The organism is Legionella moravica DSM 19234 (assembly GCF_000423305.1).
Taxonomy (GTDB): domain Bacteria; phylum Pseudomonadota; class Gammaproteobacteria; order Legionellales; family Legionellaceae; genus Legionella; species Legionella moravica.
Map to the genome: position 1 here is coordinate 1 of NZ_KE383999.1, position 57671 is coordinate 57671.

A 57671-nucleotide genomic window follows, 5' to 3' on the forward strand; every position below is an offset into this window, starting at 1 on the left:
TGCGCATTGATGCCAATGGTGCTTTTAGTTTTATCCCGGTAGCGAATTACAATGGCACGGTTCCTGTGGTGACCTACACCATGAGTGATGGCAGCAGCAGCGATACTTCAACCTTGAGTATCGAGGTTACGCCTGTTGATGATGCCTTTAGCGATGCGAATGAAGTACTGAGTACCGCTGAAGACACCACTTTAAATGGCAACGTGCTGACGGGTACCAGCAGTGTGGATGGACCGGTTAGGGTGACCCAGTTTAGCGTGACAGGCGATTTGACGGTTTACAACGCTGGAGATACCGCTACCATCACCGGAATAGGCACTTTGCGTATTGATGCTAATGGCGACTTTAGTTTTATCCCGGCAGCGAATTACAACGGGGCGGTTCCTGTGGTGACCTACACCATGAGTGATGGCAGCAGTACTGATACTTCAACCTTGAGTATCGACGTGACTCCAGTCGATGATGCGTTTAGCGATGCGAATGAAGTAGTGAGTACCGCCGAAGACACGACTTTAAATGGTTCTGTACTTACTGGTACCAGCAGTGTAGACGGTCCAGTGAGTGTCACCCAGTTTAGTGTGGCCGGGGATGTGACGGTTTATAATGCAGGGAACACGGCTACCATAGCCGGAGTAGGTACTTTGCGCATTGATGCCAATGGCGACTTTAGTTTTATCCCTTTAGCAAATTATAACGGTGCAGTTCCAGTTGCTACGTATACTTTGAGCGATGGCAGCAGTAGCGATACCTCGACCTTGAGCATAAGTGTCACCCCAGTCGATGATGCCTTTAGCGATGCGAATGAAGTACTGAGTACGGCCGAAGACACGATTTTAAACGGTTCTGTATTAACGGGTACCAGTAGTGTGGATGGACCAGTAAGTGTCACTCAATTTATCGTGGCAGGCGATCCGGCAACCTATAACGCAGGAGACACGGCTACTATTGTTGGAATTGGTACTCTGCGCATTGATGCTAATGGCGCATTCAGTTTTATTCCTGCAACTAACTATAATGGCGCGGTTCCTCTAACAACTTATACATTAACAGATGGTAGCAGTAGTGACGTATCCACTTTAAGCATCAATGTGACGCCTGTTAATGACTCTCCGGTTAATGGTCTACGTCTCACTCAAACAATGAATGAGGACGGGTCTAGAGCATTTAACGTTACAAACAGTAACGCATTTTCCGTCACTGACGTTGACAGTTCAACTGTGACCACTACTCTTTCTGTACTACACGGTATCTTAACGGCATCAAGTTCTGCTGCGACCGCACAAGGTGTTACTCTTACTAATAATGGAACCAGTAGTATTACTTTAGTAGGTGCTCCTGATAAAATCACTCTTGTCTTAGACGGATTAGTGTATAAGCCAACAGCTGACTATGATGTCTCTGATACGCTCACCATGACTAGTACAGACGGTACATTAACTGATACGGATCTAATGACTATTAATATCACATCAATAGCTGACATCACGGATGACACAGCTTCTACTAACGAAGATACTGCCGTGGTAATTAACGTTCTTGCTAATGACAGTTTTGAAAATCCTGGGCGAACTATTACTGCAATTAACGGTCTAGATATTGTCTCCGGTGGTACTGTTAGCGTATCTAACGGAACTGTACTTTTGAATGCTAATGGTACTCTAACGTTCACGCCAGTAGCAAATTATAACGGCAATACCAGCTTCACTTACACAGTTACATCCGGTGGTGCAACGGAAACGGCGACAGTGAACCTGACAGTTAACTCTGTAAATGATGCCCCTCAGGGTGCGGATTACCTACTTACTATAAATAACACTAATCCTGTCGTATTAACTACTTCCTATTTTAGTATGACCGATGTGAATGATAGCCCTGCCAATGCTCTGTTAAACGTAAGAATATCTACTTTGCCGGCTAGTGGAACGCTTGCTTTAAATGGTGTTGCTGTAACTGCTGGGCAAAACATTAGTGCTGTTGATATTGCCGCAGGTCTATTGGTGTATACACCTGTATCTAATTTTAGTGGTTCAACCAGTTTTACTTTTCAGGTTCGAGATGATGGTGGTACTGCTAATGGTGGTGTAAATCTGGATCAATCGCCAAATTCTTTTACATTTAATCTACCCGTAGTTGCCGATACGCCTGTTATTTATGCTCATATAGGTCTGCCAACAATAACGGGTGGTACATCATTTATTGCTGCAAATTTCAGCAACGATCTTGATGAGAATAGCTTAAGTAATTGGAGCAGCGTTGCATTATTCAGCAATACCTTTGCTGAGGTACAGGGTGGTAACGGTAAATTACAGACTGAAGCCAGTTTATTCAATAGTACTGCCTGGGCAGGCCAGACGGGAACCGATGCAACGGAAGTAAGCAATTTTAATAGCAGATGGGTTAAATCTGGCGGTCTTATGACCTACAACAATGGAAATGTTAATGATGATGCCCAGGGTATTCTTTTATTAAACAGTAATCAGATGACCGTTGAGGAGCGCGCGCTGACAAGTTATCTCATTACTGTGGGTATGTACGCCGATGCCAGTGCATCACAAGCTAATGGTGTTGGTTTTGTATTTGGTTATCAAGATTCGTCTAACTATTTTTTATTAAGATGGGAAAATCCAAATACAGTTTATGCCCCTGGAGGCGCAGCATTCGAATCTGCTCCTGGCCAGTACCTTGAATTAAGTTTGGTTCAGGTTGTTGCTGGAACTGCTATAGATTTAGCTCGGACTACTTTTAACGGTGATGATTTCTTTAACGTCTCAATTAATGTCAGTCCAAATGGGATATCTGTTTCAGCAGCGGATGTTAATAATTCGAGCGCTACGGCAAATCTTGAGTATGTTTATGGCAGCATCAGCGGCGGCACATCAACTGCACCTGCATTAAATTCAATAGGCCTATATACTTTCGATAACGATAGTTTGGTGCAATGGGATAACATTGTTATAAAACAGCCTGTCAGTTTTCAATACATTTTGCAAACAGAAGCTTACCTTACTGACACAGACGGTAGTGAAACGCTGAGTAATATTACTTTATCCTCTATTCCAGCCGGAGCAACACTATTTGATACAGTGACAAATACAGCAGTTACGGTTACCGGTGGCAGCGCCACTGTTGTCGCAGGTAATGACATTCGATTAACGACAACAACAGCTTTGACTACTGCTCAAATTAACGCTATTACTGCTGCTGTAACGGCTACAGAAACATCAAATGGCAGTACAAGTACTCAAACTACGCCAGTTCTTTTTGAGGTTCTCGGAAATTCTCCAGCAGAAACGATTTCTGGAAGTGCCTCTGGTGAATGGATAACCGGTGAAGCTGGTAACGATGTTCTTAATGCACGTGGTGGAGCCGATGTTATTATTGGCGGTTTGGGAAATGATACCATTACCACCGGAGGCGGTAGTGATCAGATTGTTCTTTTGAAAGGCCAAGGCGGTGCCACGGCAGGTGCTGCTCCAATTGATACGATTACTGATTTTACAGTCAACACCGATACAATAGTGATAAAAGGTTCGAATATCATTGGAGTATCGGTTTCTATTCCAACATCTTACACATACACAATTACCGTAAACTATTCAGGCGGAGCGGCTACTGAATACTTCAAAGTGACCTTGTCGAATGGTGCTATGTTGAATGATTCAGGAGATAATCAATTAACTGGAGTAGTGATTAGTGGTGGAACGGCAACAATTGATGGAACGATAGTCGGGGCTATTCTCTATCTGGATATCAATGGAAATAATCAGGAAGATGAGGGTGAGCGTCTGGGTATAACGGATCAATACGGTCATGTTGAGTGGGTGTTGGATCTTGCCAAATTGGACGTAAATGGTGATGGTCAATACGTTTTGGGTGAAGCTAGAGCCGTGCAAACTGGAGGCTTTGACGTAGATACAGGGTTGAGTTATGACATTAATCTGTTTGGTCCTGTTGGCTCAGCGATTATTTCACCCTTAACCAGTTTGCTGCAGGCTCAGTTGGAATCAGGTTTTGATTATCAAACCGCGAATGCCAATATTGTAGCTCGTTTGGGTTTACCTGAAGGTACGGAGTTGATCAATCTTAACCCGATTCTAGGCGCAAATGAAATTTTAGCTCAAAATGCTTCAGTGATGACTGCTGCTGTACAATTTGCGGAACTTGCTGCTATTCGTTATTCAACTGATGAAGGCCGTGTTTCCTTTTCTGTTTTTGACGCAATCAGTAAGGCATTGTTGGAGCTGCCTGAGAGGACTATTGCTGATTTTAGTGATAAAGCCTTTTTGCAGGATATTGCCTTGCACCTTGATTTGGGTGATTTAGCCAGCCCTGAGGTTATTGAGTTTATGGCTGCGAGTCAACAGGCATTACAGGTCAGTATGGGTGCATTAGCTCCAGGAGAGAGTGCACTTGCTGCAATTAGTGAAGTTCAATATTTGACTCAAGGGAGTTACGCTCAGATTCTTGAACACTATATGAACGGCTATCTGCCTGCTTATCTGTTAAGTGACATCAGCGTTATTATAAATGCATTTAGCAGTTCAAGCATTACTTATGAGGAGTTGAAGGACTTTAATAACCAGTTTAATACTGTGGTTAATCAAGAGATAAATTCCTCTTCAGGAATTTCCACAGATGGTTCAGCGGACTATTACAGCTATGATTTTATCCATAACGCTGAGTCTCTAATCAATACGTTCATGACTACCCATGATCTTCCTGTGTCTTCTTCGCAAGAGTATCAAATCTATACTTTATCGGATTTAGGTTTGGTGGATGATTACGTACTTTTTTATGATGCGAATACTCAAGAAAACACGTCTACGCCCTCCCCATCAATGGGAGGCGTTGAACTGCACGGCAGCTCTGGAAGTGAGTCAATTTATGGTACAGAAGGCAATGATTTGATTTTTGGTGGTGAAGGGGATGACCATCTTTATGGTGGACAAGGTGACGATACGATATTGGGTGGTTTAGGAAATGATGTGATTTATGGAGGTATGGGGAATGATCACATGACTGGAGGTGGTGGAAACGATATTTTTGTTTTTGAAAAAGCAGATATTGGTGATAAACCTGTAATTGATACTATAACGGATTTTAAATTGGGTACAGACGGGGATGCTGGCGGAGATAAAAGTACGTTGGACTTAAGCGATCTGTTCAAGGATAGCACTCTGAGTTCCGAATCTTTGGATACTTTGTTGCAAATTAGCACCGTACATAATGAGTCAACGAATCAAACCGATACTGTAATTAAAACCGATCTCACTGGCAATGCACAGTTTAATGCTTCCCCAGAAACAATAGTGTTAAGTGGTGTTGATGTTGTCTCTGCTTATGGAACTTCTGATTCTGCTGAGCTTATTAATCATCTGCTCGCCGCTAACATACTGGTAATGGGACATTAGCCAATCCTGTCCAGGTTGACCAATTTGCTGCGTTTTATTCATTTCGGTTCAACGCACATGTTCTCGCCCGAGGAAGCTCCAAATATTCAGTACTGGAGAAGACCATAATAACTTATGGTATATGAGTTAGTTTTACTCATAATATAAAAAATATTGAAGTGTTTAATCTAAAATAATTGGTTCAATATTTAGTTGTATATCATAATGTTCTTTAATTTGTGTTTGAATCCAATCAGCAAATTCCAATAACTCAGCTTGATGAGCACCACCATAATTTACCATAATCAACGCATGTTGCTTGTAAATGCCAACATTGCCTCTTTGGGATCCTTTCAGGCCCAAATTATCAATTAGCCATCCAGCTGATACTTTAAGTTTTTCGGGATCGGGTGTAGGGTATATCGGTAAAGTTGGGTGTTGATTCGATAAATTTTGCGCCATTTTCTTTGATATAATGGGATTATGAAAAAAGCTACCTGCATTACCTAGCTCGTTGGGGTCCGGTAATTTACTTTGACGAATGTTTATAATGATATGACGCAAATCATGGGGTGTTGGATGAGTTAAAGATGAAATTTTTTGCGCAACATCACCGTAATTCACATTAATATGAGCTTCCGCTGATAAAGTAAACGTGACACTAATAACGATAAAGCGTGAATTATTTTTTAAAATACTGTTCCGATAACTAAATTGACATTCACTGTTGCTAAGGTAAACCAATTGAGCGGTGTGAAGATCATATACCAATACATTTTTGATAAAATCTTTAACTTCGGCTCCATAGGCGCCAATATTTTGAATCGGCGATGCGCCCACTGTGCCTGGGATTAAGCTTAAATTTTCTAATCCAAACGCACCATGATTGGTACAATAAGCTACAAATTCATCCCAGTTCTCACCAGCCATAGCTGTAACAATTCGCTCTTGGCCATCCTCTGCAATAGTAATCCCACGCAACTCATTATGAATAACTAAACCTTGATATCGAGCCGGTACAATTAAATTACTCCCACCTCCCAAGACAAAGAACTTTGGAACTTTAGAAATAAGTTCTCTAATTTCAGACAGTTGTTCAATATTATTTAAGACAACATAGTGAGATGCTGTTGAACTTAAGTGCAATGTATTTAAAGGAGTTAAATCTATATTTTCCTGGATATTTAGCATCGGTTGCCAATCAGTGAGTATTAATGATCTATTATCGCGAGTTTAGTTTTGAGGTGCAATTGGTTTCTGATCTGCATTCAACGAAAATGTGACTATTTTAAATAGAGTTTATCTCGAGGAATAAATGAACATAATTCCAGATTGAGAATGATTAGATTAAGCACCGCTTTAATAGGTCAATCCGATTTTATCATATTAGATGAGCTACTAAACGGACTCGATAAACAGTCACCGCAAAGATTATTAATGCTCTTACAAGAAAACGTGATTCATTTTTTCATAAAATACTTGCTGCTACATCAATCATTTGGCATCGCTTGAAATTTGACAAACCAAAGTAGTCTATAATTAATATTTCATTAAATTTAGGATAATAATATGAAAACAGCGCTGATTACTGGTGCAAATAGAGGGATTGGCCTGGAATTTAGCCGTCAACTTAAAGCCAAAGGTTATTATGTTATTGGATGCTGTCGTCATCCCGAACAGGCTGATACTCTTAAGCAGATAGCCGATGAGGTGATTAAGTTAGATGTAACTAATGATAATGATATTACTTCGATGGTAAAGACACTTAATAATCGCCCAATTGATTTACTTGTCAATAATGCGGGTACTAGCGGTGAACAAGGAGTAACTGTTGGAAACGTTAAACGTGAAAATTTCATTAATGTAGTTAATGTCAATTGCATTAGTGTTGTGACAATTTGTGATGCCTTGTTACCTAATATTCAGAGCAGTGAACAAAAAAATATATTAGTCCTTAGTTCAAGAATGGGTAGTATCTCTGATAATGAACAAGGTCGTTCTTATGCTTATCGCTCGAGTAAGGCGGCCTTAAATTGTGCAATGCGTAGCTTTGCTATTGATGTTGAATCTACAGGGGTTCATGTGATGTTGATTCACCCGGGGTGGGTTAAAACTGATATGGGTGGGCCTAATGGCTTGGTTGAAGTGCAAGCAAGTGTTTCAGGTATGTTGGAGCAAGTTGACAAAAATATATCTAAAAGTTATGCGGATGTTTTACACAGTTTTAATGGCGATATAATAGCTTGGTAGGAATAAAATCCCGGGATAGCGAGTTTTCATGAAAGCATCATGATGCAGGGTATGGCATCAACGCTTGCCATACGCCTCACGGGTAATTGATTCCTTTGAGCTGGATGCCAACGACGAACCCGCAAAAAAAAGACTGGATGAGGTACTGTAAATTCTTGTATTTCGGGATCGGGCTTGTGCGCTCTCCAATAACGCTATTATTTCGGGATTGCCTAATCTTTGTGCTAATTCCAGTGGTGAACATTTATTAAATGGTGTTTCGGGGATATATTCATCATCAGAAATATCAAGGCAAATATCCATTTGGGCTCCGCTTTCTATCAAAAATTGAACAACATCAATATGTCCATTAACAATTGCAAAGGACAGCGGCGTGCGGTTATGCTGATCAGTACAGTTAATCAGCCTGGGTTCAAAGGCAACAAGACTTTTAACGGAATCCAGCAAACCAAGCCTTGCTGCTTGCCAAATTGCTTCAGTAGGGTCAAGTCTTATCAACTGATCAATAGCGTGCTCCAGACAAGAGCGTATGACCTTTGTGGCGTTATGGTACAAAGCAGTCAACCAGGCATTCTTACGTGGTGGGGTTGTGTCCTTGGTCGATTTGATTGCAAGATCTGAACCGGCTTGGACCAGATAACAAGCGATGACATCCTGTTTGTGCATTATAGCCAAATGCAAGGCGGTGCCCCCCGCATAAATTATTTGCTTCAAAAGTGGAGAGCCTTGAGGTATTAACCACTGGATTTTTGCCAGGTCGCTTCTTAAAAACGCATCATCCAAATTCTCTGGTTTAATATAATCATTTTCGATGATGATCGAACGCATGGAAGAGAAAAACTCAAAGACATGTTGATGGCTATAATAAAGCGCCCAGTCAGCTAAAGTAAATTCGTTCGGAAAGGGACTCCCTTTTTCAAATGGCAAAAACATGGTCTTTGTGTTGGTGCAAGCGCCTTGTCCAACCAAATATTGTACAACACTCAAATGTCCTCTCATTGAGGCATGGATTAAAGCTGTACAGCCAGCCGCATCAGTTTTATTAATGAAATCAGGGTTTACTTGAAGCAAGCGTTCCAACAACTCAAGTATATTTTCCTGTGCCGTCATGATAAAAAGTTTGAATCCGTTTAGTGGATTTCTTTTACTCATGTCCAGCAGCTCGTTTGTACGTTCTTCAGATTGATATCCTGCCTCAATCAGCATTTTTACAGCCTGTCCGTGCTCTGACTTGATTGCAAATTCAAGGGCAGACTCTTGCTCATCTTCTGGCAGATGAAGAAACTCTGTTCTGGCATAGAGATCAGCGTCTGAATTAATTAATTCACGTAAACTGGCGCATTTTCCCAATGATGCCGCGTGGTGTAACAAAGTTAAGCCACAGAAGCGTTGATGAATGCCGTTTCGTTCATATTTGAACAGAAGCCTGATGGCATACACATCCTCGTTATTTACAAGACACAAGGGGCGATCTTCGTTGGGACACCCATACAAATCAAGTACGGGAGGTAATTTCGCCCGGTTCTTTAATTGGGGAGCAAGAATCATGTGTGTGATGAGCCACTCTTCTAATAACTCGAGTGTAGTATCATCTGTTATACCGTCAGCTATGTTCGTAATAAAAGAAGGAACAATCAATCGGTTTGGAATTCGATTTCCCGGATCAATCTGTTCAATACGAGCCAAAACAGGGAGGTGCTGGATTAGCTCCGTCAACGTTGATTCACACAGGTGATAGTTGGCAATTATTTGGAGAATTCGTACGGTTAAAAAACCCTTTGCAATCATTTCTGCTATGATGTTTTCCGATGAATCCAGCGTTTCCAGGTAGCCCAAACCCTTAATAACCGCGATGGATACAGGATATCCCTGACTCTCCAGGTTTTGGAAATAGTCCCTAAAATCATTATTTGTAAAAAATGAAATTTTCCTGGACTCTATTGAATGCCTATTGAATGCGTTGTCAAAATCAACACAATAAACAGTACTGTTATGATATAGAAAATTTTTATGAGAACAGGCATCGGCGATAATATGGCCTGTTCGCTTATAGATATCAATTAATTTAACGGCTATTTGCTCATCTGTAGCCTCGACATTGCCCATATAAGGCGCAATCAAACCATGTTTTGATACAAAGGCGGGGTGCTCTGGATTGGTATCGTTCCATTTTTTTACTATTCGTTGAGGTGCAGAAAGAGGGGAGTATCCCCTGGCTTTTTTTATTACCCAGTGACAAGTTTGTCCATTAATGGTCAATTCTTTTTGAGAGCAAAAGACCTGACTGAAGCTTCCCTGACCAATAAAAGTCCAACCGGTACGTTTAAGTTCGACTTGGATTTCAGCTTTGGTCATCATGGGCTTTTTCACCTTAAGGTGTTTAAATGATTCGGATTATACAATTCGATATGATTTGTATCCATACCACTGAAATTTGTAGTTAAGCTTCTGTCATCAATACCAAGGCTCTTCGCTTCTTGTATGTTGTTTTTATCTCTGTACATGACAAAAAAACCGGTCATGCCCGCGCAGGCGGGCAACCATCCATCAAAATAAACCGATGCTATGGTCAAGCCAGTGAGGATTGTTTTGCTTAGTGAGATTAATTTTCCATTGACGGTTCCACTTCTTGATACGTTTTCTCTGGTTATAGCTTCATAAACATCAACGTGAATTTCATAATAATCCAAATGATGAACATAATACCTTTGGGTGAATCTTTCAGCCGAGTCTTCCTTGTGTAACCAAAATTGCAGGTCAGCGAGCTATTTCAACTTACTTCAGTGTCGAATGCGAAATGGTTGCCCGCCTGCGCGGGCATGACAGGCTTTTTTTAGGAAGTCTTATGGGATTACAGCAGGGTTTCATAGAAAGATGGAGTTAATACAAAGAAGGGCTTATGGGTTTCGTAACTTTGAAAATTACAGAACTCGTGTTAGGGTGCAGTGCTGTTAAATCTGAGTGCTCCGTAATTGGCAAAGGCCCAAAAATTATAGGTTAAGGGTTAAAGTTTTGTGTTCTTGATTAGTGCCCCTGGATTTTGGGAAGAGCCGAAGCCTATGTTTATATGGCGTCCCGAACAGGATTCGAACCTGTGACCTGCCCCTTAGGAGGGGGCCGCGCTATCCAGCTGCGCCACCGGGACTAACACTCGCAAGTCTACCTTTATCATTAATAAATGACAACGGGATTCATGTGGTTCTTTATTAAAATTATAGTTTTTAACCGGTTCAGGAGTCTTATGGAAAGACCTTCCTCAGATTAAGTGGGGTGATGTAAACCGTTTTGAGAGTGTCTATTTGCCGTGAATTCTGGCACTTGACTTGATCTTTTAAACTACGGTACCTTCGATTGCTTCTCCACAGAAGAGCTGGTTGGGGGGGTATGGGATTGTTCAATATGAAAAGGATGTTTCTATGAGGGTTATCAATAAAATTTATGGTGAAAAGAGCATTCGAGGTACAGATAAAAGGAGCCTTGTCTCGGAGGATAATCACCGCTTAATGGGTTCTTTGACCCATTCTTTAACTTGTCTGGACGAGGTCGCTCCCGCATCGGTCTCTTTGTCAAAAGATTCTATATCGCTTAAAAATGCCTATGGTTTTTGTTTTAATAATTTTTTTCAATCAAACTTAATTCAAACCGCTGCTGGTTCGTTAACCGCTTTTTTTGCTGTACGTCATGACATTCATCATCAATCTCTCTCAAATCAGCTGAAGAGTTACATACCCGGTATTTATTCTTTGATAGATCCCGCTGAGTTTCCTGTTTCTTCTTATTTTAAGATTAAGTTAACTGCCTATGATTCACGAATATTTTTGCACATGGAGTGTTGCGCGTTTGTTAATTTATATCATTACGATTTAAATAATCTCTTGGATTTATTGAATGATCACAAAAATGGTGAAGGAGCCTCTGATGCTCAAGATAAAACACCTATTGAGATAGTGGAGAAGATTGTTGTGCCAAATACGATGCATTCTGCAGTGAAAGTCAGGCACATTAAAACAGATAAGAGTATTTTTATTACCCCCTTGCTCAATATAATTCAGTCTTATGCTATGAATTGTTTAAATCGATTTGAAGAGTTGAGTATAAACAGAGAGGCAGAGGCTTTTCAAACTGCCCGTGCTTTGGGTGTGATTCTGAAACGAATAGAAAAAAATTATTTATCTGTCACGTTTGATGAGTATGAGATGGCATTAACGTTGCTCAAAACTTTGGAAGGTAATGAAACCTATCAAATGGATCCTCAGATTTGGCTTTCTATGACTAAAATTAGAGATGCATTGGAACGTTTAAAGAACAAAGCTGTATTTGTAGATAAAGGCATGGAAGTAAGTCAACATCAATTGGATATTTTGATGCAGGAACTTAAACTTCATGAGGGTGTTAAACCGAAATCCGATATTTGGTTTCCATTGGGTACAGTAGATAATTTAATTCAACAGTTAGAGGTTTTTTATCCAGATTACACGGTAAGTTCAGCTTCTTTGGTTATATAATGTTTTGAAATGACCCTTTTAAATTTTTTTGAATTAAATCAATGAAGGGATTAAGAGTTTAGAAAAAATATAGAATAAAGTGCGACTAGCTTCTATTATAAAATGGATGCTCATGAATACATACTGATACACGATTTAAAAAGACTGATACAGGGTTGCATGTCATTATGAATAAGGACGGATAGGATGAAATACTTTAAATTTGTAGTTACATCTCTCATTGTCTGGTTTCATCTAACCAGTACAACATTTGCATCGGATTATGCTAACAGCCTGGTAGGTGCTCAGGGTTATGATTTGGTTTCATACCATCAAATAAGTGGCCCTGTTCGAGGAAATGGTAATCATACCGTTTTTTTTGATGGGATCAGCTATATTTTTGCAACTGATGCCAATAAAAAAGCATTTCAGGCCGATCCTAAAAAATATTTGCCAGCATACGGCGGTTATTGTGCTTATGGGGTTTCCGTTGGGAAAAAGATAATTAGCGATCCGATGGCATGGAAAATCGTGAATGGAACTCTCTATCTAAACCTTAATAATCAGATTCAGGAGATTTGGTCTAAAGACATTAATGGGTATATTAAAAAGGCAGATGATGAATGGCCCAAAATAATGAATAAAGACCCTGAAGACCTTTAAAACTTCGGATTCAATCCCGCCATGAAGTAATTTATGGCGGGATTGATAAATATTACATTCCTGTATAGTTAGGTCCGCCTCCACCCTCAGGCGCATGCCAGATAATGTTTTGACGAGGATCTTTTATATCACAGGTCTTACAGTGAATGCAGTTTTGAGCATTAATTTGTAATCTTGGCCCTTGATCTTCCTCTACTATTTCGTACACAGCAGCTGGGCAGTAGCGACTTTCCGGAGAGGCATAGGTTTTCAGATTTACATCAATTGCCAGTTTTGGCTGTTTTAATTTGAGATGGCAGGGCTGATTTTCTTCATGATAGGTATTGGATAAAAATACAGAGGAAAGCTTGTCAAAAGTTAGTTTGCCATCAGGCTTAGGGTAATTAATTTTTTTTGCTTTTTCTGCAGAAATCAAGCAGGTATGATCTGCGTGATTGGATAAAGTCCACGGAGAATGGCCTCGGGTAATATAAGTTTCGAAAGCCGCATTAATTAAACCAGGGATAAGGCCAAATTTAAATCCGGGTCTAATGTTACGCACGGAATACAGTTCTTTGGCTAGCCATGATTTTTTTATTTTTTCAGGGTAGGTGCTTAACTCATATTGATTTGATGTGTCCTGAATTAACGCGTCAAAACAGGCCTGAGCAGCGAGCATGCCTGATTGCATCGCGGTATGAATTCCTTTGATTTTTGGAACATTGAGAAAACCGGCAGCATCACCAATCAAAGCTCCGCCAGGAAAGACAAGCTTGGGTAGAGATTGCCATCCTCCCTCATTGAGGGCACGTGCCCCATAGCCAATTCGTTCTCCTCCTTCTAATACAGAGCGGATTATTGGATGTGTCTTAAATCGCTGTAATTCTGCAAAGGGATTTAACCATGGGTTTTTATAATCCAAACCAACAACAAACCCAATGGCAACACGTTGTTTGGATAGATGATAAATAAAGGACCCTCCATAGGTCGCGTGATCCATGGGCCAGCCTACAGTATGAATTACTTTGCCGGGTTCATGGCGTGAAGCATCGACTTGCCATAACTCTTTTATTCCTATTCCATAGGTTTGTGGCTGCGCATGGTCTCTTAGATGAAACCGACTCATCAAATACTGACTGAGCTGACCACGACATCCTTCAGCAAACAATGTTTGCTTTGCCAATAAGTGCATTCCAGGTTGAAAATTATTGGTTTCTTTACCTTCTTTATCAATACCAACATTCCCTGTTGAAACGCCGATAACCTGGTTTTTATCATTGAATAAGACTTCAGCTGCCGCAAATCCAGGGTATATCTCACAGCCCAGGCTTTCTGCCTGTTCTGCAAGAAATAGACACAGTTCACCGAGGCTGATGATGTAATTTCCCTGATTGTGCATAGGCTTGGGAGTGGGTAATTTATAGGATTTTTTTTCAGTCAGAAAATAGAATTGATCCTGTATTACCTGAGTATCAAGAGGTGCGTTCTGCCATGTATCTGGAAGTAATTCTTTTAAGCTTATTGGCTCTAATACCGCTCCGGAAAGAATATGTGCTCCAATTTGAGAGCCTTTCTCTAAAATACATACGGACAGCTCTTTTTGTGAGGCATGAGCTAATTGTTTTAATTTTATAGCTGCAGACAAACCTGCAGGTCCAGCTCCTACTATAATGACATCAAATTCCATTGTTTCGTGTTCCACACGATCTCCTGCTTCAAAAAGATAAAATCATCGCTTTTATGCGTCATAAGATCAAGATTAAATTAAATAATATAACCATGTCGAATAGGATTAATTGACAGACGAAGCAATTGCATTAGCGTTAATATATTTCAGGAATACACCACTTGAGAGTACCATATATTTTTGGTCGCTATTTTTGTCTATACTTTGAGTAATTTATTTCACTCATATAGCGGCTAATTTGGTCTGATTGTTAAATAAATAGGTTAACCTTGTTATGGTGAGTTGATGTGGTTAGCGGGTGTACTTAATGAAGAATGATAATAAAAATACAGAAGAGTTACCAAAAAAACTTGGCCAGTTTTTTTTATATTTTATTAAAAAACAACGTTTGGCATTTACTGTTTTTTTTCTGGCTCCCATTACGATGGTTTTGGAAAATAATGCCATTCCTTATTCATTGAAGATGATTGTTGATGCATTAGGATCTCATTCACCTGGTCAGAATATTTTTTTAGCTGTTGCTCCTGCGTTATGGGTAGGAGGAGGAGCCTGGATTACTTTGCTGATTATTTTGCGATTGCAAAACTGGTGGCAAGGCTATGTAATTCCGAGATTTCAGGCTGATGTGCGAATGTCAGTATTCGGTTATTTAAGCAAGCAATCGTATCATTATTTTTCCAATCAAATGGCCGGAAGTCTGGCGAATAAAATTAATGACTTGCCGCGTGCTTTAGATTCGATTTTTATGATCATTACCTGGTATGGAATCGCTGCCTTTTCATCAATTATCGTTGCTTTGATTCTTATGTGCACCATTAATTATTGGTTCGCCATAGTATTGCTTACATGGATAGTTCTCCAGTTATTAATCAGCTTTAAATTATCAAAAAAAGTTGATCGATATTCTATTGAGAATGCTGAAGATAAAAGTGAATTAAGTGGGAAAATTGTTGACAGCCTCAGCAATGCTAATGCCGTTAAGTTGTTTGCCCGCTCCAGGGATGAAATGGCCTATGTTAAGTTAAGCCAGGATAAGGAAGAACAAAGCAACAAGAAACTGACGATTTATATGAATATATTTCGTTTGTATTTGGACATCCCGGTTACTATCATGTTGGTCACCATGGTTACTCTGCTCTTGGTTTTCTGGCAAAGAGGATTAATTACTACAGGTGATCTGGTCTTTATTTTTAATGTCTCTTTTGCCATCATGACTCAAATTTGGTACTTGTGCCATGCAATGGCTGATCTCTACCGGGAAATAGGAATTGCACGTCAAGCCATTGCTCTGCTTAGTGCGCCGATTGATGTTTTGGATGATTCTGGTGCAAAACCTCTGGTTGTTACAGAAGGAAAAATTGAGTTTGACCATGTTACATTTCATTACAACAAGGGAAAGAAAGTATTTGAAAATAAATCGGTCATTATAGAGCCAAATCAGCGCGTAGGGCTGGTTGGTTTTTCCGGTAGTGGTAAAACAACGTTCATCCATTTAATTTTACGTTTTTTTAATGTTGAGTCAGGTCGCATACTTATTGACGGACAGGATATCAGCAAAGTGACTCAAGATTCCCTTCGAACAGCAATCAGCATGATTCCTCAGGATACTACATTATTTCATCGAACCTTAATGGAAAACATTCGCTATGGAAAGCCTGACGCTACTGATGAGGAAGTCATTCTGGCATCGAAGAAAGCCTGCTGTGATGATTTTATTTCGTTATTACCTGAAGGGTACAACACTTTGGTCGGGGAACGAGGTATTAAACTCTCGGGAGGACAACGACAACGCATAGCGATTGCCCGTGCAATTTTAAAAAATGCGAAATTAGTGATACTCGATGAAGCGACTTCTCAACTTGATTCATTAACTGAAGAGGCGATACAAAATTCACTATGGCATTTGATGGAGAATAAAACCACAATTGTGATCGCTCATCGCTTATCGACCTTGTTGCATATGGACAGAATCCTTGTGTTTGAACAAGGGAAAATAGTTGAGGATGGCACGCATGATGAATTAGTTGCTAAAAATGGGCTGTATAAGTCAATGTGGGACGCCCAGGTAGGTGGCTTCCTGCCTGAATCAGATAAAGAGAGAGACAATTGGGATGAGTGAAGCGAATAGGGAGTACATCAATCATTTTAATCAGGGATCCGAGCATTATTTACTTTGCCGCCCGGATTATCCTCCAGTGTTGTTTGACTATTTGACACAGTGGGTTGATCCGAATGTCACTGTTTGGGATTGCGGTACGGGAAATGGTCAGGCGGCTGTTGCTCTGGCAGAACGTTTTTCACACGTTATTGCTACGGATATTAATCAGGCTCAGCTTGATGTCGCGGCACAGCGTGATAACATCAAGTATCTCTGCACCCCAGCTGAAAAAACTCCGATTCAATCCGGCTCTATCAGTTTGATTACCGTTGCGCAGGCTTTGCATTGGTTTAATTTTTCTTTGTTTTACAAAGAAGTAAGGCGAGTCAGCAGCCTCAAGGGTATCATCGCAGCCTGGTGTTATAGTTTAGGCTCCTTGAATGATGATGCGTTAAATAGCCTCATTAAAAAACTCTATTATGATGTTTTGGGTACTGAATATTGGCCTAAAGAACGATTTTATATTGATGAGAAATATCAAACCATTCCTTTTCCGTTTATTAAAATTGAAACACCTGAATTGAGCATGAAAAAGAGAGTTAACTTTAATCAATTGATTGGATATTTATCTACATGGTCTGCAGTAAAGGAATATCAAAAACGGCAAGGTGCTAACCCGCTTGATTTAATCGTTGATGAATTAAAATCCTGCTGGGGAAATGTCGATATGGAGCGAGAAATCATTTGGCCTTTGCACTGTTTGATAGGAAGAGTTCATGGTTAATTTAACATGTGGACTTATGGCAAAGTGCTATGCTTATAACAGGCAATAGTGTTTGAGGTGTGCTTAGGGAGAGCAAAGCAAATCCCCAATGCATTAATAACTCAGAAGCAGGAGCATATGATGTTTGCTCGAATTGGTTTATTGACTATGGTGTTGAATCTTTCTTTAATGACCAGTGCAATGGCAATGCGCTGTGGTGATAAATTAGTGTATGAAGGGGACAGCCAATATAACGTACTGATTAAATGCGGCGAGCCACTGTACAAGCAGATTTATGAACAGTCTGTACCAATCTATAATCAGTACGGATATCAGGTTGGCGTGGGAACAAGTACTATAGAAACCTGGATATATCAAAAATCATCGGCTGAATTTCAATACGAATTAATATTTAATTCTGGTGTATTACAAACTATTAACGCCAATAGAAATCCGTGACAATAACATTAAAAAGCAGGCAGGGAATGATGATGAATATTTTATTGGGTTGTTTATTAATGGGGTTTTCAATTTTAGCAAATGCATCCGAAGATTTGACTATGAATGTGGCGAATAACGAAACCAGCTTTGTAGTGACTTTGGCGGCAAATCCAACAACAGGTTATCAATGGTCTGTGGATCAATATGATAAAGATTTATTGACTCTGACGAGCTCTCAGTATCAGCGGCCTAAAACAAATCTGATTGGAGCTGGAGGGGAAATGAAGTTCACTTTTTCTGTAAATAAAGGTAAAACATACCCTAAATCAACAAAAATGGTGTTCAGTTACGCCCGTTCCTGGGAAAAAGAACCTGTAAAAATACAGACGGTCGTTGTTAATTTTGTGAATCCCTAGCAATCGTTGATAATTGACTTGTTTAATTAATTGCAAGAGTCTTCGTACCGTAGCTTGTCCTTGAATCTTCTTTACATCTTCGAAACCCAGTTCAGCTCTATAGAATGGATTCCGCGGTCGAAGCCGCGGAAATTCGAAGTATAGTCTTTACTCACACCTCAACCGAATTCCCGCGGCATTGACCGCGGGATCCAGGGGGTAGGCAATGATGTGGTCAAGCGACCGTGATTGGCTCAGCCAGGTATGCGCAGAGGTCAATGGTTAGCTCGACCTGGAATTTGCTTTTCTAAACGGTAAATAGCGAGGCTCCCAAAAAATATCATGAATCAATTGCTCCAGATCAGCATCATGATTTTTTTGCGCATATCCTGAGTCAATAGCACAACGAGCCACAGCAACTGCAATGGCCTTGGCTACTGTTTGAGCATTGTCCAAGGATGGCAATAAAGGTAGGAAACTGTCCTTTTTGCTAGGTGCGAAATCACACAGTACTTTTGCTGCAGCCAGAATCATTTCTTTGGTTAATCGAGTAGCATTAACGGCCAGGACTCCCAAACCAATGCCAGGAAATACTAAAGCATTATTGCACTGAGCTACCTGAACCATACGGTTATGAAACTCAATAGGAGGAAATGCTGTTCCTGTAGCTATCAGCGCTCTACCTTGGCTCCAGGCTAAAATATTTGCCGGTTGCGCTTCGCATTTTTCATCGGGGTTCGATAGAGGGAAAATAATCGGGCGTTCACAATGCGCTGACATGCTTTCAATGATATCCTGGGAAAAAGCACCAGTTTGAGCCGAGCAGCCTATCAAGATCGTAGGTTTTACATGACGGACTGTATCGGTGAGCGATGGATGCTGTTTCTCATTAATTGCCCATGATGCGATCTCATCTGCACTTCGTGCATAAGGCTTTTGTGCATCGGTCAAATCCATATCGGTATCAAGTAATAAACCTTGTCTGTCAATTAACCAAAATCGTTGATACGCCTCTTCGATGGTCAGGCCATCACGAACCATCGCATCAATAATCTGGTCACTAATACCCGTACCTGCTGAACCTGCGCCAAATACTACAATTCGTTGATCCTGAAGTTTAGTTCCAGTGACATCGCAAGCAGCCAATAAAGCCGCCAGGGTTACAGCGCCAGTCCCCTGAATGTCGTCATTAAAAGTACATAATTGATCCTGATATTGATCCAGGATACGTCTGGCGTTTCCGCGGCCAAAATCTTCCCAATGAAGGAACGCATTGGGAAATTGTTTATGCACTTCAGTGACGAAGGTCAGGATAAAATTGTCGTATTCAGAACTGTCAATGCGCTGATGCCGGCATCCCAGATACATTGGATCATCTAACAGTTCCTGATTGTTGGTGCCTACATCAAGAAATACGGGCAAAGTTCGTGTCGGATCGATGCCCCCACATAAGCTGTAGACCATGAGTTTGGCAACCGGAATATCCATACCACCTATGCCCTGATCACCAATACCCAGAACGCCTTCTCCGTCGGTTACGACAATAAGATCTATTTCCGGATTGGAACGGTTATTAATAATCTCTTCAATATGATTTTTATCAGAATGAGCAATGTAAAGGCCTCTGGGCTGTCGGTATTCATGACTGAAACGCTTCACTGCAGTGCCCACTATAGGTGTGTAAATAGTTGGCAACATTTCAGCCAAATGACGGCTTAGCAATTTATAAAAAACAATCTGATTTTTATCATGCAGATTATTCAGATAAATATTTTGTTTTAATCGAGAGGTATAGGTTGAATATTGTAAATAAGCTCGCTTTACTTGTTCGTCCAGAGTTTCTACACGATTGGGAAGTTTTCCCAATAATCCAAATTCCTTTCTTTCTTCATTGGTAAAAGCAGTACCTTTATTTAGTTGTGGTGTGGTCAGTAAAGGCTTACCACATAAAGCGGTCTCAATATACAACTCACCGGTTTGTGCGTCACGATTCAGTTTAAAATCTAGCATGTGGTTTTCTCTTTAAGATAGCGTTACTTGCTGACTGGTGATAATATCGGCTTTTTGTAGTCTACATCAAGAGGTTGTGAATGAATAAGTACCTGGTGATGCTTTTCATGATAATGGGATTAACGGCCTGTAGTGAACGTGGCGAAAACTATTACCGCTCCAATCCTAAAGAATTACAAATGGCCATAAAGTCCTGTCCAAACAAACAGCCCGAGGGGTTAACCTGCGAACAGATTGGGCAACTGGGCAGTCGGATGAATAGCCTGGCTTATCAATTGCAATTAAATCCGCAGGCTTTTGGCAATAAAATTTTAGCTCTTCAGCAAACGATTGCAAAGCAAAAGCTGGAGTTGAATGATGCCGGAACGAATTCTGAATTAAAAATTTCTTTAGAACAGAATGAGCACGATTTAGCTGACTATCTGGCTGTTGTGAAATGGTTGGAATCACCTGAGAGTTGATGATGAGAATCTTAGTAAGTAATGATGATGGCGTGTCGGCTACTGGAATCAGAGTTTTGGCTACAGAGCTTGCCAAAATTGCAGAGATCGATGTAGTTGCACCGGACCGAAACAGAAGTGGCGCGAGTAATTCATTAACCTTGAGAGATCCGCTCAGAATAAAAAAACTGGATAATGGCTATCATAGTGTAGAAGGAACACCAACTGATTGCGTCCATCTGGCCCTAACCGGCTTTTTAGATCATCAAGTTGACATTGTTGTTTCCGGAATCAATGAAGGTGCCAATTTAGGTGATGATATTTTGTACTCTGGAACTGTTGCTGCCGCGATGGAAGGGCGCTATCTTGGATTGCCAGCCATAGCCATTTCCATGGTTGGAGATACGAACCTGCATTATCAAACCGCGGCTGTTATAGCCCGGCAGTTGGTTATGAAATTAAGCGTTAACAGTCTTCCTTCTCAAACGATACTCAATGTCAATGTTCCCAATTTACCATTGGATCAAATCAAGGGATTGCAAGTAACACGATTAGGTACTCGCCATGGTGCTGAACCTACCGTTAAAGAATATGATCCAAGGGGCAGGCCTATTTATTGGGTTGGTCCTCCTGGATTAGAGGCAGATGCCGGACCAGGAACGGATTTTCATGCAATTAACTCAGGTTTTGTCTCTATTACTCCACTGCATCTGGACATGACGAATTATAAGTTGTTTGATCAGTTATCCCAAGTGCTGTCCGGGGTGCATTTGCAGGCTTAAATCCAAAGTATAATAAATGAACATTTAATTTGAGATTTTTATAATGCTAAATTTATGCAAAAGACTTTTTTGCCTATTGCTCCTGATAATTCTTGCCGGTTGTGGGGCAAGAAATGACCTGGCTCCGGTAACTGAGCTAAAATGGCAACCTTATTCGAAATATCAAAAAACTCACACCGTAAGGCGTGGCGAAACTCTTTATGCAATAGCATTTCGTTATGATACAGATTACAGACAGCTTGCTCAGTTAAACCATTTGCGCCCACCATTTTCTTTGAGGGTTGGACAAGTTCTTAATGTTCAGGGCGTTACACGAACACGGTATCCGGTAAGAAAAGCTTATACTCCCAGATATACAAAGCCAGTTACCCGAAGTCCGCGAAGGGTTTTTCACTCACCAACTGTGTTCTCTCGTTTGGGTTCACGCTCTGGATGGTTATGGCCTGTAAACGGGCAAGTTGCCACTTCATTTGTTCCTGCTCAAGGTAAAAAAGGCATAAATATTGCATGTACTAAAGGAAGCAAAGTTCGTGCTTCTTCGGGAGGCGTAGTTGCTTATGCTGGAAGTGGATTAGCTGGATATGGTAATTTAATCATTATCAAACACAATAATGAGTTTTTAACAGCATATGGAAATAATTCCAGAAATCTGGTTTCTGAAGGGCAGCGAGTCAATGCGGGCCAAGTGATAGCAGAAGCTGGAATGATTGAACGTAAATATTGGGGCGTTCATTTTGAAATTAGAAAGGCGGGAATACCAGTCAATCCATTGAATTATCTACAAAAAGGTTGACATATAACTTGTAGTTATAGCAACAATAGACTTGTTGAGAAGCAACATACATTTCGAAACGGGGCTAAACATTATAGGTGATACAATGAGCGCGGATGATGAGCCAATAAAAGAGACGGAAATCAAGGATGAAGAGTGGGCTGAGCCTGATGATGATTCTCTTTTAATCGAGGATGATATTGAATCGATTATAGAAAAGTCAGAGGATGAGGAACTTATTGATCTGCCTGATTTCAGTGATGATGCTGCTTTTCCTACTTTCCAACGAGGTAAAAATATCGCGAAGGCGATGGATGCGACCCAACTGTATTTAAGTGAAATTGGGTTTTCACCTTTACTTAGTGCCGAGGAAGAAGTTCATTATGCAACTCTTGCTTTGAAAGGGGATATTGCGGCACGTAAGAAGATGATTGAATCCAACTTACGTCTGGTTGTTAAGATATCTCGCCGTTACCTGAATCGAGGTTTACCACTACTTGATTTGATTGAAGAAGGTAATTTGGGTCTAATGAAATCTGTGGAGAAGTTTGATCCTCATCGAGGCTTCAGATTTTCAACTTATGCCACATGGTGGATAAGACAGACTATTGAGCGCGCTATCATGAATCAAACGAGAACCATTCGTTTACCAATTCACGTAGTTAAAGAGTTAAATGTCTATTTAAGGGCAGCAAGACAGTTAACACAAAAGCTCGATCATGAACCCTCACCTGAAGAAATCGCTGAAATGGTTGATAAACCATTGGAAGATGTCCAAAAACTGTTGGGATTAAATGATAAAGTAACTTCAGTGGATACGCCTATCGGCTTTGATGAAACCAAATCTTTGTTGGATACTATTGCTGATGAAAACAGCGTGAATCCGGCCGAACTGTTAACAAATGAGAATCTTCGATTACATATAGAATCTCTATTGGATAAATTGACTGAAAACCAGCAGCAAGTAATCGCGCGACGATTTGGTCTGAGAGGTTTTGAAAAGGCAACGCTTGAGGATGTCGGTAAAGAAATTGATTTGACTCGCGAGCGAGTTCGCCAAATTCAGGTTGAAGCGTTAAAAACATTACGAACTTTATTGGAGAGAGTCGGTTTGACTCAGGAAGATCTCTTCTAATTGGTTTGACATTGTGACCTGATTTTTGGTGGTTTGAGATAGCGTGGCATAATGAATGTTGTGATGGACTGCATCCTCCTGCTTTAAATTGTATTATGCTTTAAACTCTTTGATACGTGTTTCTGATCTTATTCGGTTATCCCCGCGAAAGCGGGGAGCTGCTTTGATATTTTTTAGTAGACTATCCAGATGTTTTTTATTCCGTTTTAAAATCTGCGTTAAACCCCTGCCAGCATCTAGCGTAATCTGCTTGAAATGCCGGGTTATGGATAGCCTGTTCCGTAACCAGCCAAACATCTTTTGTTTCAAACATAAATGCCAAAGAATCATAAAATTCGGGCTTTAGTTCCATCGTAGAGGCTTTATTATAGGATTCATGATCGGGTCCATGCGGAGTCATACCATTGTGGATGCTGATCCCGCCGGGAGAAAAACCTTCTTTTTTTGCATCATATTCTCCGCGTATCAGGCCCATCAACTCGCTCATACAATTGCGATGAAAATACGGGGGTCTAAATGTATGTTCTGCCACCATCCATCGTGGCGGAAAAATGACGAAATCCAAATTAGCTACTCCCGGAGTGTCGCTTTCAGAGGTAAGTACCGTGAATATGGACGGATCGGGGTGATCATAGCTTACTGTATTTATGGTATTAAACAGGCTTAAATTATAGCTGTAGGGAGCATAGTTTCCATGCCAGGCAACAACGTTCAGAGGGGAGTGATCGCTGACAGCAAACCATAATTGATTTTGATGTTTGCATACCAAGGTGCTTTCTTTAGTGTTTTGCTCAAACGATGCGACAGGATATTGAAAATGACGAGGATTCGCCAATCCATTGGCACCAATTGGACCTAGCTGGGGAAGGGTTAACGGGTTACCCTGATTTTCACAAAGATAACCTTTTGCTTGCTGGCTTAATACTTCCACTTTAAATTTGACGCCACGCGGTATGACGGCAATGAGTTCAGGACACAAATTGAGTGTGCCAAATTCTGTGTGGAGATTGACTTCACCTTGATAGGGTACGAATAACAGTTCTCCATCATTATTCGAAAAATAGGTGTCTACCATGGATTGGTTGCAATGATAAATATACGCATTGACCTTGTTTGAACCCGCAATATGAAATAAACCGTCGATAAAATTACACTGAATTTGTGAGCTGGTATATAAAGGCGACCAGCGTAAAGGATTGGGAGATTGTTCTTCGATAAATGGATAAGTGATGTTACGTTCATAGGGATAATATATTCCCTGAGCCACAGAGGGCAGTATTCTGTATAACCAGCTGCGAAGATTGTTGTGTCTGGGACGTGTAAAGGCACTGCCACTTAATTGTTCTGCATAAAGACCCAAATTACAGTGCTGCGGTGAGTTTTGATTTAAGGGTAATGCACCATTAACGGCTTCACTTTGATGATAATTACCAAATCCTTGCATATACACTGTACTTCTCCTTTAGGTTTTTTTACCAAACAGGCTAGCATAGTCTAAAAAAGTTCAAAATGTCGAGAGTGAATGATGTTTTAGGCGTTCTTTTTAATGATGGAGCGATGTATAATCGGAGTAATAAATTTTTTGTCTTGAGGTGGAGTAATGGCAGGTCATAGTAAGTGGGCAAATATTAAGTTTCGTAAAGGCGTGCAGGATGCTAAACGAGGCAAAATATTTACTAAATTAATTCGTGAAATTACCGTCGCAGCTCGTATGGGTGGCGGAGATGAGTCAACAAATCCTCGACTACGTGATGCTGTAAAAAAGGCGCTTAACGCGAATATGAAACGCGATACCATTGATAATGCGGTAAAGCGTGGCGTAGGTGGTTTGGATGGTGACGCCATGGTTGCAATGCGTTATGAAGGTTATGGCCCTGGCGGTATTGCTGTTCTGGTTGATTGTTTATCCGATAATAAAAACAGAACCGTATCTGAAGTACGTCACGCATTTACGAAGCACGGTGGAAATCTTGGAACTGATGGATCAGTTTCCTACCTGTTTGCTAACCAAGGTGAGATTCTTATGGCACCTGGCCAGTCTGAAGACCTGGTTATGGAACTTGCCATAGATGCGGGAGCTTCTGATGTTAACGTTGAAGAAGGACAAATTGAAGTAATCACCCCCGTTGAAGCTTATCACAGTGTGCTGACTGCGTTACAGGATGCTAATCTGGAGATTGAACAGTCTCATTTGACCATGCGCGCACAAACCATGATTGCCATTGATGATGAAACTGCTGAATCTTTGATTAAATTAATCGACATGCTTGAAGACCTGGATGATGTTCAAGAGGTCTATAGCAATGCTGAGTTTTCAGAAAACTTATTAGAATCAATGAATTAATGACTGTAATATTAGGGATAGATCCCGGATCAAGGATTACTGGATACGGCTTAATCAGAGAAACAAATCGTACTATCCAATATATTGATAGTGGATGCATTCGCACTTCCCCTGATGGAGAATTAAGTCAGAAATTATTGCAGATTTATGATGGTATTTGTCAATTAATGGATGAATATTCACCATCGGAAGTTGCTATAGAACAAGTATTTATGCATCAGAATCCTAACTCGGCGTTAAAACTGGGGCAGGCGAGGGGAGTAGCAATGGTTGCCGCAGCTTCTCACCGGATTAAAATCAGTGAGTATTCAGCAAGGGAAGTCAAACAAACAGTAGTTGGTTATGGTGCTGCTGAAAAGGATCAGGTAAACCATATGGTAGTGCACTTGCTTATGCTGAACAGTGCGCCTCAAAATGATGCGGCAGATGCATTGGCAATTGCAATATGTCACAGTCATATGCGAAATGGCTTAGCTGCTGTAGGCAAAAAGGGTTACACACGAAGGAGGCGAACGAGATGATTGGTTGGTTGAATGGGCATATTGTAGATAAACATCAACCGGGAAAGATAGTCCTGGATGTCAATGGCGTTGGTTATGATGTTGAAACTTCATTAAATACCTTTTTTCAACTCGAAGGTTCTTCTACTGCTGTTAGCCTGCATATTCATACCGTAGTTCGCGAAGATGCCTTATTGCTTTATGGATTTTTGAACAAGCAGGAACGATCTCTGTTCCGTGCATTGATTAAAGTGAATGGAGTTGGTCCGAAATTGGCAATGGCCGTTCTATCCAGTATTTCTCCAAACGAGTTTATTCAATGTATTTATCAGGAAAATGCAGCACTTTTAACCAAGTTACCGGGTATAGGTAAAAAAACTGCAGAGCGGCTTGTTGTTGAAATGAGAGATAGTATTAAGCAGTTTGGCGACGCTCCAACGGAATCCTTGCCGCAACAAAAGTATCAGATGAGCAGCCCGGATGAGGCCATTAGTGCTTTGGAAGCTTTAGGCTATAAACCACAGGAAGCCTTGAAAGTGGTGAATAAAATAGATGATGGAGTCAAAACTTGTGAACAGCTCATTCGTGAATCGCTAAAAATTCTATCCTTAAGAGCGTGACTCAACTCTGGATTTTAGCGGTAAGTATACTTTTACAATGAGGCCAGTACCTGTTTTGGGTGAATCAAGAACAACTCGGCCTCCATGAAGTTCACATATCTGTTGTACTATAGCTAATCCAAGACCACTTCCAGGACTTTTATTTCCCAGTACTCTAAAAAATCGCTCAAAAACACGGGCCTGTAATTCAGGTGGAATTCCTGGTCCATTATCAGCAACTTCAAGAATCAGCTCATTATTCTGTCTTATAAGACGTACAATAACACGTCCATTTTCCCCACAATAGCGAATAGCATTATCTACCAGATTACGAATCAAAATGCCTAATGCTGTTGGGTTTCCCTGAATTTTTGGTATGTTGTTTTCGCTTTCAAATTCTAGTTCAATTTGTTTTTCAACTGCTGATGGTGCCAGCATCGCTAATATTTCTCGAGTCAATTTGCTTAAATTGACCTCATCTTCATCATGAAAACTGGTTGCTTCCGGTACGAGTCGACTCATGGTTAACAACTGTTGAACTATATGAGTACTGCGATTTACACTGCCAATTAATTTTTGCAATGCTTGATTCTTTTCTTCGATATCAGTGGAGTTTAGAGCCACTTGTGCTTGAGCCTTGAGAGCGGCAAGCGGCGTTCTTAATTCATGGGCTGCGTCAGCTGCAAAGCGTTTTTCTCTTTCGAACCCTTCTTTAAGCCGATAAAATAATTTATTAAGCTCATCGATTACTGGCTTAATTTCTTCGGGAACTTCTTGTAAATCCACTGGTTCCAAATGAGTGGGAGCCCGGTTAGCCACTTCTTCCGCAACTTTATCAAGGCTGTCTAATCCTCTGCCAATAATAATCCAGATCAACAATCCTGATAAAGGAAAGGTAAGCAGCATAATGTAGAGATCATCCTGAGCTATTCGATGCCCGAGTTCATTACGTGTATCATAGCGCTCCGCCAATACGGTACGAATGCCGGCTTTATCATTGTAGGTTGTGAATACTCGCCAATTTTGATCTGCAATTTTTTTATCACTGAACCCATCTATTTCCGAGGTTAGTGGAACCTTTGGTGCAGTAGAAGAATGTAATAATAATTTTCCTCCATTTGTCCAAACTTGAAAATTAAACTTATCAAGATAATTTTCAGGGGGCTCATCATTTAAAAATCGTTTTTGATAATAGGCATCAATTTTTTGAGGAATAGTTTCGAGAGCATCCTGTATTTTTATGAGAGGGCGCTGGTGCAGATCATCTCCCAGCAAGGCTTGATATGAAAGAGCGGATATAGCCATTAAGGTATCCAGATGGTCTTGAATATCCTTTTGATCCAGGTAGTAGTTACCGATGGCGGTCAGCGTGGTGGTGATCGTTATGGCCAATAGCAGGTTAATTAATAGAAATTTTCGTATAGAAGATTTCACGATATAAGAACACCATCATTTTTTTCAGCCATGTAGCCCACGCCTCTAATAGTGCGGATAAAATTTGCGTTCAATTTTTTACGCAAATTATGTATGTGCACTTCCAGAGCGTTACTGTCTACATCTTCTTCCCAGCCATAGATACTCTGCATTAATTGTTCACGAGATAAAACCTGACCGCTATTTTCAAGGAGTTTTTGCAACAGAGCAAACTCTCGACGTGGTACATTCACGAGTACGTCATCGACCAGAACTGAATGTGCAGCAGGATCAAGTGTGATGTTTCTATATTGCAAAACGGAATCTGCCCGACCTTGGGAACGTCTTACCAACGCTCGAATGCGGGCGCTTAGTTCATTCAGATCAAAAGGTTTAATGAGATAATCATCAGCACCGCTATCAAGACCCTTTACGCGATCTTCTACGGATTCACGAGCAGTTAAAATGATAACCGGTGTGCTGTTACCATCATGTCGGGTACTTTGTAATAAGGATAAACCAGATAGCTTGGGTAATCCCAAATCCAGAATGATTAGCTCAAATGATTCAGATTTTAATGCGGCGCGAGCTGCTTCACCATCTTTTAACCAATCAACAATATATCCAAACTGTGTTAACCCCGTTTTCACAGCATCGCCAAGTAGTTCATCATCTTCAACAAGTAATAATCTCATCGCAGCTCCTACTTTAATTTCATCTTTTTAGATGAAGACTCTGTTATATATTATTGTTTTTCCAGCGCATTCTCATCCATGTGTTTTGTTAAATAAAAAGCTTGTATCAGTACAAACAGTAATGTAAATCCAACTCCACCGAAGAGTTTGAAATTAACCCAGGCATCTGTGTCGTAGTAATAAGCAACGTAAAGGTTTAACGCACCCATTAAAATAAAAAACAGAGTCCAGGCAAAATTAAGCCTGTGCCAGATTTTAGAGGACAGCTTAACATTGGCCTCCATCATTTTTTGAATGATAGGCTTTGAACCGATAAAACTGGAACTGAAGAATACTAAAGCAGATAGCCAGTAAATTCCGGTTGGCTTCCACTTGATAAACCAGGGATTCTGAAAAAACAGAGTGGCGCCGCCAAGGACCACAATAATTCCCAGGCTGAATACTTGCATTTTGTCATATTGTTGGAATTTTAATCGATAAAGAACAACCTGACTAATTGAGGCAATCATGGCAACAGCAGTAGCTATATAAATTCCGAAAAATTTATAAACTATAAAAAATAAAACTATGGGGAAAAAATCAAACAGTAATTTCATATTATTTAATTGATTAATAAGATATTAAGAGTATAACACAAGTTTTAGTACACTCCTGCAAGCTTCATACCGGAAAGATAAAATAAATCAATAAATTTTTGAGTATTAATAAAAATTGCATATTAAATCAACAATTAATACTTCGATTTTAAATTCAGAATAATAAATTATAAATGACAATTCCAGGTATTATCTGTTTTTATCGTTGGGAGTAATGTATTTTCCAGTTCATTTTCAGGTGCAGTTTTGATAGCCACAAGTTCATCTTGCGAATCAAAACTGCTCAGATCCTTATGATTTATGGAGCAGAGTTTTTAGAAATCACAAATGCTAACTGAGCTTTGTTCAATAGGGAATGTTTACAATTCATCTCCGCAGACTACGTGCCGCTACTTAACTGAGAATTAGTTGATTATAATCACGCCCTAGTTCATCTGCATTAGGGGCTGTTGACAATTCAAGTTTCGAGGTCGCGCGACTTGTTCGCGGGATCCAATTCACTCTTTATGAGCGCAGTATATTCTTGTTTTGCGCAAGATCTATAGTTTCCGCTAACAAGTTGCGGAAAGTAGGCTTGAACATAATGAAATGTCAACAGCCCCTAGTTATCCCACCAATATTTTTTGTCCCAAGCGAAGTGTTTTATTTTTTCCAAGGCCTGGATTTAAATGGAGAAGCGAGTTCACTTTAGTTTGATGCTGTTTGGCAATAAGGCTTAAACTATCTCCCCGTTTTACGATATATATTGCTGGCTGCTTAACTTTTTTCCAGATAACTAGATGTTGTCCTGGCCGTAAGGGTTTATTGGTTGTCAGTTTATTCCAGCTTTTGATGTCATTTGCCGTTACTCCATAAGTATTTTGAATCTTTTGATAGGTATCGGTCGCTTTTACTGTATGAATCACTCTCTGGTTTTTAGTTTTAGATAATTGGGATGGCAAAGAAGTTGCAGCGGGAGCTTCTCTTTTGGCAACCGAAAGAGGTTTTTTATTGCTTGGGATTAATATGGCTTGATTCGGTTTCACGCTATTCGTAGTTAGCTGATTTAATTGTTTGATTAACTTGACCGTTGTGTTGTATCGAGCGGCAATTGAATCGAGGCTGTCGCCTTTTTGTACTTGATGTTTTGGCCAGCTCACACGTTGATCTTCTGGCATATTGGATAAATTCAGGTTAAATCGCTCTACTTTTTCAGTCGGTATGAGTAATTTAAAAGGCTTATAGGGCGTTGTTGTCCAACGATTATATCCTGGGTTCAGTTTTTTTAATTCGGTATAACTGATACCTGCAAGTTTCGCCGCATGATTCAAATCAATTTGACTGCCTATGTTGACCTCTTCGAAATAAGGGAGATAGGGAATACTGGGTAAACTCACTTTATAACGTCCCGGGTTTTTGATGATTTCTGCCAAGGCAAGCAATCGAGGGACATAAAGCTTGGTTTCTCTGGGAACAGGCAAATTCCAAAAGTTACTGTCTCGACCAGGTCCTACTGTAGATTTTAATGCTCGCGCGATGGTTCCTTCTCCGCAATCATAAGCAGCGATAGCCAATATCCAGTTACCCTTAAAAAATTTATTTAAATAGAGCAAGTAATTGAGTGCGGCATCAGTTGATGGTCTAATGCTGCGTCGTCCATCAAACCACCAATCTTGTTTTAATCCCAATTCGCTCCCGGTTTTAGGCATCAACTGCCATAACCCAGCAGCTCCTGCTCCTGAATAGACAAATGGGTCGTAGGCACTTTCTACCATCGGAATGAGTGCAAGCTCTCCTGGTAATTTACGCTTTTTAATTTCACCAAGGACATGATAAATATACGGTTCTGATTGTCTGCTGACTTTATTTAAATAACTTGGATGAGCGACCAGCCATCTGATTTGTTCCTGAACTTCCGGGCGTGTTACTTCATGACTCAGGGTAAATTCACTACGCAGCACATCCCAAACATCAGGTGCTCCTCGAGCAATTGAACCGTTTGAAATGCAGATAAAGATGAGGATATATGACCAAAAAATTCTTATAATCAATGAGTTAAATTTCAATGGCGTTACCTGTACTCATAATTGGCTGACCAGTTTACTAAAAAATAGTGAAGTATTAAACCCTTTTTGGGTTTAATACATACATATGGTATAGAATTAATGCTTATTGACTTTCTATTGAAATGAATTTTTTTGCTGTCTCAGCACGCCAAAGACTTCAAGTGAATCAGAAGAGTTAGCTCCATGCTTGAGAGCATATTCAATTACTGCCTTTTTATCAGTTCGAAGAAAAGGATTAACGGATAGTTCCAGCCCCAAATTAGATGGCAGAGAACACGTTTTTTTTTGATGAACCAGCTGATTTAGATAGTCGGCAATGTCCTGATTTTGAGGTTCTACAGTAAGTGCAAATCTGAGATTTTGTTGAGTGTATTCGTGGCCACAATAGATTTTGGTGGATTCAGGTAACTTTTTAAACAAATTCAGTGAGTGATGCAACTGCTCCATAGTGCCATCAAATACTCGACCACAACCTGCAGAGAAAAGAGTGTCTCCGCAAAATAACCATCCTTGCTGAGGTTCATAATAACTCACATGAGTGGATGTATGCCCTGGATTGTATAAAACATGAATTGTTGCCGTTTCCAGGGGAATGGTTTGATGTTCATGAACTGTGTGGGTCAGGTAAGAGATTCTTGAGTCATTTGGGCCGTACACAATCGAATCAGGAAAGGCTCTGTGCAATTCATTAACCCCGCCTATATGATCATTATGATGGTGAGTTAAAAAAATAGTGCGAAGTTTTAGCTGGTTGGTTTTGGCGAAATCCAGGACCGGTTCTGCCTCTCCAGGGTCGACACAATCAAATACCCCGGATTTATCACCGGTCAGGGCCCAGATATAATTGTCAGAAAATGCAGGTATAGGGATCACGTCTATCATTTATTTCTCGTGTTGTTTTGAAAAAGATTCAATGATGTAAGAGGATACACCTGGGTTAAAATAGGTTCTGAGCGTATCCAGTACGATTTTAAGTTCCGCAGCTAAAGTGAAGGGCGGATTGATTATCCATAATCCACACCCTGTCATCCCGTCTTTAGGGGCTAGAGTCAGATTAAACTCAATTCTTAATGCTTCATTCGCCTCAATCTCTTTCATACCTCTAATCAGTTGTTCGGTTAGTTTTCTATTCACCACGGGATACCAAAGACAGTAAACCCCAGTGGAAAACTTATTAAAAGCCTGTTTTATGGCGGAAGGTATTTCTTTATATTCTTCCTTGCGCTCAAATGAGGGATCAATAAAAATCAAGCCTCTCTTTTCGGGCGGAGGTAACAATGCTCTCATACTGGCCATACCGTCAGAGTTGCTGGTATGCACTTTTTTATTGAAATGAGCCATCTGATCCAGTGCTTCGAATTCAGCAGGATGAAGTTCACATAAATACAATCTATCCTGCATGCGTAATGTCTGAATGGCGATGTAAGGGGAGCCGGGATAATGTCTTAATCCATCTTTAGGATTCATGGATTTGATGGTATCGAAATAGTCTTTAAATACCGGATTGAGCTGTTTGCGATCGGGCCAGATTAATTGAACTCCCTGTTTGTATTCACCGGTTTTTTCTGCCTGTTTATCCCTTAAGTCATATTGCCCTTTACCCGAATGGGTTTCGAGATATAGCAATGGTTTATCTTTTTTTATCAAGTACGATAACAATCGGGTTAACGTCACGTGTTTGATAACATCGGCAAAATTGCCCGCATGGTATCCATGTTGATAGCTGAGCATAAATGAGTACTTGTTTTGAGAGTTTTGCCGAGTATAGCAGAATCCTGATAGTTCACGTAATAACTGTTTTGGTCTTTGTATTGTATTGAGGGACGGTTTATTTATCAGGTGCCTTGAACGGTAGATTTAAGAGTCGAGAATTTGGCTTTAAAGAGGAAAATATAGCTTCATATAACTTGAAATCAGCAAATTAGTACCCATTACCGTATTTTAAATTTGTGCACTATACTTTTCTTGTAGGCACTCAAAAGGAGGGTGAAATGAGTTTACATGAGGAATATGATGATCAATCGTTTTCTGACTATAACTTTGATGATGACATCGACGAGATGAATCAGAAAAAAAGAGTGAAGCGCATGCTCGAAGACCGATTGGAAAGAAAGCGCCTGAGAGATGAATTTAAAGATGATTTTGATGAGTTAAGCGGTGAATTTGATTGGGATGAACTGGATAAATAAGTTTCATCCCCGGGCTTTTGCTGCTGCCAGCATGGTGTTTTCAAGTAATGAAACGATAGTCATTGGACCGACACCACCAGGAACAGGAGTTATCCAGGCTACCTTATTTACTGCTTTGTTAAAATCAACATCACCTCTAATACTGCCATCGCTCAAACGATGCATCCCGACATCAATGAGTATTTGACTCTCATTAAGCCATTCGGCATCAATGACATCCATTTTTCCTGTTGCTACAACGACCATATCGGCAATTTGAACCAGCTTGTGCAGATTTTGCGTAAATTTATGACAGACAGTAACGGTCGCACCAGCAAGCAATAACTCAAGACTCATTGGTCTGCCAACTATGTTTGATGCACCGATGACTACGGCATGTTTTCTTTTAATCTCGATCTGATAATGGTGTAAAAGATTCATTATGCCCAATGGGGTACATGGCCTCAATAATGGATTTCGCTGTGCCAGTCTTCCCAAATTATAGGGATGAAAGCCGTCCACATCTTTTTCAGGCTTGATGTGTTCTATGATTTCGGTTTCATTAATATGCTTCGGTAATGGCAGTTGAATTAATATTCCATCAATCAGATCAGAGTCATTTAATTCTGTAATGAGCTGAAGTAATTCCTGTTGGCTGGTTTCAGCCGGTAAATCGTAAGAATGGGAGGTGATGCCTACTTCCTCACAGGCTTTTCGTTTGTTAGTGACATAAATAGTAGACGCCGGATCAGTTCCAATCAGTACTACTGCCAATCCAGGTGCTCTTTGCCCTTGTTGAACATGGTGTTGCACTCTAAGTTTTAGTTCATTTCGGCGTAGGGATGATAATACTCGTCCATCGAGTAACGATGCTGTCATAATGTCCCCATAAAATTTGAGACCCTGATTATGAATTAGGGGGGTAGTTATTGCAATATATTAATTGGGCACTCTGGGTAGAAAAGCAAAAAGAATTAAAACATGTCAGGTCTTCCCGGAGCATGAGTTCCGTTGTATTCATGGGATTGGATTGACGTGGAGTAAATAAATGAATGAATTGATATTCTACCTTTGCAAAAACGTGCAGGTTAACGTTATGATAAATTTCGTTATAATGAAAATTAATGAGAGGGAGTTTATTAATGTATCATATCGTATTAAAAATTATGGTTTTAGCTTGCAGTGTCATCTGGATTTCCAATAATCTGGCTCACGCGACATCAAGCGAAGCGATTCCTATGGGCAAGACTATAAGTCAGGAAAAACAGCAACAAATGTCCCCTAAACAAGCATTATTAAGATTGAAAGAGGGGAATCAACGGTTTCTGGCCAATAAACAGATTTCTCGTGATTATTTAAAACAGGCCAAAATCTCGTCGTATGGTCAGTTTCCTTTTGCGGTTGTACTTAATTGTATGGATTCACGCAGTGTACCTGAATTGATCTTTGATCAAGGATTAGCTGATTTGTTTACCTTACGTGTTGCCGGTAATGTGGTTAATGATGACATCCTGGGTAGTATGGAGTTCGCCTCTGCAGTTGCTGGTTCTAGATTGATTGTGGTTTTGGCGCATACCTCTTGTGGCGCTGTTTCCGGAGCGTGCAAAGGCGTTAAATTAGGGCATTTAACTGATGTATTAAATAAAATTCAACCTGCTGTGCAACCCAGTATGACCTCTCTTGGGACTAAAAATTGCAACGATGCCCAATTAGTGGATGCTATTGCCCAAGCTAATGCTTTAAATGTTGTCAGAGAAATTCAGGCCAGAAGTCCTATATTGAGGGATTTGGTTCAAAGTAAAAAAGTTGGGATTGTTGCAGGGGTGCATGACATTAAAACCGGGCAGGTACGATTTTTTGAAGAAGAGCGTTCTGTTCCTGAATAACAGGATAATGTTTAAAAAATGAAGCATTGGGCATCGCTTGTTGAATACTTTCGATGCCTAATGAATTGTTCTTTTGTTTTATTGTGCTTTTTACTTCGAGTCACATCGTCACCCTCATCCCCAACCCTTCTCCCTCAAGGGAGAAGGGAGTGGTATTTTGACTGCTTTATTATGTCTTACCTATCATCCCGCTTTGGACTCAACGTTTCTCTTCTCCTTTGAGAGAGAAGGGAGCGGCATTTTGACTGCTTCATTATGTCTTACCTATCATCCCGCTTTGTACTCAAAGTCTCCCTTCTCCCTCAAGGGAGAAGGGAGCGGTATTTTGACCGTTTCATTATGTGTTAGCTATCATCCCGGTGTGTGCTCAACATCTCCCTTTTTCTTCAAGGGAGACGAGAACAGCTAATTACTTCATTTACGGAAAGGCTGTTATATCAATTATCAACAAACACTTAACTTGTTAATAAATCCTTATCAAAATATTCTAAAGTGAACGAATGGGTTTATTAAACAACAATAAACTCTTCTGTTGTTTTATTGTGCTTTCTACTGCGAAGAGCCTGCAATTTAATTTTAAGATTCTTTGATATATGCCGGTTTTCCATAGATATACGTTGCCTTTATATTTTCTTCAGATCCCAGTGTCATTAAAACAAAAAGGAACTCAAAAATATCGTTAACTTTCTCACACCTGTATTTTAAATACGGAGTAGCATTGGCATCTATTACGATAAAATCGGCTTCTTTGCCCCGGGAGAAAGTACCAATTTTGTCATCTAGATGAAGCGCTTTAGCTGCACCTAAGGTGGCCAGGTACCAACGGATCATGCTGGGTAATTGGACATTATTGAGCATGGAAACCTTATAGGCATCATCCAATACTGCGAACATGGAAAGACAATTACCAGCGCCCCAGTCTGTTCCCATAGTAATTTTGTCCGTGTATTGAACTGCTCTGCCAAAATTAAATAATCCGCTGCCGAGAAAATTATTACTCAAGGGACACCAAGAGATTATTGCTCCCGATTTTTTAAATAACTCCAGTTCTTGATCCGTTGTATGTATGCAGTGGCCAAATACGGTTCTATTAGTAACCAGTCCAAAATGGTCATACACATCCATGTAATGTTTACTCCATGGGTACAGTTTTTTAACTTCGGCAATTTCTTTTAAATTTTCATCTAAATGGGTCTGGATGTAACAATCCGGATTTTCTCTTTTTAATGCACCACAAAGTTCCAACATTTGTTGAGAGCAGGAGAGGGCGAAACGAGGGGAAATACAATATGAAAGCCTATTGGTATTATGCCACTTCGCAATCAATTGTTTGCAATTATCATAATTTTGTTCTGACGTCAGTTTTAGAGAGTCAGGTGAATTAATATCCATGAGTATATTGCCGGTGATGAAGCGCATATTTCTATTGGTTAATTCTTCAAAAAATACATCCGTTGCGCTATAAAATAATGGACCATAAGATACGGCGGTCGTCGTGCCGTTTTTTAACAATTGATCCAGAAAGAAATTTAAATCTTGTCGCGCATGATCATCATCAATGTAGGTGCTTTCAGCTGGAAAAACATAATTCTCCAACCATTCCAATAATTGTTCTCCATAGGCAGCGACAATGGCGCTTTGCGATGCATGCTGGTGCGTATCGATAAATCCCGGAGTAATTAATTTACCTGCGTAGTGTACAAGATTGATGTCTTTGACTTTATGTTTTAAATCACTATAACTACCCGCTTCAACAATTATTCCTGATTCTACAATTAGAAGTCCATCTTCAATGTACACATACTGACAATCTTCATTTGATTGATTGTCTTTATTCACAGGCACATTAGTAATTGTCGCAGTATCCTTAAAATAGAACAGTGAACCTCGGTATGCTGTTGTATCATTCATGTTATCGCTTCCTGTGAATTACGATGGAGAATTGTCCTCTATAAAATAAAGCAGCAATATAGAAATCAGAATACAGAAAGGCAGTATCCATAGATAAGTAAAAAAATCTGATGACAGTGCGGTAATAAATAAAAAAGGAAGAAACATCAACAAGGCATTAAACAAAAACACAACGGTATTTAATACGCTTATCGCAACTCCTCTTGTAGCGTTTGTAGACAATTCACTGACCAGGGTATAAAACAACATGGATCCCGAGAGAAAAAATCCGATAAAAAATGAAATGATTTGAATAATGATGAGAGTATTTACCTCAAAACGAGGTAAATAAATACCAAGTAATAACATCATGGTGCCCAGGCATAGCGTGATATGGATAACCTTTTTCCGTGATTCTATTTTATTGGATAACCAGCCAAGAAAGGGGGTTCCCACACCAATACCCAGAAATATCATAGCGCTTATTATCATTGCCTGATTATTGGCGATAGAGTAATACATCTGAATTTTAAGATACCAAAGACCAGCATAAGCTAGAAGCACACCAAAGGATGTTGCACCCGCAATAGAGCACAAAAGTATTTGTTTGCATTTTAAAACAGACATCAGGGACTGGATTAGAGAGCAATTTTGTTCTCGTTTATGCTCTTTGGGTGATTTTATAAATAATAAAGAGATGATGAATAATGAAAATCCAAAACCCGATAGAATTCGGTACATGTCATTCCAGCTGTATGCAGTTAATGCCAGAGTAAACCCATAATGTATAAAGCCTGCTGACGCGCAAGAGACGCCCTGGATTAACCCAAATAATATTGGGAACTGTTTTTCTGAAAACCATTGAGCGGTTAATACTGCGGCAGAAATAAATGCAAAGGATGCCCCAATTCCCTGAATGAAATTGGACAGGGTGAACAAAGTCAGATTATTAGCATAAGAAATCAGAACATTACCTGTTGCCAAAATAAAGATGCCTGTACTTACGATATAGCGTGCATTGAATTTATCCAGTAAATAACCGGCTGGAATTTGCATGAACGCAAAACCGAGTATAAACCCACTTAATGCAAAGGATACACTGATATCATCGGCATGCAGTGATTGTTTGATTGATTCTGCAAAAACAGCTGAGGCTGTACTAAGGCAAAAGGAGTAAACTACAAATAATGCCATTATGGACCAAACAAGATATTTGGATGTTTTTAGCATGCTCTTCCCTGTCCGCTGGTTGGCTTGACTGCACGTGTGAAATGAGCTGTCACTTTAAACAAAAGCATAGCACAGATTCACACTAACTGTTTTTCAAATTCATTATCAAGACAATGCGCTTGAAAATTGCTCAATAAAGCATTATAATAATCATCATCATTGAAGTAATACCATTATAACAAGGAAATCCATGGCTTATTCTCGTGGTGAATTCCGAAGAGCTGAGCTTGACGGTCAAAAAGAACATATTGTCACAATGCTACAACTGCTCACTCCTTTGGATCTTGCTTTGTTCAAAGCCAAATGTCCTGATTATGCATCAGAAATACTTGATAGTCCTCAGTTAACTGTATTCTGGACCAATCACTTTAATAGCATACGGTTGCTAAGAGATCCCAGTTTTCAATTCAGAGACCCATCACCTCAATCCCGGGCTGATTTTTATTGTGGTTACGTATTGTATTTGGGAGCCATGAAAGAAAAAGGAAAATCGGATGAAAAATATAAAAATTATCTTTTGACTTCTGTGTTAAAATTTAGTTCTTTTCATGCCTATAAGGAACTTTTAACTGCCACGACTATTGATTGTAAAAAGACTGGTGAACTCAAAGACATCAACATGTTGTATCATTACATAACTGATCAGTCTACCAAGCTGATGAGTTTTAAAACCCCCGGATGTTTATTGATTGCCAATACCTATTTTTATCTCTCCACATTTTATGAACATCTTGGAGTGGATAATTTGGCTGATGATTGTGTTAGGAAATGCTGGACGTTTATTCATTTGGCTGGATTATTCGAACCCCATTCTGAAACACAAATTCACAATGCTTATTTCGGTAAAGGATTAAAAATGAGTAATCCATTTGGATTGTCTACACCGTATGAAATGAAGCGTCAAATTCTTGAACTTTTCGGAAGAACATTATCTATCCCTGTTCAAAAAAAGATAGAAACTGATGCCAAGGCGATATTCAAAGAGGCCGTGAAAGACGATTTGAACAACCTGCCTTTATTTCATGGGCAAGACTATGCAAAACCAAAAATATAGGATTTGCTGACGATTACTCTCAAGCCTCTGTTTGCCTTAGAGAAGTCGGAATGGCACTCATCATTCCGACTTGCTATAATTTTTCAAAATGAACAAACTCTGAAATCACTTGATCATTTAATGGTTTTATCTTGTTGCTTTGAACCCTCAACAAGTTCTTCGTCTAGTGAATGCGACATCTGATCTCGATGTGATCTGCTTTGAGAGGCGCAGCTCGAGCCAAAAAATCCAACCCCGGAATAAGACTGTGACATGAACCGACGAGGGATTATCTGAGCGAGTTCATTTGCCTGCTCTTCCTCATAAAGTTCTTGGCCCGCTTCATCAAATATGGGGTCGATCCGCTCAACGACGATCAAATGTTCTAGTCCCACATTCCTTAATAGATGATTAACTGCATTTTTAAGTGTAAATCGTTGTGTTAATAATTTTTGTGCTTCAACCACTGTTTGGTAATTGTTTGATAAAACAGGTTCTTTTTCTAATTGGTTTAATTCCCTTGCAATTATTGAGTCAAGAATTTCTTTTGGATCTCTTGATCCTGATTTACGTTTGTAATCAGAGTCGGGATCTTTACGAAGCCATAAAGGTACTGGCGCCTCAGGGTTTTGCGCCTTAAACATTTCTTCACGCCTCAATAAATTGTAAATTCCATATCGATATTTTCCAATATCAACGCCCTTACCGTATTGGCCTGTCTCTGTAAAAATATCATCGGTCACGGTACCAAATTTTGTATACACGATGCCTACGTCAAGAACGCTGATTATCGCTGAACCATTATTTCTCATGCCCATATCATCCATGCGGCACACATATTTGCAACTTTCCTTTAGCGCCAGTAATTGATAATCCTCACACCAGGGATGTATTTCGATAAATGAATTATTAAGTGCTATTTCTCCTCGGTCTACCAGAGCATTTAATTCGTTTACCAGGCCTTTCCAATACATTCTGCGCTCAGCGTTGCTGAATTGCGCATCATAAGGATGCGTGAGCTGATAGGTTTCTACTGCATCTTTTCCAAATCGTTCTTCAACAATATCCTGCATTAACTTTTTATCTTGAGGATCTCCTGCAAGTTTAACAATGGGTATTGCATTGATCCTGTCTGTAATCGTTTCTGCATCATCTTTTATTAATTGCGCTAATTGTAGGGCTTCTTCAAAACCTTTGCCGGGTCGAATGGTACCAAAGGACAGTATATTGGGTGGTCTTTTTATTACATCAAGTGGATGTGACGGTGCGGTACTGAGTTGTTGTGATGCAACCGTTAATCCTGATTTTCCTTCCAGATCGTAGAGTTGAACGGGGAATTTGTCTAATTCAAAATCTAAACCTACCTCTCTTGCTTTTTTTGCAATACCTGAGGGTTCTGTTGTGTTTCGTTTATCACAATCACCGTAAGTAGCTGCAATAATGGCATTGTTCCTATCCAGTTCATTAAAGAACTGTACAGTATTAGCCTCCCGCATTAAGTCATGGGTATACTGCTGTAAATAGCGCCGGGTATAATTTTGCTTGTACTCATGTACAGTGATATTCACTTTGATGCCCGCTTCCTTGAATTTCACTATATCTCCTGGAGAGATAAATACGCCACAATCCGGTGGGCGGATGTGAATATCAAGATAAGTCTCATCATCAATAGGTGTCATGCTCTGAATGATGTTGTCAATGACCTGAGCTTTTAATGGATCTCGTTGGTTGGCTTGATATGCCAGGTGAAATCCTTCAGCAGCGCTAAATTTTCTTTTAGCATAAAAACTATCAAGTTTTGTATTTGATGTGAGATAAGGTTCTTCTTTTTTTAAAAATAGTGCTTGTAATTCTGCAATAAATTGGGCTCTAGCCAGTTTGCTGTTCAAAATATTATTTGTACTTCGTACAGTATTCACTTTATTATTAATGTGTTGATAAGTTTCTATTGCCTCATCGATGGCAGCCGGAGATGCAAGTTCTATATCCATCGGATGAGGATTGAGTAAGGCATCAGTAAATTGCTTTTGGTCGTGAGTTGATGAGTAGCCTTCCTGGAACACTTTTTGAATCAATTCTAATTTATCAGACACTAAAACTCTGGGATCAGTAATTTGGCTGAATTGAGCTGGATATTGTTCTGCGACAGATTGACGAATTCTTAAAGATGTTAAATTTTCTATGATACTATCGGTTGTTATTTTTAGTTGATTGAAATTGAGAATTTTTCTAAATTGATTATCGTTTTCAATATCATAGGTTAGATTATTACTGTGAAAATCGTACGGATAACCTCTAATGCCTGTGATGGTATCGCTTAATGCCTCGAGGTCTTTCAAATTAACCGGATTCTCAAAATATTCCAATAAGCTTCGAAACGTCCCATAAGCCTTTTCATATCTTGAAACTAGCTGTTGATTACCAAAATGTGCTTCAATGTATTCATTTAGACTGCAGTTTTCCTGAGTTTCTCTGTTTTGTTCGTATAAACTGACCAGATGTTTAAGTTTGTCTTTGGGTTTAGGAATTCTTTGAAGTCCAGCCATATTAAAAGCCACCGCGTCACTTAATTTTCGCATTTTGTCATCTAGTTTATCCAATATTTCACGAGTTCTTTCTAGATTTAAATAAATTGGTTTTTGTGAATAAATGTCCATAATAGTCATTGAATGCAAGCTTCCATCACCTCTTAAAATAACTTTGGGTGTTTTAGGACTAACTGTTCGTCTATTCACTTCTTCTGCTTCGAGAGGAGATGACTCTGGGTCAAGTAGTTTATAGCCACTAATTGTTGTTCTTTTATTCGCAACCGGCTGTAATACCTCGGCGCTTGGGATGGTATCATGAGGAATTGATGTACATCCTGCTGGAAGCGGAATAGTATAATGGCCATCATTTCGTTTTAACCAAGTACACTGTATGTCCGGGTAGTTCGTTGTAAAACCGGATTTTAGAGACGCAGCATATTGTCCATCACCTGTTTTGGCTTCTTCATCAAAGGGAGCTGTGAGTAGATATATTTTAGTCATAATGCCGATTTATTTTCCGCTAACATATTTAAATTATACGTTATGTTTATTACGTAAACATTAAGAGGCAGATTAAATTCCAAAATAGTTATGTTGTTGTTTTGATTGTCATTATTTTGATTAACTGATGAACCAAGTCATTTCAACTTTTCCCTTTGGTGTATAAGAATACAATCCATGATGCATAGAGATTGAACTAATAAGTATTCTCTTGATTTGAATTTAAACAACAGTCGGGGTTTCTTATAGATTATTAGGTGGTTTTCTTGAATAGACGGGCATATAGTGTTAATTTTTATGAATAAAAACATCCATTAATTACAGTGTGCATGGAGCTCTGATTGAAAAAAACTGTTCTGCATACGGCTATACTCGCGTTGACTTTGCCAATGTCTCTTCATGCGATAGGCCTGGGCAACATGACAGTAAAGTCTGCTCTTGATCAGCCATTTTCTGCAGAAATAGAATTAATTGACGTGGGTTCTACACCCTTACCTGGTATAAGGGTAGGGATAGCTGATCCTGAGAATTTCGATGAAATAGGTATTGAACGTACTGCTGTATTATCTTTGCTTAACTTTAGGATCGAAAAAAATAAACTGGGTAAATACATTATCATTGTGCAGTCCACGGAGCGAATGACTGAACCCTATATTGAAATGGTTGTTGATTTAACCTGGCCACAAGGTCAGTTATACAGAGCTTACACCGTTTTGCTAGACCCTCCAGGTTATCAATTGGTTTCCACTACCGCACAAAGCAGTTCAATATATTATAAAACAGTACAAAAGCATACCTATGAACCGGGGGTAATTAATAAAACGGTCACTACAGAAGTGGAACATAACCCCATTAGTCAAAATGACAGTAAGAAAAAAGCGACTTACGGACCTACAATTACAAATGAAAATGTGTGGCAAATAGCTCTGAGATATAAGGCTTCAGAGGTTATTTTACCGCAGGTTGTTCTTGCTATTGTTGGAGCAAACCCTGATGCGTTTAAAGAGGGTAATCTAAATGGTTTAAAAATAGGGGTACGATTGGTAATCCCTGGTACTGAAGACATTATGCGGGTACCTGCAGACTTGGCAACTGAAGAGGTCATGGCGCACGATAAGGCCTGGAATGAAAAAACGCCTATTAATCATGTTTTATCCCCACCCTATATGAATGGCAAAACACTTACTTCAGGTTCTCCGGCTAATAATTCGCAGATTCCGGTTATACCCAAAATGACAATCCAAGCTGAGCCTGTGCCGAGTTCTTCAACGCAGTTAATTTCGATTAATGCAGCATTGCCTGGAATGAATACCAATCAACAGCAATCAGTGCCTAATACTAATAATACCACTCAGAATATAGATCGAGACGCAACAACCAGAGCCGAGTTATCCATTACAACAGCCGCAGTTGAATCAGTAAGGGAATCTAATGCCTTGTTGATGGAACAATTACATTTATTGCAGGATCAAAATAAGAAATTACAACAGCAATTAGATAAACGTGACAAGGAGTTGGAACGTTTGCAGGCCCAGGTTCAAGTGATGATGAAACAACGATTTGCTGTAGCTGCCCAGGCAAGTTCTGCAAATGCAGGTAATTCAAACACCAGTTATTGGCCCTTCATTGTATTATTAATTGTGGCTGCAGGTGGCGGTGGCTTTGCTTATTGGTATTTTATCCATCGGAAGCATGATGGTAAGGATTCTCCTTATCTAACTGATACCCCGATTCAACCCAAAACAATTATTCCTTCAGTCGAGCCTGTGTCAATTTTGGCTGAGGATTCTGTTACTGAAACTCAAATTCAACCTCAACCTGAAGTTGCTTCAGCTGAGGTATCGGAAGCAAATACTCAGGTTGATGTGATAAACCATGAAAATGATAATACATTGACTGACGCTCAAAGTGATTCTATTGATGAGCATAATGCGACTGAGGTTGAGAAAGAAGAATATCCTGAGATCGTGATGTCTACCGAAAAAGCAGCTAAAAAACGTCCAGGCAGAAAAAAGAAAGAGACTGTGAACGATAACTTACCGGAACTGGCCGCAAAAGATGAATTATACAAAGAAGAACCTAAGGGCATAATCGAAATTGATGAACTGGCTGAGGCTTCTGGAAACGAAGCATCAGTTACTTCAGAGCAGCCTAAGATAGAGGAATCTGCCGGAACGCTTATTGAGCTACCCCCCGTACAGCAAGACAATCAACCGGTTGAGCCTGAGCAAGATAAAGTATCTGAACCGGTCAGTGATGCAGAATTGCCAAACAACGGGGTATTGGAGTTTGAGTCAGGGTTGCATGAGTTACTTCAAGAACAATCAAAGCAGCAACCTGCTAAAAACACTGTTGTTGAAGATAACGATCAGGACATGTCTTTGGATTTTGTTTCGTCGCTATCGGAGACCCCAGAGACTGTCCAGATTGATAATCCCGTTGTCGATGATACAGGTGAAGGAGAGTACATAGCGGACTCCAATGAAAGTCAAGAGAATATGTCTCAACCTGAGGAAGTCGCCAGTGACGATCTTACCTCAGCTACCCAGATGCCTGAAGTTGATTTGGATAAATCCATTACTGACTTTTTTGTTGAACCAACACAGGAACAAATGGATTCAGATGATCGTTATTTTGCTGATGACGCATCCATTAAACCCGAGCCTGAAACAAATAAAGAGCCCGCAAATCCATTAAAAAGTACTAAAGCGCTTAATACCTTGTTGGATCTTGCAAAAACTTACATTGGAATGGATGATTTTGAATCTGCCCGACATTCTCTGGAAGAAGTACTTGAGTTTGGTAATGAACAGCAAAAAACGGACGCCAAAGCCTTACTTGAGCAGATAAAAGATAAATAAAATGAAGTGATTAAACTGCTTCTCCTTGGGAACAATTGACTACTCACGAAAAGAGTCTGTTTCGAATGGGAGTTATTTGAACTAAATCTGATCCATTGTCGTTTTTTTGATTCACTATAAAAGCAGTATATCCAGAAACTCCACAGAAACCATCAACTAGATATAGACAAAATAAATGGGGTATTATAAATTGACCCTTTTTATCAGGAAATTTGAATGCGTATTGCCTTAGTGGTCGAATACGATGGAAGCCAATATCATGGTTGGCAAGCACAGACGGGCTTGCATACTATTCAACAGTCTGTTGAGCATGCTCTGTCAAAGGTTGCAGACAGTACTATTTCTGTTGTGTGTGCTGGTAGAACAGATACCGGTGTTCATGCGACAAATCAGGTTATCCATTTTGATTGTGAAAAGGAGCGTACCATACGTGCCTGGATTCATGGCGCGAACTCTTTTTTACCTAAAGATATCTGCGTTAAATGGGGCAAGGAGATGAAAGACAGCTTTCATGCTCGTTACTCAGCGACCAGCAGGAGATATCGCTATGTGATTTATAATGGCCCGATCCGTCCGGCTTTATTGCGAAGTAATGTGACTTGGCAATACAGGCAGTTGGATCATCGACTTATGCATGAAGGGGCACAAAAACTACTAGGTGAGAATGATTATACGTCTTTTCGTTCAGTAGAATGTCAATCTAAAACACCAATGAGAAATGTACACCAGATACAAGTGACTCGCTCAGGGGAGTTGGTGATTATTGATATTACTGCAAATGCCTTTTTACACCATATGGTGCGCAATATAGCAGGAGTATTAATTTCGGTGGGATCAAATAAACATCCCCCTTCCTGGGTTGAAGAGGTCCTGCATGCGCGCGATAGAAAGTTAGGAGCTGAAACTGCTCCTTCTTATGGTTTATATCTGGTTCAGGTAGGCTATCCAGCAGAATTTGGTGTTTTACAGAATAACCCGGGCCCCTTATTTCTTTGGGAGAAATAATTGAATCAAACTCGTATACGAGTCAAAATGTGCGGTATGACACGTAAAGAGGATGTAGCTCACGCCATCAGCCTTGGCGTTGATGCTATTGGTTTGATTATCTATCCTAAAAGTTCGCGTTATGTCAGTATAGAAAAAGCCCGCTTGCTGCTCAGCGATTTGCCTCCATTTATCGATGCAGTTGCTGTGCTGGTTAATCCGGACAGGGACACCGTTCATCACATACTTGATGAACTTCCTGTTACTTTATTGCAGTTTCATGGCGATGAATCTCCTGAGTTCTGTCAGGAGTTTGATTTCCCTTATATTAAAGCGGTACATCCGAAATCATCCACTCAGATTGTTCATTTTGCGGATGAATTTCAGAGTGCTCGCGCTGTACTTCTGGATGCTGCCACACCTGACAACAGAGGAGGTACAGGGTTAACCTTTGACTGGTCAATTATTCCTGACCATGTGACAAAACCCTACATTTTGGCTGGCGGACTCAATGAGCTGAATGTTATCGAAGCGATTAAGCTGCATAGGCCTTATGCAGTGGATGTATGTAGTGGGATCGAGACATTGCCAGGGGTAAAAGATCATCAAAAAATGAGCCGATTTATGAAGGCATTATGGGGTAAAGAATGAGTATTAGAGAACTTCCTGATGAACAAGGGCATTTTGGTCCTTATGGCGGTATATTTGTAGCCGATACTTTGATGTTTGCGCTAAAACAGTTGGAGCAGGCTTATACCAAATTCCGTAATGATCCGGAATTTTTAGCTGAGTTGCATTCAGAATTAAGAGACTATGTAGGGCGTCCCAATCCTTTGTATCATGCTGATCGTCTAAGCAAAATGGTTGGTGGTGCGCAGATATATCTTAAAAGGGAAGATTTGAATCATACAGGCGCACATAAAATAAATAATACAGTAGGGCAGGCATTGCTTGCCAAGCGTATGGGAAAAACGCGAATTATTGCGGAAACCGGTGCAGGGCAACACGGTGTAGCATCAGCAACTGTTGCTGCAAAACTTGGATTTGAGTGTGTTGTTTACATGGGGGCAGAAGACATCAAGCGCCAATCCAGTAATGTGTATCGCATGAAACTCCTGGGTGCTGAAGTGGTTCCTGTCACATCGGGATCAAAAACGCTTAAAGACGCATTAAACGAGGCAATGAGAGATTGGGTAAGTCATATTGATGATACCTTTTATATTATTGGTACTGTAGCTGGCCCTCATCCATATCCTCAAATGGTTAGAGATTTTCAAACCGTAATCGGAGTAGAGGCGCGGAGGCAATGTCTTGAAAAAACAGGTCAATTACCCGATGCACTTGTTGCCTGCGTAGGCGGCGGTTCTAATGCAATAGGTTTATTTTATCCTTTTTTAAATGATGAATCTGTCGCCATTTATGGTGTCGAGGCTGGTGGAAAAGGTTTGGAAACCGGTGAACATTCGGCTTCCCTGATTGCAGGAAAACCAGGAGTATTACACGGAAATAGAACGTATTTGCTTTGTGATGATTTCGGACAAATTAAAGATACTCATTCGGTCTCTGCTGGTCTTGATTATCCTGGTGTTGGCCCCGAGCATGCTTATTTAAAAGATACTGGACGAGTCCAATACGTCGCAATAAATGATGATGAAGCTTTGGAAGCATTTCGGACTTTAACACGGATAGAGGGGATTATACCGGCACTTGAGTCCAGTCATGCGCTGGCGTATGCAATGAAATTAGCGAAAACCATGGCTAAAAGTCAACGCATCATAGTCAATTTATCAGGACGTGGTGATAAAGACATGCATACAGTGGCATCCATTGATGGAATTACAGTGTAATGGAACATAGAATGTCGTTCTGAAGAAGTGACAGGATTTGGGAATACAATGAGCAAAAGAATCATGGGTATTCACATTCTTGTTTAACTTCTGAGGTTTGGAGCGATAGATTTTGAATTGATGTTGATTGATACTAATTTAGGTACTATATGAACCGAATTGATAAAACTTTGGCAGATCTTAAAGCCAACGGCAAAAAGATGTTGAGTCCTTACCTGACAGCAGGTGATCCTCATCCTGATAGTACAGTTGAATTGATGCATGCATTGGTCGGTGCTGGGGCAGATATTTTGGAGCTTGGTATTCCTTTCTCTGATCCTATGGCTGAAGGGCCTGTGATTCAACATGCAATGGAGCGCGCTTTGGCTCACTCAGTACATTGTCAGGATGTGCTTGAGATGGTCAGGGAGTTTCGACAACAGGATAAGGATACTCCAGTCATTATTATGGGGTATTTAAATCCCATAGAACAGTATGGTTATGACAGGTTTGCACAACATGCTGTAGAGGCAGGAGTAGATGGGACTATATTGGTTGATTTGCCTCCTGAAGAAGGAGACTCAATTTCCAGCGCTTGGGAACAACACGGTTTGTATAGTATTTTTCTTTGTTCTCCCACAACTTCTGAACAACGAATGGAATTGATTAACCGTCATGCTAAAGGGTATCTGTATTATGTTTCTTTAAAAGGAGTTACCGGTTCAGATACACTGGATATGTCTTCTTTAAAAGCTGAATATCAAAAACGTAAAGCGCAAACCAGTCTTCCCTTAATGGTGGGCTTTGGGATAAAAACTCCTGAAATGGCTGCCGAGGTATCAGAGTTTTCTGACGGTGTTATTGTAGGGGCTGCGCTAATCACCACGATTCTGGAAGCCTATGAATCAAATAGAAACGCAGCACAGGCTGGGGCTGGTTTAATTAGCTCCATGCGGCAGGCAATCGATAATAATGGAAAAAAAGAATGACAGAATTAACAGAAAAAAGAGCGCATTTTATAAGACAGATGATTACCGATGATCTGGCCAATGGTAAACATCAATCGGTAGTTACTCGATTTCCACCTGAGCCAAACGGATACTTGCACGTAGGTCATGCCAAGTCCATCTGTTTGAATTTTGGCTTGGCAGAAGAATTTAAAGGTAAATGCTTTTTGCGTTTTGACGACACAAATCCCATTAAAGAAGAAGAAGAATACGTCAATGCAATCATAGATGATGTCCGATGGTTAGGATTTGAATGGTGTGACATGACCCATTCTTCTGATTATTATCATGAGCTGTATGATTTTGCTGTTTATTTGATTAGAAAAGATATGGCTTATGTAGACAGTCTGAGCATGGAAGACATTCGCGCTTATAGAGGTACCCTACAGGAGCCAGGGCGAGAAAGTCCTTATAGAAACAGGCCAATTGAAGAAAGTCTTGATTTGTTTACCCGAATGAAGGCCGGAGAATTTGAAGATGGTGCCCATGTTCTAAGAGCCAAGATAGACATGAAATCAGGGAACGTCAACATGCGTGATCCGGTTCTTTATCGAATCCGTCATGCCTCTCATCAACGAACGGGCGATGAATGGTGTATTTACCCAATGTATGATTACGCACATCCGATATCTGATGCTCTGGAGAAAATCACGCATTCATTGTGTACTTTAGAGTTTCAGGATCATCGCCCTTTATATGACTGGTTGGTTGATAATTTACCTTTACCCGCGCGGCCAGTTCAAACCGAATTTGCACGTTTGAATTTATCTCATACCGTGACTTCCAAGCGGAAATTGCGTGAACTGGTTGAAAAAAATATTGTCTCTGGTTGGGATGACCCGAGATTACCAACCTTAAGAGGAATGCGTAAACGAGGCTATCCACCTGCGGCAATTCGCCAATTTTGCGAAATAATTGGCATTTCCCGAAGCGATTCAGTGATTGATATGTCTTTATTGGAAGAGTGCGTCCGTAACGAGTTTAACAAGACTGCCAAGCGCGCATTATGTGTGATGGATCCGATTAAAATTGTTATTGAAAATTATCCTGAAGATAAAGTGGAGCTTATTAAATCTAACTTTTATCCCCAGGATCCTGATTCAGACAGCAGAGAATTACCGTTCTCAAGAGAAGTATATATTGAACGCTCTGATTTTATGGAAGATCCTCCTAAAAAATACTTTCGTTTGTCTCCTGGGGCAGAAGTACGACTGCGACATGCTTATGTGATCAAATGCGAGAAGGTCATTCGAGATGATAAAGGGAACATCGTAGAACTGCGCTGTACCTATGACCCGAAAACTTTAGGCAAAAATCCTGAAGATCGTAAAGTTAAAGGGGTCATTCACTGGGTATCCTGTGCTCATGCCTATCCGGTCACTATTTATCAATACGACAGATTGTTTCATGATGCCAATCCCGCCCGCGAAGATGATTTTCTCCAGTTTTTAAATCATGATTCATTACAAACTCAGCAAGCATTTTGTGAACCTGCGCTGGCAAATCAATCTGAAGGTGATGTGTTTCAGTTTGAACGGCTAGGTTATTATTGTGTTAACCAAGTGGTTGATGGGCAGGTCCAGGCGTTTCATCGTGTGGTGGATTTAAAAGACACTTGGGGTAAAGTGAGCTAGGGGGCAAAGATGTTGCATTTATATAATTCCTTAACCAGAACTAAAGAGGTTTTTGTTCCGATAACACCCGGAAAAATTGGAATGTACGTGTGTGGAAACACAGTTTACGATCATTGCCATCTTGGTCATGCGCGCTCTATGGTGTCTTTTGATGTCATCGTGCGTTTTCTTCGCTCGCAGGGCTTTGAGGTTACTTATATCCGGAATATCACTGATATAGATGATAAAATTATCATTCGAGCGAATGAACGAGGTATTTCCATTAATCAATTAACGGATCATTATATTGAAGCCATGAATGAAGATACTCGTTCATTAAATATACTGCCTCCAGACATAGAACCAAGAGCGACAGGCCATGTAGATACCATAATCCGATTAATTCAGCGTTTGTTGGATAAAGGCAATGCTTATGTGAGTGACAATGGGGATGTCTGTTATCAGGTGGATACCTTTCCTGAGTATGGAAAATTATCTCATAAAGATATCGAAGGCCTGGTCTCGGGTTCTCGGGTTGAAATTGTTAAAGAAAAACGTTCCCCACTGGATTTCGTCTTATGGAAAAAGGCAAAGCCTAACGAGCCAAGCTGGCCATCACCTTGGGGAGATGGTCGTCCAGGATGGCATATTGAATGCTCCGCTATGGCCATGCATGAGTTAGGTGAGCAATTCGATATTCATGGCGGCGGTTTGGATTTACAGTTTCCTCATCATGAAAATGAGATTGCCCAAAGCGAGGCTGCATCAGGTAAGCAATTTGCAAATTACTGGCTGCATGTGGGCATGTTGCAGGTTAACGGGGAGAAAATGGCCAAATCTACTGGTAATTTTTTCACCATTGCCGATGTATTGAAAGAGCATCATCCTGAAGTAATTCGCTATTTTCTCTTGAGCAGTCATTACCGAAGTCCATTAAACTATTCTGAGGACAATTTGTTCAATGCAAAAAAAGCATTAACCCGAATGTATCAATCCATTAAAGATATACCCTCTTTGGGGGCTGAGAATGAGTTGGATAATCATTGGATTGAGCAATTTAACCAAGCGATGAACGATGATTTCAATACGCCAATAGCTTTGTCGGTTTTATTTCAGCTGAGTCGTGAAGTGAATAAAAATGCATCCCCAATACTTGCGGCAACTTTGAGGCACCTGGCGGGGATATTGGGCATTTTACAAGAAGAGCCTTCTGCATTTTTGCAGTCTGGCCTTGAATCGGATGATAAGGAAGTTATCGAGCAATTGATTGCCGAACGATTACAGGCAAGAGCTGAGCGTAACTGGGCAAGAGCCGATCAAATTCGAGCTGAACTACTGACTCAGGGCATCGAGTTGGAAGACGGGGAGAAAGGAACTACCTGGCGGAAAATTTCTGATTAATGTTCGAGTGAATCAGAAGCAGGGATTAAAAAGGCACATGTCCGTTTAATGCCTGGATTAACTACTTTTAGTATCGACTAGTAGAAAACAGGATCCTGTTTGCAAGCAACTGGCCCTTGTGCACAACTCACTGAAAAGCCATATTTGTGACCAAGAGTGAGTTGCAAGCAAAAAGTACTATGGGGATCCCGCGGTCATGGCCGCGGGAATTCGAAGTGTACTATTGGCTCCCATCTCAACACAATTCTCGCGGCGTTTCCACTGAACGCGCCTAACTATTTAAGCGTAGCTTTTATTCACTCCGGAAACGAATTCCCGCGTCTGTGACCTCAGGATCTAATAATCTAGCGCAGTTATCCTGAACCCTAGGATTAAAGCCACAGATATCCTAAGTGCATCATTTGTCCCCATCTCAACCGAATTCCCGCGGCTATGTCCGCGGGATCCATGATGTTGGCATTCAAGTATTAGATCCCGCGGTCTTCGCCGCGGGAATTCGGCTTGGATTTATTTACGTAGCTACCTGATGCTAGGACATAGATGATCCGCTATCTCAGTTCGTTTTTGAAGTCTTTCTCATGGCGAGCCTTTTTGAGTTAGATCTCATGTGTTTCATAATAGACTAACCATGTTAATACTAAGCACTTGGTTAAATTGCCGTGTGCTATAATATACATAGTGTTTTAACATGGAGCATATGATGTCTCGTGAAAAAATCCAATCAACGAGTGAAAGCACTGAATCGTCTACGCAGAGACGTCCTGAAAGGCGATTTAAAACAGAGATCATTTATCGGACTCTTGATTTGAAAAAATCTCTGGATAGTCTGCATGATGCTTTATATGCCATTAATATCGCAAAGATCATACAAAAATATCCTTATCTTCCAGAAAGTAACCCTGATCACTGGGATTATCAGGATCGTAGTTCAGCACAATCAATCTATCCTTTAGGTATGATGCTTGTTAAGTTGGATGAACTCGCAAATCAGCTTGACGCCATAGTCAAGGAGAGGACTGCATTACTTGAATCAACCCGAAATAGACGCGAGTTGATTCGCACCGGGAATATGAAACAATGGATTAATCATCAACTACCTCAAGACTCATTGGATACCTTATCAAGCTTGTTGGCCCTTAGATACAAGGAAATTGGAAGCACGCTTAAAGCAATCAAGAAACAGGAGGAGGGATATACGGGATGGATGAATAAAGCTCCCATCGTGGATGGTAAAATCGTCCCTCTGGATGGTTTAGGGGTATATCACTCATTTCCTAACCCTATCATACGAGCTCATACGGTCAGCTCCAAACTTGTAAAATCTGCAATGCAAAAGGATCACTCTGGTGAAGCTCTTCCTAAAATGCTCATGGATAATCGTCAAAAGGCTTTACAACGCTTTTCTGTATTTGCGCACAAAGCTGAGGAGTTAATTGCTCAGGATCCCTATCATCGTTGCGAAGATTATCTCAAACGAACTAGATGATGTTTTTGGACTTTGTAACTATGGATTAATAACAGATAGTTGCAGATGTATCTTTTTGTGCCGGTATTATTAGGGCATATTTACAATTCATCTCCACAGACTACGTGCTGCGACTTGTTGGTGGTAGATAATAGGAGTTGGTGTAATATAATAAAAATCGATTTGTGCTTCTCCAAATAAAAAAGTATGATTTATAGCCTATTGATTAGGGATGGATCGCTTTAAATGATAGGTATTGATGATTTAAGGACACTTGATAAAGCAAATAAACAAGCAATAATCCAACTTTTACTAAACAATCCTACCGTCCATTATTGGAGTGCGGGTGAGTATGAGCGTTTAAGTCTCAATTTTAGCATCATTAAACATTTTAGTTCTGGGCGAGAACGTAAGGGCATACCTGGTCCCAGAGTTCGCTACGAAGTGATGGATAATGAGATCTTTGGTTCAGGTAACTTCGGAACGTTTTATCGCTGTCGATTCACTTTATCCATTGATGATGACGGGGAGCTGCAAGTAAAAGAACGTAAACCTGATAGAGTACGATTGGTGAAAGTCCAGGAGAGTATCTATAAAGAAAAATCAATGCTGGATCAGATTATTTTAGAAGCACATGTCTTGAGCCAGAGTGATGTCTTTCATAGCAAACCCCTGGTTGTCGATCAAGGGAAGACCTATATTATTATGAAAGAGTTACCCGGTGTTCAACTCTACACTCTGATGATTGAAAATCAATTAACCATAAAGCAGCGTTATGTTCTTACCCTGGAATTGATCAGAGCACTTAAAGAACAAATACATGATAAAGGCTGGATTCATAGAGACATTAAACCTGAAAATATTATGGTGTATCAGAATGGCGACTCATTTCAAATTTATATCATTGATTTTGGTTTTATATCAAACATTGACGATAAACCTACGAATCGTGTAGGGACAATCCCTTATGCAGCACCGGAATGTTATCGCGACTGGAAGGTAAAAAATACAAAAACAGACATCTATGCTCTTGGTCTTATTCTGCTGTATTTATGGAACGATATACCTGTTAAACCAGAATGTTATGACCTTTTAATAGAGCATTTTGAAAAAATGGTACATCCAAAAATGGTGTTTAGGCCTGTTTTATCGGATTTATTAAGCAACATTATGGAATTGGAGCAAATTCTGCAACCTGTTAATGTGCATGTCTATCATGAAGTCGCACCAGACCCTTTATGGACTTGTTTGAGTATTTAATGTGGCATTGCGGTTCGCTCAATGAATAGTTGATTACAAATGCCAGTTGATGTCCTGATTTAATAGCGCAGCCTTCGCCGGATTGGAAATATCCGGGTTTTGCTTAGGGTATTCTTTTATTCCAGCAGGGAATCCCGTAGTTAAACCAGGGATCTCTATTTTGGAGTAATCCCAGTTTTTATGGCGCATTTCTCCAGCCATCCAGAAGCCTACAGTGTTAGGGAGTAATTCACGTGGATCAAGAAGTGAGAATTTCAGGCGTATCATAAAATCGGTTATATCCGAAGCTTTGCTGTACTGATAATCTCCGGGTATTATTGGCCTTCCAGGCATATAAATGGTCTGTAATTGTGTAAAAACTGATTGAGCTATTTTACTTCGATTATAAATACTTCCCCAAACTGCCTCAGTGTAATAGTGATAGGAAGCTACAGGCAGGGGATCTTTTCCAATGTCATCCTTGATTTGCGCGTAAGGAGCAATCAGTATTCTGTCTGCGGGTATTTGATTATTGGATAATGCATTGATAAAGGGGATTATCCAGTTCGTCCCTGAGGTGAGACCGGCAGAAACATTGGAGCCTGCCACATTGCGAACGATAACCATGGCATGTGGCCAGTCCAGATGTAAATTAACCAGTCCATCATGAACTTCAGCCATACTTTGTATGGCAGTTAACATAAAAGTACCAATCATTACTGAGTTATAAGGAATGGGATAGTCTTTATTACCATCTAAAAAATTCTTTTGTAATGAATACAAATCAAATGGCGCTCCATTTTGAACCGAAACAATATAATTACCTGCCATAGACAAAGCGTAATCAATCATAGCCTGGATCTGATGCTTATGTGGTTGCCAGGATTTGATATTGGCCTTATCCAGCCAGTTATCATCTGCTTCTGCATTTAAGGCTCTAACTTGTTTGATATCCTCTAATAGGCTCGCCATAGCCGGTTTCCATGATTGATCACCGTTTTCCTTTATTTTGGCAAGGTAGGCAAGAGCCGGTCCAATATGAGATACGGCAGTCAACTCATAAAATCCGGAGGATCTGTTGGTACGTAATAATTGGCTGTAAAGTAATTTTCTGTTTTGATCGTAAATATAGAGAGATGAATCCAAAAACATCACCAAGGGGCCATTATAAGGAGTATCTTGATTCTTGGCTTGTTCTGATTGTATTAAATAGTCGCCAATTGTCGTTTTATTTTTAGGGAAGTCGGCCTCTTCAGATCCTGCAAAATCAAAATATAGATTCATAAATTGAATCGGGGTAGTATAAGTATTTGTTTCTGATGCGAAATTAAATGGGCTAACACAGGTTAAACACCAGAATAATAGAACGAGGCTTGCGTTAATATGTTTCATTTAAGTCCATTTATAATGTATTCATCTTTAAAGTATTGCGAAAATAAGCTGACTGGGTCAATAGATTTTATATTGTGACATTGTAAAGATATATTAAGAACTGGATTAGGGAAGATATATGAATTTAGTAAGACAATTAGTGTATTTTTTCATGATCAGCTTCTCGAACCCCGGATTATCTGAGCAATTATTAAATCCTGTACAGTATTTTAATACTACTGGTGCCAGAGAACTGACCCCCTTTAACATGAATGGTGAGTATTATATTGCAGCTGCCCAGCTAGCGAAAGATCTTCCTCAAATTTCGGCAACACGTTTTCAGGGAGACGCAGATGTTGATGTCATCATTTATAAGAAACAAGGCGAACAATTTAAGGAGTACCAACGAATCCCGGGTCATGGGAATACCGGTGCCACTTTTTTTACTATGGGAGAAAACTCCTACATAGCCGTTGCCAGTCTTTATTCTGGACCTAAGGCACCATTTAATCCTGTAACTTATTCAATGCTGTACCGTTGGGATGGGCGTTATTTTTATCCCATCCAGCAATTTTTAACTCATGGTGCCAGACAATCTTATTATTTCAACATAGGTACACGTCATTTCCTCGCATTTGCTAACGGTATGGTTTATCCGGATGATAAGGTACCTGCGAACATTAAAAATTCAATAATTTATGAGTGGGACGGCAACCGGTTTAATCCATTTCAATCAGTACCTTCGTCATGGGGGGAATCATTTAAGTTGTACATCCTTGATTCCGTCCCTTATCTTGCATTTGCTGACCACCTTGATGGTGGAACACTGTACCGTTGGGATGGGACACAATTTAAAATTCACCAGCAATTTAAAGGAAAGGGGGCTCAATCGTTTGAGTTTTTCAGGATAAACGACCAACATTATCTTGCTTACGCAAATAGTGTAACTGACTCATATATCTATCAATGGAATGGAAATCAGTTTATTCGATCCCAGGATTTACCTGGTCCAGGTGGTCGACATTTTGCCTATTTTTTCTTAAATGATCACCATTATCTCATGAGGGTAAATTATAAAATGACTCAAGGTTCCAGGGTGATCACTGATTTACAATCCCCTTTATATCAATGGAATAACGGGCATTTCAACATCATTCAGAATATTCCTACTTATGGTGGAGTCAGCG

At 40.1% G+C, this 57671-nt stretch carries 45 protein-coding genes, 1 tRNA gene and 1 pseudogene (1 of these 47 running past the window's edge); 29 read left to right on the forward strand and 18 right to left on the reverse strand.

Translation table 11 applies throughout. The annotated features are described in order from the left end of the window. Nucleotides 1-5411: tandem-95 repeat protein (locus G543_RS0110140; protein WP_028384398.1), on the forward strand; the 5411-nt coding region annotated here is incomplete at its 5' end. Between the two features lie 162 nt (nt 5412-5573). Here G543_RS0110140 and murB read toward each other — a convergent pair. Beyond that, nucleotides 5574-6581, reverse strand: coding sequence for a UDP-N-acetylmuramate dehydrogenase (murB, locus tag G543_RS0110145; protein ID WP_028384399.1), 1008 nt, complete (start codon nt 6579-6581; stop codon nt 5574-5576). 378 nt (nt 6582-6959) lie between these two features. Between murB and G543_RS0110150 the strand changes: the two genes are divergently transcribed. Further along, nucleotides 6960-7640 carry an SDR family oxidoreductase gene (locus G543_RS0110150; protein ID WP_028384400.1) on the forward strand — a complete coding sequence of 227 codons (681 nt, stop codon included), beginning with the start codon at nt 6960-6962 and terminating at the stop codon, nt 7638-7640. Nucleotides 7641-7697: 57 nt separating this feature from the next. On the opposite strand, the gene G543_RS0110155 is transcribed toward G543_RS0110150, so the two are convergent. Together G543_RS0110155 and G543_RS19350 are read right to left on the reverse strand one after the other, a co-directional pair. Then, the gene (locus tag G543_RS0110155; RefSeq protein WP_028384401.1) at nt 7698-9998 is read right to left on the reverse strand and encodes an ankyrin repeat domain-containing protein; all 2301 of its coding nucleotides are present in this window, start codon (nt 9996-9998) and stop codon (nt 7698-7700) included. A gap of 8 nt (nt 9999-10006) precedes the next feature. Further along, complete coding sequence (locus tag G543_RS19350; RefSeq protein WP_028384402.1) at nt 10007-10330, reverse strand: hypothetical protein; 324 nt, start codon at nt 10328-10330, stop codon at nt 10007-10009. A 142-nt stretch (nt 10331-10472) separates the two neighbouring features. On the opposite strand from G543_RS19350, the pseudogene G543_RS18750 reads away from it, so the two are divergent. Next, a pseudogene (locus tag G543_RS18750) lies at nt 10473-10595 on the forward strand (transposase); the annotation flags it as partial. A gap of 113 nt (nt 10596-10708) precedes the next feature. Here the strand turns inward: G543_RS18750 and G543_RS0110165 are convergent. Next, nucleotides 10709-10785 (reverse strand) — tRNA-Arg (locus G543_RS0110165). 271 nt (nt 10786-11056) lie between these two features. Between G543_RS0110165 and G543_RS0110170 the strand changes: the two genes are divergently transcribed. Next, the gene (locus G543_RS0110170) at nt 11057-12145 is read left to right on the forward strand and encodes a hypothetical protein (protein WP_028384403.1); all 1089 of its coding nucleotides are present in this window, start codon (nt 11057-11059) and stop codon (nt 12143-12145) included. 186 nt (nt 12146-12331) lie between these two features. Next, nucleotides 12332-12787, forward strand: a complete 456-nt coding sequence (locus G543_RS0110175; RefSeq protein ID WP_028384404.1) for a YHS domain-containing (seleno)protein — start codon at nt 12332-12334, stop codon at nt 12785-12787. Nucleotides 12788-12839: 52 nt separating this feature from the next. Here G543_RS0110175 and G543_RS0110180 read toward each other — a convergent pair whose 3' ends face one another. After that, complete coding sequence (locus tag G543_RS0110180) at nt 12840-14468, reverse strand: electron transfer flavoprotein-ubiquinone oxidoreductase (RefSeq protein WP_028384405.1); 1629 nt, start codon at nt 14466-14468, stop codon at nt 12840-12842. A gap of 292 nt (nt 14469-14760) precedes the next feature. On the opposite strand from G543_RS0110180, the gene G543_RS0110185 reads away from it, so the two are divergent. From G543_RS0110185 to G543_RS0110200, 4 genes are all read left to right on the forward strand, one after another. Further along, complete coding sequence (locus tag G543_RS0110185) at nt 14761-16572, forward strand: ABC transporter ATP-binding protein (RefSeq protein ID WP_028384406.1); 1812 nt, start codon at nt 14761-14763, stop codon at nt 16570-16572. Beyond that, entirely contained in the window at nt 16565-17335 is a 771-nt protein-coding gene (locus tag G543_RS0110190) for a class I SAM-dependent methyltransferase (RefSeq protein ID WP_035922057.1), read from the forward strand. Before G543_RS0110185 ends, G543_RS0110190 begins: the two co-directional genes overlap by 8 nt. 117 nt (nt 17336-17452) lie before the next feature. Continuing rightward, nucleotides 17453-17773, forward strand: coding sequence for a DUF2845 domain-containing protein (locus G543_RS0110195; RefSeq protein ID WP_238584732.1), 321 nt, complete (start codon nt 17453-17455; stop codon nt 17771-17773). 32 nt (nt 17774-17805) lie between these two features. Next, on the forward strand, nt 17806-18171 hold the full coding sequence (locus tag G543_RS0110200) for a protease inhibitor I42 family protein (protein ID WP_028384409.1): 366 nt from the start codon (nt 17806-17808) through the stop codon (nt 18169-18171). A gap of 261 nt (nt 18172-18432) precedes the next feature. Here the strand turns inward: G543_RS0110200 and G543_RS0110205 are convergent, their stop codons facing one another. Then, nucleotides 18433-20160 (reverse strand): NAD-dependent malic enzyme, encoded by a 1728-nt coding sequence (locus tag G543_RS0110205; protein WP_028384410.1) that lies wholly within the window; start codon nt 20158-20160, stop codon nt 18433-18435. 80 nt (nt 20161-20240) lie between these two features. Between G543_RS0110205 and G543_RS0110210 the strand changes: the two genes are divergently transcribed. The 4 genes from G543_RS0110210 (at nt 20241) to rpoS (ending at nt 23289) form a co-directional block, all read left to right on the forward strand. Further along, nucleotides 20241-20621, forward strand: a complete 381-nt coding sequence (locus G543_RS0110210; RefSeq protein WP_028384411.1) for a putative periplasmic lipoprotein — start codon at nt 20241-20243, stop codon at nt 20619-20621. A gap of 2 nt (nt 20622-20623) precedes the next feature. Next, nucleotides 20624-21382 carry a 5'/3'-nucleotidase SurE gene (surE, locus tag G543_RS0110215; RefSeq protein WP_028384412.1) on the forward strand — a complete coding sequence of 253 codons (759 nt, stop codon included), beginning with the start codon at nt 20624-20626 and terminating at the stop codon, nt 21380-21382. A gap of 43 nt (nt 21383-21425) precedes the next feature. Next, on the forward strand, nt 21426-22175 hold the full coding sequence (locus G543_RS0110220; RefSeq protein ID WP_028384413.1) for a peptidoglycan DD-metalloendopeptidase family protein: 750 nt from the start codon (nt 21426-21428) through the stop codon (nt 22173-22175). Nucleotides 22176-22260: 85 nt separating this feature from the next. Next, nucleotides 22261-23289, forward strand: coding sequence for an RNA polymerase sigma factor RpoS (rpoS, locus tag G543_RS0110225; protein ID WP_028384414.1), 1029 nt, complete (start codon nt 22261-22263; stop codon nt 23287-23289). A gap of 196 nt (nt 23290-23485) precedes the next feature. Here the strand turns inward: rpoS and hmgA are convergent, their stop codons facing one another. Beyond that, a complete protein-coding gene (hmgA, locus tag G543_RS0110230) occupies nt 23486-24739 on the reverse strand; it encodes a homogentisate 1,2-dioxygenase (RefSeq protein ID WP_028384415.1) in 1254 nt (417 codons plus the stop codon). A 150-nt stretch (nt 24740-24889) separates the two neighbouring features. Between hmgA and G543_RS0110235 the strand changes: the two genes are divergently transcribed. Genes G543_RS0110235 through ruvA form a run of 3 tightly spaced genes read left to right on the forward strand, consistent with a single transcriptional unit; the run spans nt 24890 to nt 26753 of the window. Next, nucleotides 24890-25633, forward strand: coding sequence for a YebC/PmpR family DNA-binding transcriptional regulator (locus tag G543_RS0110235; RefSeq protein ID WP_028384416.1), 744 nt, complete (start codon nt 24890-24892; stop codon nt 25631-25633). Then, nucleotides 25633-26154 carry a crossover junction endodeoxyribonuclease RuvC gene (gene ruvC, locus G543_RS0110240; protein ID WP_028384417.1) on the forward strand — a complete coding sequence of 174 codons (522 nt, stop codon included), beginning with the start codon at nt 25633-25635 and terminating at the stop codon, nt 26152-26154. Before G543_RS0110235 ends, ruvC begins: the two co-directional genes overlap by 1 nt. Next, entirely contained in the window at nt 26151-26753 is a 603-nt protein-coding gene (ruvA, locus tag G543_RS0110245; protein ID WP_028384418.1) for a Holliday junction branch migration protein RuvA, read from the forward strand. The genes ruvC and ruvA overlap by 4 nt, the downstream gene beginning before the upstream one ends. On the opposite strand, the gene G543_RS0110250 is transcribed toward ruvA, so the two are convergent. From G543_RS0110250 to G543_RS0110275, 6 genes are all read right to left on the reverse strand, one after another. Continuing rightward, a complete protein-coding gene (locus G543_RS0110250) occupies nt 26742-28166 on the reverse strand; it encodes an ATP-binding protein (protein ID WP_028384419.1) in 1425 nt (474 codons plus the stop codon). The genes ruvA and G543_RS0110250 overlap by 12 nt on opposite strands. Next, nucleotides 28163-28840: a response regulator gene (locus tag G543_RS0110255; protein ID WP_028384420.1), complete on the reverse strand. Its 678-nt coding sequence runs from the start codon at nt 28838-28840 to the stop codon at nt 28163-28165. The genes G543_RS0110250 and G543_RS0110255 overlap by 4 nt, the downstream gene beginning before the upstream one ends. Before the next feature lie 50 nt (nt 28841-28890). Further along, complete coding sequence (locus G543_RS0110260) at nt 28891-29436, reverse strand: septation protein A (RefSeq protein WP_028384421.1); 546 nt, start codon at nt 29434-29436, stop codon at nt 28891-28893. 605 nt (nt 29437-30041) lie between these two features. Continuing rightward, nucleotides 30042-31481, reverse strand: coding sequence for a lytic transglycosylase (locus G543_RS0110265; RefSeq protein WP_051190670.1), 1440 nt, complete (start codon nt 31479-31481; stop codon nt 30042-30044). A gap of 114 nt (nt 31482-31595) precedes the next feature. Next, nucleotides 31596-32360: a hydroxyacylglutathione hydrolase gene (gloB, locus tag G543_RS0110270; protein ID WP_028384423.1), complete on the reverse strand. Its 765-nt coding sequence runs from the start codon at nt 32358-32360 to the stop codon at nt 31596-31598. A gap of 3 nt (nt 32361-32363) precedes the next feature. Next, entirely contained in the window at nt 32364-33212 is an 849-nt protein-coding gene (locus G543_RS0110275) for a 23S rRNA (adenine(2030)-N(6))-methyltransferase RlmJ (protein WP_028384424.1), read from the reverse strand. Between the two features lie 260 nt (nt 33213-33472). On the opposite strand from G543_RS0110275, the gene G543_RS0110280 reads away from it, so the two are divergent. Further along, nucleotides 33473-33670, forward strand: a complete 198-nt coding sequence (locus G543_RS0110280) for a hypothetical protein (protein WP_028384425.1) — start codon at nt 33473-33475, stop codon at nt 33668-33670. 3 nt (nt 33671-33673) lie between these two features. Here G543_RS0110280 and folD read toward each other — a convergent pair whose 3' ends face one another. Beyond that, nucleotides 33674-34528: a bifunctional methylenetetrahydrofolate dehydrogenase/methenyltetrahydrofolate cyclohydrolase FolD gene (folD, locus tag G543_RS0110285; RefSeq protein ID WP_028384426.1), complete on the reverse strand. Its 855-nt coding sequence runs from the start codon at nt 34526-34528 to the stop codon at nt 33674-33676. Nucleotides 34529-34791: 263 nt separating this feature from the next. Between folD and G543_RS0110290 the strand changes: the two genes are divergently transcribed. Further along, entirely contained in the window at nt 34792-35535 is a 744-nt protein-coding gene (locus G543_RS0110290) for a carbonic anhydrase family protein (protein WP_028384427.1), read from the forward strand. 576 nt (nt 35536-36111) lie between these two features. Here the strand turns inward: G543_RS0110290 and guaD are convergent. Together guaD and G543_RS0110300 are read right to left on the reverse strand one after the other, a co-directional pair. Next, on the reverse strand, nt 36112-37446 hold the full coding sequence (gene guaD, locus G543_RS0110295) for a guanine deaminase (RefSeq protein ID WP_028384428.1): 1335 nt from the start codon (nt 37444-37446) through the stop codon (nt 36112-36114). 18 nt (nt 37447-37464) lie between these two features. Further along, entirely contained in the window at nt 37465-38655 is a 1191-nt protein-coding gene (locus G543_RS0110300; RefSeq protein ID WP_028384429.1) for an MFS transporter, read from the reverse strand. A 190-nt stretch (nt 38656-38845) separates the two neighbouring features. Here G543_RS0110300 and mesI point away from each other — a divergent pair, with 190 nt between their 5' ends. After that, the gene (gene mesI, locus G543_RS0110305) at nt 38846-39709 is read left to right on the forward strand and encodes a Dot/Icm T4SS effector metaeffector MesI (RefSeq protein WP_028384430.1); all 864 of its coding nucleotides are present in this window, start codon (nt 38846-38848) and stop codon (nt 39707-39709) included. A 113-nt stretch (nt 39710-39822) separates the two neighbouring features. Here mesI and sidI read toward each other — a convergent pair whose 3' ends face one another. Further along, the gene (sidI, locus tag G543_RS17745; protein ID WP_051190671.1) at nt 39823-42717 is read right to left on the reverse strand and encodes a Dot/Icm T4SS effector Ceg32/SidI; all 2895 of its coding nucleotides are present in this window, start codon (nt 42715-42717) and stop codon (nt 39823-39825) included. A 341-nt stretch (nt 42718-43058) separates the two neighbouring features. Between sidI and G543_RS0110315 the strand changes: the two genes are divergently transcribed. From G543_RS0110315 to G543_RS0110355, 9 genes are all read left to right on the forward strand, one after another. Continuing rightward, nucleotides 43059-45578 (forward strand): FimV/HubP family polar landmark protein, encoded by a 2520-nt coding sequence (locus G543_RS0110315; RefSeq protein WP_028384431.1) that lies wholly within the window; start codon nt 43059-43061, stop codon nt 45576-45578. 216 nt (nt 45579-45794) lie between these two features. After that, on the forward strand, nt 45795-46583 hold the full coding sequence (gene truA / locus G543_RS0110320) for a tRNA pseudouridine(38-40) synthase TruA (RefSeq protein ID WP_028384432.1): 789 nt from the start codon (nt 45795-45797) through the stop codon (nt 46581-46583). Beyond that, complete coding sequence (locus tag G543_RS0110325) at nt 46584-47213, forward strand: phosphoribosylanthranilate isomerase (RefSeq protein ID WP_028384433.1); 630 nt, start codon at nt 46584-46586, stop codon at nt 47211-47213. Then, nucleotides 47210-48409, forward strand: coding sequence for a tryptophan synthase subunit beta (gene trpB / locus G543_RS0110330; protein ID WP_028384434.1), 1200 nt, complete (start codon nt 47210-47212; stop codon nt 48407-48409). The genes G543_RS0110325 and trpB overlap by 4 nt, the downstream gene beginning before the upstream one ends. A gap of 149 nt (nt 48410-48558) precedes the next feature. Beyond that, nucleotides 48559-49377 carry a tryptophan synthase subunit alpha gene (trpA, locus tag G543_RS0110335; protein ID WP_028384435.1) on the forward strand — a complete coding sequence of 273 codons (819 nt, stop codon included), beginning with the start codon at nt 48559-48561 and terminating at the stop codon, nt 49375-49377. Beyond that, nucleotides 49374-51029: a glutamine--tRNA ligase/YqeY domain fusion protein gene (locus G543_RS0110340; protein WP_028384436.1), complete on the forward strand. Its 1656-nt coding sequence runs from the start codon at nt 49374-49376 to the stop codon at nt 51027-51029. The genes trpA and G543_RS0110340 overlap by 4 nt, the downstream gene beginning before the upstream one ends. A 9-nt stretch (nt 51030-51038) precedes the next feature. Then, a complete protein-coding gene (gene cysS, locus G543_RS0110345) occupies nt 51039-52409 on the forward strand; it encodes a cysteine--tRNA ligase (RefSeq protein WP_028384437.1) in 1371 nt (456 codons plus the stop codon). Nucleotides 52410-53106: 697 nt separating this feature from the next. Further along, the gene (locus tag G543_RS0110350) at nt 53107-53895 is read left to right on the forward strand and encodes a hypothetical protein (RefSeq protein ID WP_133141307.1); all 789 of its coding nucleotides are present in this window, start codon (nt 53107-53109) and stop codon (nt 53893-53895) included. Between the two features lie 225 nt (nt 53896-54120). After that, complete coding sequence (locus G543_RS0110355; protein WP_028384439.1) at nt 54121-55134, forward strand: serine/threonine protein kinase; 1014 nt, start codon at nt 54121-54123, stop codon at nt 55132-55134. Between the two features lie 33 nt (nt 55135-55167). On the opposite strand, the gene G543_RS17750 is transcribed toward G543_RS0110355, so the two are convergent. Then, the gene (locus tag G543_RS17750; protein ID WP_051190672.1) at nt 55168-56505 is read right to left on the reverse strand and encodes a DUF5624 domain-containing protein; all 1338 of its coding nucleotides are present in this window, start codon (nt 56503-56505) and stop codon (nt 55168-55170) included. A gap of 118 nt (nt 56506-56623) precedes the next feature. On the opposite strand from G543_RS17750, the gene G543_RS0110365 reads away from it, so the two are divergent. Continuing rightward, a protein-coding gene (locus G543_RS0110365; protein ID WP_051190673.1) for a hypothetical protein crosses the window boundary here: on the forward strand, nt 56624-57671 show its 5' portion. Its footprint extends 128 nt past the window's final position; the window shows 1048 of its 1176 coding nt (coding positions 1-1048); it begins with the start codon at nt 56624-56626; the stop codon falls past the right edge of the window.

What these genes read in the sequence shown, in the direction of transcription:
- murB (WP_028384399.1), bottom strand. Translation starts at nt 6,581, where the DNA reads ATGCTAAATATCCAGGAAAATATAGATTTAACTCCTTTAAATACATTG.
- G543_RS0110150 (WP_028384400.1), top strand. Translation starts at nt 6,960, where the DNA reads ATGAAAACAGCGCTGATTACTGGTGCAAATAGAGGGATTGGCCTGGAA.
- G543_RS0110155 (WP_028384401.1), bottom strand. Translation starts at nt 9,998, where the DNA reads ATGATGACCAAAGCTGAAATCCAAGTCGAACTTAAACGTACCGGTTGG.
- G543_RS0110170 (WP_028384403.1), top strand. Translation starts at nt 11,057, where the DNA reads ATGAGGGTTATCAATAAAATTTATGGTGAAAAGAGCATTCGAGGTACA.
- G543_RS0110175 (WP_028384404.1), top strand. Translation starts at nt 12,332, where the DNA reads ATGAAATACTTTAAATTTGTAGTTACATCTCTCATTGTCTGGTTTCAT.
- G543_RS0110185 (WP_028384406.1), top strand. Translation starts at nt 14,761, where the DNA reads ATGAAGAATGATAATAAAAATACAGAAGAGTTACCAAAAAAACTTGGC.
- G543_RS0110190 (WP_035922057.1), top strand. Translation starts at nt 16,565, where the DNA reads ATGAGTGAAGCGAATAGGGAGTACATCAATCATTTTAATCAGGGATCC.
- G543_RS0110195 (WP_238584732.1), top strand. Translation starts at nt 17,453, where the DNA reads ATGATGTTTGCTCGAATTGGTTTATTGACTATGGTGTTGAATCTTTCT.
- G543_RS0110200 (WP_028384409.1), top strand. Translation starts at nt 17,806, where the DNA reads ATGAATATTTTATTGGGTTGTTTATTAATGGGGTTTTCAATTTTAGCA.
- G543_RS0110205 (WP_028384410.1), bottom strand. Translation starts at nt 20,160, where the DNA reads ATGCTAGATTTTAAACTGAATCGTGACGCACAAACCGGTGAGTTGTAT.
- G543_RS0110210 (WP_028384411.1), top strand. Translation starts at nt 20,241, where the DNA reads ATGAATAAGTACCTGGTGATGCTTTTCATGATAATGGGATTAACGGCC.
- surE (WP_028384412.1), top strand. Translation starts at nt 20,624, where the DNA reads ATGAGAATCTTAGTAAGTAATGATGATGGCGTGTCGGCTACTGGAATC.
- G543_RS0110220 (WP_028384413.1), top strand. Translation starts at nt 21,426, where the DNA reads ATGCTAAATTTATGCAAAAGACTTTTTTGCCTATTGCTCCTGATAATT.
- rpoS (WP_028384414.1), top strand. Translation starts at nt 22,261, where the DNA reads ATGAGCGCGGATGATGAGCCAATAAAAGAGACGGAAATCAAGGATGAA.
- G543_RS0110235 (WP_028384416.1), top strand. Translation starts at nt 24,890, where the DNA reads ATGGCAGGTCATAGTAAGTGGGCAAATATTAAGTTTCGTAAAGGCGTG.
- ruvC (WP_028384417.1), top strand. Translation starts at nt 25,633, where the DNA reads ATGACTGTAATATTAGGGATAGATCCCGGATCAAGGATTACTGGATAC.
- ruvA (WP_028384418.1), top strand. Translation starts at nt 26,151, where the DNA reads ATGATTGGTTGGTTGAATGGGCATATTGTAGATAAACATCAACCGGGA.
- G543_RS0110255 (WP_028384420.1), bottom strand. Translation starts at nt 28,840, where the DNA reads ATGAGATTATTACTTGTTGAAGATGATGAACTACTTGGCGATGCTGTG.
- G543_RS0110260 (WP_028384421.1), bottom strand. Translation starts at nt 29,436, where the DNA reads ATGAAATTACTGTTTGATTTTTTCCCCATAGTTTTATTTTTTATAGTT.
- G543_RS0110275 (WP_028384424.1), bottom strand. Translation starts at nt 33,212, where the DNA reads ATGCTCAGCTATCAACATGGATACCATGCGGGCAATTTTGCCGATGTT.
- G543_RS0110280 (WP_028384425.1), top strand. Translation starts at nt 33,473, where the DNA reads ATGAGTTTACATGAGGAATATGATGATCAATCGTTTTCTGACTATAAC.
- folD (WP_028384426.1), bottom strand. Translation starts at nt 34,528, where the DNA reads ATGACAGCATCGTTACTCGATGGACGAGTATTATCATCCCTACGCCGA.
- G543_RS0110290 (WP_028384427.1), top strand. Translation starts at nt 34,792, where the DNA reads ATGTATCATATCGTATTAAAAATTATGGTTTTAGCTTGCAGTGTCATC.
- guaD (WP_028384428.1), bottom strand. Translation starts at nt 37,446, where the DNA reads ATGAATGATACAACAGCATACCGAGGTTCACTGTTCTATTTTAAGGAT.
- G543_RS0110300 (WP_028384429.1), bottom strand. Translation starts at nt 38,655, where the DNA reads ATGCTAAAAACATCCAAATATCTTGTTTGGTCCATAATGGCATTATTT.
- mesI (WP_028384430.1), top strand. Translation starts at nt 38,846, where the DNA reads ATGGCTTATTCTCGTGGTGAATTCCGAAGAGCTGAGCTTGACGGTCAA.
- sidI (WP_051190671.1), bottom strand. Translation starts at nt 42,717, where the DNA reads ATGACTAAAATATATCTACTCACAGCTCCCTTTGATGAAGAAGCCAAA.
- truA (WP_028384432.1), top strand. Translation starts at nt 45,795, where the DNA reads ATGCGTATTGCCTTAGTGGTCGAATACGATGGAAGCCAATATCATGGT.
- trpB (WP_028384434.1), top strand. Translation starts at nt 47,210, where the DNA reads ATGAGTATTAGAGAACTTCCTGATGAACAAGGGCATTTTGGTCCTTAT.
- trpA (WP_028384435.1), top strand. Translation starts at nt 48,559, where the DNA reads ATGAACCGAATTGATAAAACTTTGGCAGATCTTAAAGCCAACGGCAAA.
- G543_RS0110340 (WP_028384436.1), top strand. Translation starts at nt 49,374, where the DNA reads ATGACAGAATTAACAGAAAAAAGAGCGCATTTTATAAGACAGATGATT.
- cysS (WP_028384437.1), top strand. Translation starts at nt 51,039, where the DNA reads ATGTTGCATTTATATAATTCCTTAACCAGAACTAAAGAGGTTTTTGTT.
- G543_RS0110350 (WP_133141307.1), top strand. Translation starts at nt 53,107, where the DNA reads ATGATGTCTCGTGAAAAAATCCAATCAACGAGTGAAAGCACTGAATCG.
- G543_RS0110355 (WP_028384439.1), top strand. Translation starts at nt 54,121, where the DNA reads ATGATAGGTATTGATGATTTAAGGACACTTGATAAAGCAAATAAACAA.
- G543_RS17750 (WP_051190672.1), bottom strand. Translation starts at nt 56,505, where the DNA reads ATGAAACATATTAACGCAAGCCTCGTTCTATTATTCTGGTGTTTAACC.